The sequence below is a fragment of the Yersinia aldovae ATCC 35236 genome (assembly GCF_000173735.1).
GTDB classification, from domain to species: Bacteria; Pseudomonadota; Gammaproteobacteria; order Enterobacterales; family Enterobacteriaceae; genus Yersinia; species Yersinia aldovae.
In genome coordinates this window covers 57,672-103,513 of record NZ_ACCB01000013.1, presented here as the reverse complement: position 1 = coordinate 103,513, position 45,842 = coordinate 57,672, and the positions used below count along the sequence as shown (strand labels likewise).

Sequence of the window (45,842 nt, the reverse complement as noted above, 5' to 3'; positions counted from 1 at the left end):
GTTGGTTAAATAGACCCGTGACTTGAAAGATGACGGGTATAGTAAAACGGGCTACACTCCGCACCAGACATCCTATAAAAACTGATATAGAGAGGCAGACGCAACGTGGCTCAATACGTCTATTCTATGCATCGTGTCGGTAAAGTAGTTCCACCGAAACGACATATTCTGAAAAACATCTCCCTGAGTTTCTTCCCAGGGGCAAAAATTGGTGTGCTGGGCCTGAACGGTTCCGGTAAATCTACCCTATTACGCATCATGGCGGGTATCGATACCGATATTGAAGGCGAAGCTCGTCCACAGCCTGGCATCAAAATTGGCTATCTGCCGCAGGAGCCTAAGTTAAACCTTGAGCAAACCGTGCGTGAGTCGGTTGAAGAGGCGGTTGGCGAAGTTAAACACGCGCTGACCCGTCTGGACGAGGTTTATGCGCTGTATGCCGATCCGGACGCTGATTTCGATAAATTGGCAAAAGAACAAGGTGAGCTGGAAGCCATTATCCAGTCCCATGATGGCCATAATTTGGATAACCAGTTAGAGCGAGCGGCGGATGCACTGCGTTTGCCACCGTGGGATGCCAAAATTGCCAATTTGTCCGGGGGTGAACGCCGCCGTGTGGCAATTTGCCGCCTGCTGCTGGAAAAACCAGACATGCTGCTGCTGGACGAACCGACTAACCACTTGGATGCCGAATCCGTGGCCTGGTTGGAGCGCTTCCTGCATGACTACGAAGGTACCGTGGTCGCCATCACCCATGACCGTTATTTCCTCGATAACGTGGCGGGCTGGATTCTGGAGCTGGACCGTGGTGAAGGTATTCCGTGGGAAGGCAACTACTCCTCATGGCTGGAGCAGAAAGACGCTCGTCTGGCGCTGGAAGCCTCTTCTGAAGCCGCACGTCGTAAATCCATTGAGAAAGAGCTGGAGTGGGTTCGTCAGAATCCGAAAGGCCGTCAGGCGAAAGGTAAAGCGCGTCTGGCCCGCTTTGAAGAACTTAACAGCGTTGAGTATCAAAAACGCAATGAAACCAGTGAGTTGTTCATACCACCAGGCCCACGTTTAGGCGACAAAGTGCTGGAAGTTGAGCATCTGAGTAAGTCTTACGGCGATCGCCTGCTGATTGACGATTTGACCTTTGCGCTGCCAAAAGGCGCAATAGTCGGGATCATCGGGCCGAACGGTGCCGGTAAATCAACCCTGTTCCGCATGTTATCCGGTCAGGAACAACCTGATTCCGGCACGATTTCGCTGGGTGATACCGTGCAATTGGCCTCGGTTGATCAGTTCCGTGACAACATGGATGACAGTAAAACCGTGTGGGAAGAAGTTTCCGGCGGCCAGGACATCATGAAGATCGGTAACTTTGAAATTCCAAGCCGCGCCTACGTTGGCCGCTTCAACTTTAAAGGTATCGATCAAGGTAAGCGGGTGGGTGAGCTGTCCGGTGGTGAGCGCGGCCGTATCCATCTGGCCAAATTGCTCCAGGTTGGCGGCAACATGTTGCTGCTCGATGAACCGACCAATGATCTGGACATCGAAACCCTGCGCGCACTGGAAAACGCCCTGCTGGAGTTCCCAGGTTGTGCCATGGTTATTTCCCATGACCGTTGGTTCCTTGACCGAATTGCCACCCACATCATCGATTATCAGGATGAAGGCAAAGTGGTGTTCTTCGAAGGTAACTTTACTGAATACGAAGAGTGGAAGAAACGTACTCTGGGTGCTGAAGCGCTGGAACCACACCGTATCAAGTATAAGAAAATGACCAAGTAATATGACATCGGCTCATCAAATGAGCCGAATACTCCGGCGATTCTCTCCCCCCAACGAGCCACCAACCACCAGTATTCCATTCTGTGATCGTTATCATTATCACCTACTGAATTTTGCCAGTTTTCCTTGTTTTAAGGCAGTCAGCCGAAGGTGACAAGATTGCACACTATTTAGACTCCTTCGTCATCAGCGGCTTGTGCGCTCCTCTGGTTCTGTACCTGGCCGCACCATTACAACGAAGGATAATAAGATGAATAATGAGATTATATTGGGAATAATTTGGCATCTGGTGGGCGCGGCTAGTGCTGCGTGCTTCTACGCGCCGTTTAAAAAAGTTAAAAAATGGTCATGGGAAACCATGTGGTCCATTGGGGGTCTGGTGTCATGGCTTATCCTGCCGTGGACCGTCAGTTATCTGTTGCTGCCTGACTTTTGGCAATATTATGGCTCCTTTAGTATAGCTACTCTGCTGCCGGTATTTCTGTTCGGTGCCATGTGGGGGATTGGCAATATTAACTACGGCCTGACTATGCGTTACCTCGGCATGTCAATGGGGATCGGGATTGCCATCGGTATCACATTGATTATTGGCACATTAATGACACCTGTCCTACAAGGGCGCTTTGATGTGTTGATCGGCACTGCAGGCGGGCGTATGACCTTGCTCGGTGTATTGGTGGCCGTGATCGGGGTCGCTATCGTCAGTTATGCGGGATTGCTGAAAGAACGGGTGATGGGCATTCAGGCAGAAGAGTTCAGCCTGAAGAAAGGGCTGATTTTGGCCGTGATGTGCGGTATTTTCTCAGCCGGAATGTCATTTGCTATGGATGCGGCAAAACCAATGCATGAAGCCGCCAGCGCATTAGGGATTAATTCGCTGTATGTGGCGCTGCCAAGCTACGTCATCATTATGGGCGGCGGTGCAATTATCAACCTGAGCTATTGTTTTATCCGTTTAGCCAGCCTCAAGAACTTGTCAGTCAAAGCCGATTTTTCTATCGCCAAACCCCTATTGATAACTAATATTCTGTTTTCAGCCTTAGGTGGTTTGATGTGGTATCTGCAATTCTTCTTCTATGCTTGGGGCCACGCCAAAATCCCACCGCAATATGACTATATGAGCTGGATGCTGCACATGAGCTTCTATGTGTTGTGTGGCGGCATTGTGGGCCTGTTACTCAAAGAGTGGAAATCCCCAAGCAGAAAGCCGGTTACTGTGCTGTGTATTGGTTGTCTGGTCATCATTCTGGCGGCAAATATTGTCGGTTTGGGTATGGCGGCATAATAACGAAAACTACCGATAAAATAACAGCGGCGGGTGACGTTGAACAACGCCCCCGTCAATTAACACTGAGAGGCGCTAAATGATGGTTGTAACCTGCGGCTGTTCTTCACTTTCACGCCCATTTTTACCGGGTAATAACGGTGTTCTAACAAAGCGTTGGCGATAGTCTCGTGGTGTCATGCCCGCTTCACGCGTGAAAACCGCAGAGAAGTAATTACTGTCTTCAAACCCACAACGTGCAGCGATCTCACTGATACGATGCTCACTTCCCCGCAATAAGCATTTAGCATGGCAAAGGCGAATCTGGCGCAAATAATGGCTGATACTCATTCCCGTTTGTTGACGAAAAAGTTGTTTCAGCGAACGTTCAACCAACTGATTTTTATGACAGAACTCAGCCATATCAAAGTGGCTTGCCAGACTTTGCTGCACTGCGGACATAATCAAATCAAGCTGCTCACCATCGGGCAATAAATGCGCCTGCTCTGCCCTGTAGCGATGGCGCTTTAACACGATGGCGAGTTGCAGTAACAGAGCCTCCGTCAGTTGTATCGACCAGGAATCTGTCTTACGCGACTCCTGCGCCAACTGATGAATAATTGGCCTTGCCTGTGCCATACCTTGCGTAGTTAATCGCCAGTAACCCTGATTCTGTTCATGCCCAAAGGGAGGCAACAGTTTATGCCACTGTGCGTTCAGGCGTAACCGTTCCGGGCAATAAATAATGTTATCTAATACCAAGTCATGCACGGATTCGTAGCTATGATGATCTGCTGCTTGAATATAAAAAACGTCACCGCAGGTAATACGATAAGGATGGTCATTAAGCACATGTAATCCGTTCCCTCGCCAGACAATCACAATTTCACAGAATTGGTGGGTATGCCCGGCGAAGACTTCCTGCGGATATCGATTAGCTACCGCCACCGGCATCTGCTCCGATGGAAAATAGTCCCGATTCTCTAACAGCAGTGGTACCCGCATGGCTATATCCCTATGTTTACTGGTCAATTAATAAACAGAACACTATCATTAAACTACTGATTCTTAAAGTGACGCTATTCACGTACTGACCTGTCGTGCTAAAGCTGGCTACGTAAATCACGGGGAGACTGAGAAAACTCCCGCTTAAACAAGGTGGAGAAATGGTTGCTATCGCCAAAGCCGCATTGATAGGCAATATCGGTAACACTGCTGTCGCTATAGCACAATTGACGGCGGGCTTGTAGCAAGCGCAAACGCGTCAGGTAACGTTGTGGTGTCATGCCGGTCTGGTTTTTTAACTGCCGATGTAGCGTGCGCAATGGCAATGCAAAGCGATCAGCCAGTGCTGACCACTCAATTGCTTCACTGTAGTTATTCTGTAACCAGTCCAACAATTGGCATAAACGCCCTTCTTGATCATCCCCTGTCTGCGCCAAACACCCCTGCCACAGTTGTACCAATAACTGCATAAATACACTTTCATTTAGGGCGATATCTTCAGCTCGCTCACTGTGAGGCGAACACTCAAGGCAGCTAATCAACTGTTTTACCTGTTGTAAAACCTGGCCGTTAACACGCCAATGGGAGGGATAAATACCGTCATTCTCACGCGGCAAAAAATGTTCCACACCGGACAAGAAGCGAAAAGCATCAGGTGCACGGAATAGGACGTTTGTGAGGAACAACGCATCGGTTGATTCAAACAGATGGCGATCATGGTCACGGACAAAACAGACACAACCACTGCTTAACGTGTAGGGGGCACCATTAAACACATGTACACCCGCCCCTTGCTCAACAATGATAATTTCATAAAAATCATGATGATGTTCAGGAAATGTCGATTGCGGGGCGCGAACTTCAATCGCCACGGATGCCGAACTGGAAGAGAAGAAATCAATACTGCGCAACACCGTCATCTTTTGCCCTCTTTCAAAAGACACGGCGAAATTGCCCTGCTTTACTCCTCGATAGTAAAAGCAGCAGTGTTAATGAAACCTTCAATTTTTGACGTTAAAAGCGACTTTGGCGGTGATTTTTTTTAGATATGTGTAGCAATGTTGAAAAGTATGCGCAGGGTCACAGGTGGGGGATGGGCGGCATAAACACAAAACTGTGAGCTATTTCACTTTAACTTTCGTCATTTTGCCAGCAAGCCATAGCGACTGGCAGTGATGAGAAGGTGCAAAGTAACGCAAATTTCTACACTGCTGAGCATTGAGAAACGACAGGCCGCTAATCATGCCCACACCAACAGCAGTAACACCGTCTGTAATCAACACACGGCACATTGTTGCCATCGACCTCGGTGCCTCCAGCGGGCGCGTGATGCTGGCCAGTTATCGCTCCAGCCCACAACAGCTTGAACTACGCGAAGTCTGCCGCTTTGTTAATCAGATTAAATCCATTGATGGCACCGATGTCTGGGATATCGATACCATTGAACAATCAATTCGTCAGGGACTGAATCAGCTCGATAGCGAAGGAATTCAGCTCGACAGCATTGGGATTGATAGTTGGGGGGTTGATTATGTGCTGCTTGATAAACAAGGCAAGCGCGTCGGGCAGCCGGTATCTTATCGTGACAGTCGTACTCAAGGTGTGATGGAACAGGCGCAGCAGTGCCTGGGCAGCAGTACGATTTACCGTCGCACCGGTATTCAATTTTTACCCTTCAATACGTTGTACCAATTGCGGGCACTCAGCGAGCAGCAGCCCCATTTGTTGGCTGATGTCGCCCATCTATTGCTGATCCCTGACTACTTACACTATCGTCTTACCGGCCAGCTTAACTGGGAATATACCAATGCCAGTACCACCCAGTTACTCAACCTCGAAACCGGTGATTGGGATAGCGACTTACTGGCCTATGCCGGTGTCCCCACCCATTGGTTTGCCAAACCCAGTAAACCCGGTAATACCATCGGTTACTGGCAAAGCGCCAGCGGCCAGCAGGTGCCGGTTATTGCGGTAGCCAGCCACGACACCGCCAGCGCGGTGCTTGCCGCGCCACTGGTTGATGCTGATGCCGCATACCTCAGCTCCGGCACCTGGTCACTGATGGGTTTTGAAAGCCTGACACCGATAACCCACCCGCAAGCGCAGGCCAGCAATATCACCAATGAAGGGGGTGCCGAGGGCCGTTATCGGGTGCTGAAAAATATTATGGGCTTGTGGTTATTGCAACGCGCCACGGATGAGTTGCAGATTAAAGACTTACCACACCTTATCGAACAGGCCGCATGCCAACCCGCTTGTCGCTCACTGATCAATCCCAATGACAGCCGTTTTATCAATCCAGCCAATATGTGCCGCGAGATTCAAAACGCCTGCCGCGAATACGGGATGCCGATCCCCACCACGGCGGCCCAACTGGCCCGTTGCATCTTTGACAGTCTCGCCATGTTGTACCGCCAAGTCGCCCAAGAGCTGTCTGAGTTGCGCGGATATCCAATCAGCCACCTGCATATCGTCGGCGGGGGCTGCCAAAACCAATTTCTCAATCAACTGTGTGCCGATGCCTGCGGCCTGAATGTCATCACCGGGCCGGTTGAAGCCTCGACGCTCGGCAATATTGGCAGCCAATTAATCGCCTTGGGTGACGTGCGTGATGTCGCTCACTACCGCCGTATCGTGGCGGATAACTTCCCGCAGCACTCTTTATCTCCTCATGACAACGCTGACTTTGCCGCCCATTGGCCGCTATTCCAGTCACTGAGTCAACAACCTAAGGAACTTTGCATATGACGAACTCTATTGAACAGGCCTGGAGCCTGGCTAAACAGCGCTTTGCCGCCGTTGGCGTGGATGTTGATGCCGCACTTGCCCGCCTTGATACGCTGCCAGTCTCCATGCACTGCTGGCAAGGTGATGATGTCACGGGTTTTGAAAACCCGGATGGCGTGCTGACCGGCGGAATTCAAGCGACCGGTAACTATCCTGGGAAAGCACGTAATGCCACGGAATTACGCGCTGACCTTGAGTTAGCGTTAACACTGATCCCCGGCCCGAAACGGCTTAATTTACATGCTATTTATTTAGAATCGGATACTCCGGTTGCGCGCAATAAAATCGAGCCTCGCCACTTTAGCCACTGGGTTGAATGGGCCAAAAAGCACCATTTGGGGCTGGATTTCAACCCATCCTGCTTCTCTCACCCACTGAGCGCCGATGGTTTTACCCTGTCTCATGCTGATCCGGAAATCCGCCAATTCTGGATTGAGCATTGCCAGGCCAGCCGCCGTATTTCCGCTTATTTTGGCGAACAATTGGGCACACCGTCGGTCATGAATATCTGGGTTCCCGATGGCATGAAGGACAACCCTATCGATCGCCTTGCTCCGCGCCAGCGGTTGCTGTCAGCGCTGGATGAAATCATCAGTGAAAAATTAAATCCGGCGCATCACATTGATGCCGTTGAGAGCAAATTGTTTGGTATCGGTGCCGAAAGCTACACCGTAGGCTCCAACGAGTTTTATATGGGTTATGCCGCCAGCCGCCAGACCGCGCTGTGCCTGGATGCCGGTCACTTCCACCCGACTGAAGTGATTTCCGATAAAATCTCCAGCGCCATGTTGTATGTTCCGCGCCTGCTGCTGCATGTCAGCCGTCCGGTGCGCTGGGACAGTGACCATGTGGTGCTGTTGGATGATGAAACTCAGGCTATTGCCAGTGAAATTATCCGTCACAACCTGTTCGACAGAGTTCATATCGGGCTCGACTTCTTTGATGCCTCTATCAACCGTATTGCTGCCTGGGTTATTGGTACCCGCAATATGAAAAGAGCCTTGCTGCGTGCCTTGTTGGAACCCACCGAGATGCTACGCCAATTGGAGCTGCGTGGTGACTACACCGCACGGCTGGCACTGCTGGAAGAACAAAAATCCCTGCCTTGGCAAGCCATTTGGGAAGGGTATTGCCAGCGCAACGATGTACCGGTAGATGCCCGCTGGCTCGATGCGGTACGTGATTACGAACAACACACTCTCAGCCAACGTTAAGGATTCATCATTATGCAAGCGATTCTATCTTCCTGGTTTATTCAGGGAATGATTAAAGCCACCAGCGATATGTGGCGCAAAGGGTGGGATGAACGTAACGGGGGCAATATTAGCCTGCGGCTGTTGGCGGAAGAGGTTGAAGCTTATCGGAGCGACTTTTATTCGCAACCCCGAACCGTAGAACTTACCCAGCCGGCACCCGAACTGGCAAACTGCTGGTTCCTGGTGACCGGCTCCGGCAAGTTCTTTCGTAATGTGGAGTTGAACCCGGCGGAAAATCTGGTGCTCCTGCAAGTCAGTGGTGATGGCATGGCTTATCACATTCACTGGGGATTAACTCAAGGGGGGCTGCCGACCTCTGAGCTGGCCGCGCACTTCCAGTCTCATGTCGTGCGTATACAGGTCAGTGGTGGCTCCGACCGGGTCATTATGCACTGCCACGCGACCAATCTGATTGCGCTGAGTTATGTGCAAAAACTGGATAACGCCAGCTTCACCCGATTGCTATGGGAGGGCAGTACCGAGTGTCTGGTGGTGTTCCCTGACGGGATTGGCATTGTGCCGTGGATGGTGCCGGGTACTGATGGCATCGGCAGTAAAACCGCTGAGCAGATGCGCGAACACAGCCTGGTGCTGTGGCCATTCCACGGTATTTTCGGCAGTGGCCCGACACTGGATGATGCCTTTGGTTTGATTGATACCGCCGAGAAATCAGCCGAAATTATGGTAAAAGTCCTGTCGATGGGGGGCAAGCAGCAGACGATTTCCCGTGAACAATTGATTGCGCTGGCAGCACGCTTTGACGTTACGCCAATGGCCGCCGCGCTAGACGTATAACCTCTGTGACCTACCCCGTGCAAGGCTGGGTTAGGTCATTATCTTGTCTGCGTTATGTGAGGAGCACAGCATGAGTTTTATGTTGGCACTACCGAAAATCAGCTTGCACGGCACCGGTGCAATCGAGGATATGGTGAAATTACTCAGCGGCAAACAGTGGGGAAAAGCACTGATTGTCACTGACGGACAACTGGTTGAACTCGGCCTGCTTGACAGTCTGTTCGCTGCGATGAAACAGCATCAATTACCTTATGCCCTATTCAGCGAGGTTTTTCCTAACCCGACCGAGGCACTGGTAGAGGCTGGGCTGGCGGCCTTCAAGCAGCAGCAGTGTGACTATCTGATAGCCTTCGGTGGCGGTAGCCCCATTGATACCGCCAAAGCCATTAAGATTCTGAGCGCCAATCCGGGGCCATCCACTGCGTATTCCGGCGTCGGTAAAGTTAAGCATAGTGGCGTTCCCTTGGCTGCCATCAACACCACCGCCGGCACCGCCGCAGAACTGACCAGTAATGCGGTGATTATTGACACTCTGCGACAAGTGAAAGAAGTCATTATCGACACCAATCTCATTCCTGATATCGCTGTTGACGATCCCGCCGTGATGCTGAATATCCCCGCCAGCGTCACTGCGGCAACCGGAATGGATGCCCTCACCCACGCTATCGAAGCGTATGTTTCATTAGGCGCACATACACTGACTGATCACTCGGCACTCGAATCGATCCGCCTGATCAGCCAATGGCTGCCGTTGGCGGTCGATGACGGTAAAAATCTGCACGCCCGTGAAATGATGGCGTGCGGCCAGTATCTGGCAGGCATGGCCTTTAACAGCGCCGGGCTTGGTTTAGTTCATGCCCTGGCTCATCAACCGGGAGCCACTCATAACCTGCCACACGGGGTATGTAATGCCATCTTGCTACCAATCATTGAAGAGTATAACCGCCCGCAGGCGGTCAGCCGCTTTGCGCGCATAGCACAGGCGATGGGGGTCAATACTCAGGAGTTAACCGATGAGCAGGCCAGCCATGAAGCGATAACCGCCATTCGACAACTGTCGCAACGTGTCGGGATCCCTGTCGGGTTCTCCGTGTTAGGCATTCAAGAAAGTGATATCGAAGACTGGTTGGATAAAGCACTGTCTGACCCTTGCGCGCCTTGCAACCCACGTCCTGCCGATCGGGAACAGGTTCGCGCACTCTACTTACAGGCACTTTGATTGGGGTAATACCATGATACGCAAAGCCTTTGTCATGCAGGTTAATTCAGAAGCTCACGCCGAATACCAACGGCGACACTCGCCAATTTGGCCAGAGTTGGAGGCGGTGCTAAAGGCGCATGGGGCGCACCACTACTCAATATTCCTTGATGCTGATCGTAACTTGCTGTTTGGTTTCGTCGAAATTGAGTCAGAGGAGCGTTGGAAGGCCGTAGCTCAGACCGCCGTTTGCCAGCGCTGGTGGCAACATATGGCGGATGTGATGCCCAGTAACCCTGATGGTAGCCCAGTTAGCGAGGCGCTGCGGGAGGTGTTTTATTTGGAATAGTACGATCTATGTGGAGCTGCCCTCTGACTCCACATATTTTCGGGCATATCCAGCCCTTGCACATAATCTTCAAATACCGCAGACCCCATCAATAAAACAACTCAGTGCGGGCGAATTTAACTTGCGGCTTGGATACACGCCTGCCATTGCGGTAAAACCGCAATCAATTAGGTATATGCAGGGTCATATCGTCATCGATTACCCTGCCCGTGCATCAACCAATACTGAAGGACGGGCGAGACGTTGCAGGTCAGCGGCCAAGAGTTGTTGCACCAGTTCAACGCAGCGCAGAAAGCGCGTGTCGTAGTCTGCCGATTCAACATGGACGTATTCAATGTTATTACTGCGCAGCATCTGCTCCAGTAAGCTCTGGAAAGATTTGCGGTCACGGTCACTGCCGAGGCTACGCAGCCCATCAGCGACCCAAGGTGTATTGTTTTCCAGCAAAATCACCAGATCAAAGCGGTATTCATCAATCAGCGCCTGCACGAACGGGTGCTCTTTGCCTTCATACTTTTTGCAAAAAGCCTGCGTAGTAACAAAATCAGTATCGATAAAGGCCACTTTATTGGCGTATTTCACCGCAAAATCAACGTATTGAGCCTGCCCTAGCGCGATTTTGTCATAATCAGAATATTGCAGCGCCATCTCATCGCCACCCAGATGGGAGAAGACATAATCCCGACCATACTCCCACGCACTGGTGGTATTGAAGATATTGGCTAACTTATTGACTAGCGTCGATTTACCACTGGATTCGCCGCCAAGAATGGCTACGGTTCGGACAAAAAACGGTTTCACTTCGGTGGGAATATAATCCCAATAGCGGAAAGGATCGCGACGGATCTGGCGGCCACTGATGTTCATAAATGAGCGCTGTGGGTCAATCAGAATAGTTTCAATGCCAAATTGCTCATTATAATGCGGCGCATCCTGACTCTCGCTGGAATAGATAAAATTCGGGGTAATTCCCTTCTCATTCATAAACTTGTTGACGCCACGACTCCAGACATCCCAACCATGCGGATAGGGCTCAATGCCGTTTTCATCAAATGAGTGAATATGGATATTTTTCTGATACTTAAAGGTTTGTAGCAACCAACGCAAGCGGTCACTGACGGTCGGCTGCTGTGACATTGAACTGTTTTCAAACAGCTCAAGATCACGAGGTTCATCGTAACAAAGAATGATATGCAATTCATCGACCTGGCTACAAGCGCGCTGGATTAAATAGATATGACCGGTGTGCAGCGGGTAAAATTTACCAAACACCACGCCGACTTTTTTCTCGCGACGTGGGAACTCCATTTCGAGGAAACGGTGCAAAGCCTCAAGTTTTTGCGCACTGGGGCTTTTGATTTTGTCGTTGAGTAATTGGCTTAAATAACCTTTGGTCATACCGCTGGCTTCAGCCACCTGCTGTAAGGTGCAGCCCTTTTGCTTAATTGCCGTTTTGAGATAGTCGAATTGCAGCATACCGCCTCCTTGTTTAGTGCGCTAAACAAAAATAACACAGTATGCGGCAAGATGAACACGACTAAATGAGCGGTTATAAATCCTCTAGCACCGCCAGCGCATCCGCCAGTTTTTTCACCCCAAACACCTGCATATTGGGCAACGGCTTCTTCGGCATATTGGCATAAGGCACGATAGCGCGTTTAAAACCGTGCTTGGCGGCCTCTGAAATACGCTCCTGACCACTTGGCACCGGGCGAATTTCACCGGCCAGCCCAACCTCACCAAACACCACTAAATCCTGCGGTAATGGGCGGTCACGCAAACTGGACACCAGTGACATCAGCAACGCCAGATCCGCGCTGGTTTCCGTCACTTTCACGCCACCGACCACATTGACGAACACATCCTGATCCGACATTTGTAAACCGCCGTGGCGATGCAAGACCGCCAGCAAGATTGCCAGTCGGTTTTGCTCCAGACCGACCGCAACCCGACGCGGATTAGACATCATTGAGTGATCCACCAGCGCCTGAATCTCTACCAACAGCGGGCGAGTCCCTTCCCACACTACCATTACCGAGCTGCCCGCAGTGACTTCATCACCACGGCTGAGGAAAATAGCCGATGGATTGCTAACTTCGCGCAAGCCTTGTTCGGTCATGGCAAATACGCCTAACTCATTGACGGCACCAAAGCGGTTTTTGTGGCTACGCAGAGTGCGAAAACGGGTATCCCCGTCACCATCAAGCATCACCGAGCAGTCAATACAGTGTTCCAACACTTTCGGCCCGGCCAGCGAGCCATCTTTGGTCACATGACCGACCATGATAATGGCCACACCACGAGTTTTGGCAAAACGAGTCAGATAGGCAGCAGTTTCGCGCACTTGCGCCACACTGCCCGGTGACGATTGGATATCCGCCATATGCATCACCTGAATGGAGTCAATCACCATCAGGCGCGGCTGCTCTTGCTCGGCAATCAGGCAAATTTGCTCAATGCTGGTTTCCGACAACATGTTCAGGCCCGCAGTGGGTAAGCCCAAACGGTGCGCGCGCATCGCCACCTGCTGCAATGACTCTTCGCCAGTGACATACAGGGTTTTCATGTTTTCAGACAATTTGCACAGCGTTTGCAGCAACAAAGTACTTTTACCCGCACCGGGGTTACCACCAATCAGAATAGCACTGCCCGGCACCACACCGCCGCCCAGCACCCGATCAAATTCAAGGAAGCCGGTGGAGAAGCGTGGCAGTTCATCGAGACTGATATCTGAGAGTTTCTGCACCCGACTAACCCCCGCATCACCGGCATAACCACCGAAACGTTCATTGCGCGACGATGACGATGTTGCCGCTGCCAGCCGAATCTCGGTTATGGTATTCCAGGCGTTACAGGCGCTGCACTGCCCCTGCCAGCGCGGGTAATCAGCCCCACATTCATTACAGACAAATGCTCGTTTTGGTGCTTTAGCCACCTTTCACCTCAATTTAACAATAAACATCCCCAAAGACATGGGTACTACAGTTAGGCAGCAAGCGAGTTTATCCCGATGAGCTTACTCAAGTAAGTGATTCGGGTAAGCGAGTGCCGCTAACAACGCTGTAGTGCCAAGGACGAAGGGGATTAGCGTTCTTCGTGCTTTAGGCTACCGGTCAAAATACACAACACACTCAGCAAATCACCGTGGCGAATAGCCACTTTCGCTTTAGCATAAACTTTTGGTTTGGCGTGGAAAGCCAGCCCCAGACCGGCGGCCTGCATCATTTTCAGGTCATTGGCACCATCACCGATAGCCACGGTTTGAGCAATCGGGATATTCAGCTTTTCTGCCAGTTTGAGCAAGGTATCTGCTTTATATTGCGCATCGACAATCGGCCCCAGCACTTTGCCGGTCAGCTTGCCGTCTTTGATTTCAAGCTCATTGGCTGCCACTTCAACCAGCCGCAGTTTGTCGCGCAGGTATTCGGCATAATAGGTAAAACCGCCGGACGCAATCGCCACATGCCAATCCAGTGCCTGAAGCTTGCGCACTAAACTGGTCAGCCCTGGCATCAAGGGCAATTCATCACGCACTTGTTTGAGGATATTGGCATCCGCGCCTTTCAAGGTGGCAACTCGCTGGCGCAGGCTGGCGGCGAAATCCAGCTCACCTTGCATCGCGCGTTCGGTGACGGCAGCCACTGCTTCGCCAACACCGGCGAGCTTGGCAATCTCATCAATACATTCGATTTGAATAGCCGTGGAATCCATATCCATCACTAACAGACCCGGCGTGCGCAAATGTGGAATAGCCCCCAATGGCGCGACATCCAGCCCGCTCTCATCAGCCAGCGTTTTAATGCGCGGAGTCAGGCTGCCCGCCAGACGGATCACTTGATAATCTTCCACACACCAGGCGGAGACAATTACCATTGCCGCACCCAACTGGCGTTGGAAATCGGTAATACGCTTTTTATCCAGTTTTCTGCCGTACAACAGCCAACCTGTATGACCCGCACGATAATCCAGCGGCATAACTTCATCGCCACTGAGTGAAAGTGGCAGACCCGGCCATTGATAGATCTCCGCGGGAAGATCGCAATAGGTCAGACTATTAGACATGAATGGCTCCTGTAGAAACGGGGTAAAGGCCGACAAAAGGACGCATCAAGCTATCCTATCGCCCTGGCTTCTGGCAACATATACTCTAAATAACTTGAAGTATGACGGGTATAAAATCATCAAATTCGGCAAGGAACCTGCATGGCCAAGGCTAAATTAAAATCCCGACTGCACCGTACAGCTATTGTACTGATTTGCCTGGCATTATTAGTCTTACTGATGCAAGGTGCATCCTATTTTAGTCTCAGTCATCAACTGGCCCGTTCGGAACAAGTTGAAGAACTGGCAAAAACACTGGCGAAACAAGTCACTTTCAGCCTGTCGCCCATCATGGACAGCGGTGATGACGATGTTGATAGCCAGAAAGTGGACGCCATCCTTCAGCAACTGACACAATCTAGCCGCATATTGGATGCCAGTGTGTATCAGATAGACGGTACGCTGGTCGCCAACGCCGGAGAGAACGTCAAGGTTCGCGACCGGCTGGCACTGGATGGTAAACGACCCGGCAGCTATTTCAACCATCAAATCGTTGAGCGGATCCCAGGTAAAAGCGGGCCGAGTGGTTTTCTGCGCATGACGCTGGACACCCACGTTCTGGCAACGGAATCCAAGCAAGTGGATAATACCACCAATTTGCTGCGTCTGATGATTCTGGTGGCGCTGGCGGTGGGGATTATACTGGCTCGCACTCTGCTGCAAGGCCGCCGCAGCCGCTGGCAGCAATCACCTTATCTGCTGACCGCCAATAGGCCAGTCAAAGAAGATGAGAGTGAGGATGAAACGGCAGAATCAGACAAAAAACCGGATGATAAATAGATTTAGCTTCAGCGGCAGAGAGTTCTGCCGCTGAATAGGGAACGCAGTAAGAAGTTACTCTTTATCGCCCAGCAATACAGATTCCAGCGCAATCTCAATCATGTCATTGAACGTGGTTTGGCGCTCAGCAGCAGTGGTTTGTTCACCGGTACGGATATGGTCAGACACGGTACAGATAGTCAGGGCTTTCGCGCCGAATTCAGCCGCAACGCCGTAGATACCCGCCGCTTCCATTTCCACACCCAAAATGCCATATTTTTCCATCACATCAAACATTTGTGGGTCTGGCGTATAGAACAGGTCAGCAGAGAAGATGTTACCCACACGGACATTCAGACCTTTCGCTTTTGCCGCATCAACCGCGTTGCGGGTCATGTCGAAATCAGCAATCGCGGCATAGTCGTGATCTTTAAAGCGCAGACGGTTCACTTTAGAATCGGTACAAGCCCCCATGCCGATAACCACATCACGCAGTTTCACGTCAGCACGCACCGCACCACATGAACCCACACGGATGATTTTTTTTACGCCAAAATCCGTGATCAACTCTTTTGCATAAATGGAGCAGGACGGGATACCCATGCCGTGGCCCATAACAGAGATTTTGCGGCCTTTATAAGTACCGGTGAAGCCCAACATGCCACGCACATCGTTCACTTGCTTCACATCTTGCAGGAAGGTTTCGGCGATAAACTTCGCACGCAGCGGGTCCCCTGGCATCAGTACAACGTCTGCGAAATCACCCATTTCAGCATTAATATGTGGCGTTGCCATAATCACTTTCCTTAAAAGTCAGAGAATTAAAATTTACATAACTGAACTGTTAGTGTTTTCATACACTCCTAATTCAGTAGAATTCTATCAATCAGAAGGCGTAGATGAGCACAGGCAGTTTGGGTGCGGCCAGCGCGCAAAAACCGGAGCGTACACCTGGTCTTATAAAACCTAAGTACGTGAGGATTTTTAGCACTGCCCAATCCCAAAATGACACGCTCAGCTTAGCCTTACAGCATATTCTTCCCGTAATCCATTGGGGAAAGACCGAAATATGTCGCCACTGTCTGCCCAATATCGGCAAACGTCTCACGATGGCCAAGCGATCCCGGTTTTACTTTTGGGCCATAAACCAACACTGGGATGTGCTCACGGGTATGGTCAGTGCCCGGCCAGGTTGGGTCGCAGCCGTGGTCAGCGGTTAGGATTAAGATGTCATCTTCTTTTACCAGCGCCATCAGCTCCGGCAGGCGGCGGTCGAATAACTCCAACGCAGCAGCATAACCCGCAATGTCACGACGGTGGCCGTAAGAGGAGTCAAAATCAACAAAGTTAGTGAACACGATGGTGTTGTCACCCGCTTTCTTCATCTCTTCAATGGTGGCATCAAACAGGGCATCCAGACCGGTGGCCTTCACTTTTTGCGTAATACCGACGTGGGCGTAGATATCAGCAATTTTACCGATAGAAACCACTTCGCCGGCCTTCTCATCCACCAGTTTCTTCAACATGGTGGGCGCTGGCGGCTCAACGGCCAGATCATGGCGGTTACCGGTACGCTGGAAGTTACCCGGTTTGTCACCGATGAACGGGCGCGCAATAACGCGGCCAATATTGTAGTCGCCTTCAGTCAGCTCTTCGCGGGCTATTTCGCACAACTCATACAAGCGATCCAGGCCAAAGGTCTCTTCGTGGCAGGCAATTTGGAACACCGAGTCAGCCGAGGTATAGAAAATCGGCTTGCCGGTTTTCATGTGCTCTTCGCCCAGTTGGTCGAGGATTACGGTGCCTGACGAGTGGCAGTTACCCAAGTAGCCCGGCAGGTTGGCGCGTTTGACCAGTTTATCCAGCAGTTCCTGCGGGAAGCTGTTTTCCACATCGCTGAAGTAGCCCCAATCGAACAGAACCGGCACACCGGCAATTTCCCAATGGCCTGACGGCGTATCTTTACCGGAAGATAATTCGCTGGCGTAACCATACGCGCCAATGATGTTCGCATTCTTATCCAGCCCAGGCGGGAATTTACCCGTAGACTCTTGCGCCGCTTTACCCAGCCCTAAACGGCTCAGGTTTGGCAGCGTCAGCGGGCCGCTGCGGCCAACGTTAGCTTCACCACGGGCGCAGGCTTCAGCAATGTGACCCAGAGTATCAGCCCCTTCGTCGCCAAATTTCCTGGCATCCGCGCTGGCACCGATACCAAATGAGTCTAATACCATAATAAATGTACGTTTCATCATTTTCTCCTGCGTGGATACACGCTCTGAGGGCGGTCATATTGCGCCAGTATAACGACGCACTCCACCGCCCCACATACATAATTAACACCCATCGACCAAGAACGACAGGCTCATGTTTATTCAGTAATACGGCGATATATCACCGGTGTTTCTTCTGGCGCTTTATCGCCCAAGGTAATTGCTGCGCGTACCGCCTGTGCCGCCTGCTGCCAGTCATCTTCGCTATTGGCATGAATCACAGCTAATGGTTGTTGACCATCAACACTGGCTCCCAGACGGGCCATATCGGTAAAACCAACACTGTAATCAATAGGATCAGTTGCCCGACGGCGGCCTCCGCCGAGAGAAACCACTGCCATGCCTATGGCGCGGGTGTCCATCGCGGTAACAATACCGGCTCGTTCAGCGAATACTGGCTTACTTAGCGTGGCAAGCGGCAGATAGTGGTCATAACGCTCAATAAAGTCTGACGGGCCTTTTTGTGCCGCAACCATGCGGCCAAAGACGTCAGCGGCTTTACCGTTATCCAGCACCGCCTGTAATTTGGCGCGAGCATCAGCCTCATCTTGCGCCAATCCCCCCGACAGCAGCATTTCAACACACAATGCCATTGTCACTTCCAAAAGGCGTGGGTTGCGATATTCGCCAGTCAGGAAGCGTACCGCTTCGCGGACTTCAACCGCATTACCTGCACTGGAAGCCAATACCTGATTCATATCGGTCAGCAGCGCGGTAGTTTTGCAACCCGCGCCATTAGCCACGCCGACAATCGCCTGTGCTAAATCGGCAGATAGCTGATAGGTTGGCATAAAGGCACCCGACCCCACTTTCACATCCATCACAAGTGCATCCAACCCTTCAGCCAGCTTTTTAGCCAGAATAGAGGCGGTGATAAGCGGGATGGAGTCCACTGTCGCAGTGATATCACGGGTAGCATAGAAACGTTTATCTGCCGGTGCCAGCGAACTGGTCTGACCGATAATTGCCACACCAACCTCCTGAATGATTTTACGGAACGCCTGATCATCAGGGAAAATATCAAAGCCCGGAATCGCTTCCAGCTTATCCAGTGTGCCGCCAGTATGACCCAAGCCACGACCAGAAATCATCGGTACATAGCCACCACAAGCGGCAACCATCGGGCCGAGCATCAGTGATGTAACGTCACCGACTCCACCGGTGGAGTGTTTATCGACAATCGGGCCATTCAGTTTCAGGCTTTGCCAATTCAGTACCGCTCCAGAATCACGCATCGCCATTGTCAGCGCCACACGCTCTTGCATGTTCATGTCGTGGAAATAGATGGTCATCGCCAAAGCAGCAATTTGCCCTTCGGAAACCACGTTGTCGCGAATTCCATTGATAAAGAAGCGAATTTCTTCCTCGCTCAATGGCTGACCGTCGCGTTTTTTACGAATAATTTCTTGTGCCAGAAACAAGGCATCCCCCTGCTTGACCTGAATATAGGATGAAAACGGCCGATAGGCTGCTTTCGCAATTCAATTATGTTGAAAGCAATCAGTAACCGCTGCTTTTGGCATCACTCTGATGGCCCAATGTAGTCAGCAAGCTGCCCAGCAAACTGGATGCACCAAAGCGGAAATGGCGCGCATCGGCCCAGCCCTCTCCCATCAGTTGATCAGCCAATTGCAGGAATTGCGCGGCATCTTCAGCCGTGCGCACCCCGCCGGCGGGTTTGAAACCAACAGATTTGCTCACACCCAAGTCGCGGAGAGTGCGCATCATAATTTCGGCGCTTTCCAGTGTGGCATTGACTGGCACTTTACCGGTGGAGGTTTTAATAAAGTCAGCGCCAGCTTTGATTGCAATTTCAGACGCTTGTCGAATCAAATGTTCTTGTTTCAGTTCGCCGGTTTCAATAATTACTTTCAGTAATACATTTTCGGCTGCACAAGCTTCTTTGCATTGTTTCACTAACTCAAAGCCCACTTTGTCATTACCGGCCATTAACGCGCGGTAAGGGAAGACCACATCGACTTCATCGGCACCATAAGCAATCGCGGCACGGGTTTCAGCCAGTGCAATCGCAATGTCATCATTGCCGTGGGGGAAATTGGTTACCGTTGCGATTCGGATTTCAGGTGTACCCTGCTCACGTAGCGCCTTACGCGCAACCGGGATAAAACGGGGGTAAATGCAGATGGCCGCAGTATTGCCAGCCGGACTTTTAGCCTGATGACACAAGGCGATCACCTTTTGATCGGTATCGTCATCATTCAGGGTGGTTAAGTCCATTAAACTCAGTGCGCGTTTTGCATAATTGTTCAACGTCGCGTGGGCGGTTAAATCGGTCATAAAACTCTCCAACACTATTTCAGCCCCGGCACCTTGCCAAAACTGAGCATTTATTTTTGAGCCAGCAAAGTTACCTTACCGGTAGCTTTGGTTATAAGGCTCAATACGTTGGCGAGCGGACTTGGTTCCTTGAAGATAGCCCCTGTATGGGTGGCAATTGAGATCCATCTCACCGCACTACCCTTCTTGCATGATGTTGCAGGCGGGCTACAACACCAATAACATTGGGTATAGACATACTTTCGGCTTTCAATCAGAAAAGCCAATAGCTCTATTTGAACACGTTATCGCCGCATGAGGTGTGTTCAATTTCACAATAATTAATAGTAACTTGTAACGGACTGGGATTATATGTGATTAGAATCACAAAATAACCTGTTTTATGGCTTTCTAAGCGCGATACGCCCACTCGCTTCAAGAATAGCTTATGGGCAGAAATACATCTGAAAAACCGATCGATTAGGCGCACCTACATAGGTACGGACAGCGCACAAAACTCGTCGCATACACCTGATCTTATAAACCAGAATAGGTGGCGGTGATGGGCGCTGCCCAATTTCAAAATATCGAGTCAATCAGCCTGATCACAGCGCCAGGAAGAAACCGGCGATTGTCGCACTCATCAAATTCGACAATGTGCCTGCCGCTACGGCTTTCAGGCCAAAGCGCGCGATATCATGACGGCGACTCGGTGCCATGCTGCCCAAGCCCCCCAGCAAAATAGCCACTGAAGACAAGTTGGCAAAACCACACAGCGCGAAAGAGATAATGGCTTTAGTGTGGTCAGACAACACCTGTAAACCCGCCGCTTTCACTAACTCTTCTGCCTGTAGGTATTGGCCGAAATTCATAAATGCCACGAATTCATTTACGATAATCTTCTGGCCGATAAATGAACCCGCCACCATCGCTTCGCTCCACGGCACCCCAATGAGATAAGCGATTGGCGAGAAGACCCAGCCCAGAATCAGTTCCAGCGACAATTGTGGATAATCGAACCAGCCGCCAATCCCCCCCAAAATACCATTTAGCAAAGCAATCAGTGCGATAAAGGCCAGTAACATCGCCCCGACGTTCAACGCCAGTTGCATACCCGATGCGGCACCGGATGCGGCGGCATCAATTACGTTAGCCGGGCGCTCATCTTCAGCAATCAGCGTTGTGGCATCGACGTTATCATGGGTTTTTTCAGTCTCGGGCACCATCAATTTAGCGAACAGCAACCCGCCAGGAGCCGCCATAAAGGAGGCGGCAATCAGATATTCCAATGGCACCCCCATTTGAGCATAACCGGCCAGAACGGAGCCTGCGACTGAAGCTAAACCACCGCACATCACGGCAAACAGTTCCGATTGCGTCATCGTAGCGATATAAGGGCGCACCACTAACGGCGCTTCCGTTTGCCCGACAAAGATATTTGCGGTAGCTGAAAGAGATTCGGTGCGTGAAGTACCCAGCAGCTTTTGCAAACCACCGCCCAACACTTTAATAACGATTTGCATGATGCCGAGGTAATACAAAACAGCAATCAATGATGAGAAAAAGACAATGACTGGCAAAACTCTCAGGGCGAAGACAAAACCACCACTGCCAAAAACTTCAAACATTTTGTCGGAAACCAAACCGCCAAAAATAAATGAGATCCCCTCGTTGCCGTAGGCAATGACGTTCGCGACCCCTTCAGACATGCCGCCCAAAATGCGGCGACCAATTGGCACATATAATACCAGTGCCCCAATCGCTATCTGGATAATAAATGCACCGACGACAGTGCGGATATTAATCGCCCTAAAATTACTTGAAAGAAGTACGGCTATTAATATCAGTACTGCCATTCCGACCAAACTCATGAGCATGTCGATATCCCTAATAGTGAAATCATTAATTAAATTGAAATAATTTTGGGAGGATTATACCGACATGACCTGGCTATCAAACAATCTCTGTCACAAATAAACACAACTGAGAGCAACTGGATAAACATAAATGTGACAAGTATCACATTAAAAATCATCAGTAATGGGCTTGGGCTAATAATTAGCGTGATATTTATATTTCAATCGGCACGTTTAAGCTAAAGCAGAGGTTTATCGACGGGCAGCAATGGAAACACACGCTGACTGTTTTCCAATAAGTGCCGGGCAATCTCAAGCGGATCTTCCGGACGCAACTCGCACAATACGTTAAATACATCAGCCGCGCGCTCAGGCCGATTGGGTTGCCCCTGAAAACCTGCCAGTGGCATATCTGGAGCGTCAGTTTCTAATAACAGTGCAGACAGGGGTAATTCAGCCATTACCTTGCGGGTTTTCTGCGCTCGCTCATAAGTAATCGTGCCACCCACGCCGATATAATAGCCCAAGCGAATAAATGCCAGTGCCTGCGACAAACTGCCAGCGAAGCCGTGTACAACACCGGTGCGGGGTAATGCCGCCTTGCGCAGCACAGAAGCCAACTGGTCGTGCGAACGCCGTGAATGCAAAATAACCGGTAAATCATACTGTTTCGCCAACGTTAGTTGAGCCTTCAATAGCGTCAACTGACGGGGATATTGTGGCTCATCCATATAGAGATCCAGGCCAATCTCCCCGACGGCCACCAGCTTCTGCGGCTTATTCATCAGATGAGATGCCAATATCGCCAAATCTGCCTCCTGGTGCTGAGCAATATAGAGTGGGTGCATCCCCAACGCGGCAAACAGTGGCGGATAGTTGGCAGCCAACGCTAAAATACGGGAAAAATAAGCCGCACTAACGGCAGGTACAATCAACTGCCGGACATTAGCCTGCGCAGCACTCAGCAGGCTGACCGTTTCTGTGCCAGTAAAGGGCGGAAAGTCAAAATGACAATGGGTATCGATAAAATAGGGTGATGTCATGACGCAGAATCACCTTTGGCCTTTCCTTGATGGGCCGGCAACATAATATCCGCAGGTAGCCGCTGGATTTTGTTCCGTGTGGTGGCGGGAATGATCAACCCGCTGTCTGTCACTGTCATGGCCGCCGGATGCAAATGCCCGGTAATTTTTTTGTTACTCGCCGATGGTGTAACATCCGACGCATGAACGATATCAGATGCCGTGGCTAAATCCTCCGTTTCGATTAATTCAGCCATCGCATCCGGTTGGAGAATATCTTGTGGCTGAATAAGACGGCGGGATAACGAAATCGAGGTTTTGCTGCTGTTGATGTCTGCCTGTTCCAACGGCTCGCGCGGCATGAGCCAGTGTCCGACGGTTGCCAGAAAATAACGACCACAACGGCGGCCTAAATGATAATCGCGATTCAGCGCAGCAACACGGCTCCCTAAGGCATTACTGGCGAGCGGTTTCGGCGGAAAAATCTCGAAAATCCGTAGGTCATCCGGTGGGTTCTCAATAAATTGTTGAATACGGTGATAGCTCTGCTCGTGCTGTTGCATAATCCGCACCAATTGTTGCAAGCTACTTTCACTCAGCCAATGCTCCATCCGCTTCATCCACTGCGGCGTGTAGTAAGTCTGCGACGGCACCGTACGGATAACCACAATGGTATCCGCACCACGGCGATAAGCTTCTTCAACCGGGATTGCATCGCTGATGCCACCGTCCTGATAACTGACACCGTCTAAATCCACCCCTTGGCGATATAAACCAGGAATAGCACTGGAAGCTTTAATCGCAGACAGCCAGCTCTCTCTGGTGGGGGAGATATACGTGGGTTCGAAATCATCACTACGACAGGCACACATCAGGAATTCGCGGCCATTGCGTAACTGCTGTTCGGCATGTTCCATCGCTAAGGGGAGTTGCTGAGAAGTGATATCCACCAGCCAATCAAGATCAATGAGATGACCACCACGGACAAACCGTAGTGGATTAAAGAAATTAGCCGTTGTGGTGTAACGCGTGATAACGCGGCGGGCATAACCAGGCTGGCCACAAATAAATGCTGAAAGATTTTGCGCCCCTGCGGAGGTGCCTATCATTAAATCAAAAGGATTAAAGCGGGCGCGTTGAAACTCGTCCAGCACTCCGGCTGTAAAAATCCCCCGCTGCCCGCCCCCTTCACACACCAACGCCATTTTTCCGGGCTGATATGGTTTATAGGCGAGTGGCTCTATATTACCGAGCGTGATAGGTATTCTGTATCCCACCATTCATCCTTCAAACGTTACAACAGGGTTCGAGAATACCCTTTCTTATCCTTTGCTGTAACCCTCTGGCGCATCTAAAGGCGCTTACGGCCTGTAAACAAACTGATGAGAAATAGAACGATACCCACGACGAAAACAACTTTGGCGGCCCATGCTGCCGTACCGGCTAGCCCACCGAAACCTAATGCCGCAGCAATTAATGCGATAACCAGAAATATAATGCCCCAGCGAAACATAAGCTTCTCCTTCCCGTTTAAAAAAATGACGTCGTAAACCTGCGTTTAAAAATCACTCTTTAACCACCTGAGTCTATTTAACAGTAGCTTATTTGACAGAAGTCGTATTATTTGGATTATTCTGGATAAATTATTTGGCTGACTTATTAGAGGGTATTTCGTGGGCTATATTGTCGCCCCCGAAATACCCATCAGCCTAATAATTAAGGCTTGATGCTCAGATCGTTTTTGACGCTTTTCACGCCATCAACGGCTTTGACAATACTTTCAGCACGGTCGGACTGGGCTTTATTTTCAACATTACCGGTCAGCAGCACCACACCATCGGTCGTTTCTACAGTGATTTTACGTGACGGTACGATGTCGTCTGCCAGTAATTTGGCTTTTATCGAACTGGTAGTTGCAGCATCACCGGCATATTCACTGACTGATTGTGATTTTTGGTCTTTCACATGCAGTTTATCGCTGACAGATTTAACGCCTTCGATATTGCTGGCAATTTCAACTGCGGTCTTAGCTTCAGCCTGAGTGCCAACAAAACCACTCAAGGTAACCACACCGTGATTAGTTTCGACTGAAATATCAGTGCTTTTAAGGGATTTTTCTTCCAGCAACGCGCTTTTTACCTTCGCGGTTGCAGCACTGTCTCCCATGTAGTTATCTACTTTCTTCATGGAGCTATCGATTTTGGCACCGGTGCTGTCCACAGCGCTAGATGCTTTATTCATCATCGTGTCTTCTGCTAACACACTGCCGCTGAGAAGGGCGGAACCTAAAACAACAGCCATGACTGAACGGGAAAGTTTTGTGTTTGTCATCGATTTCTTCCTTCATTGTTATGAACCCAAACCAGAGTAACGTCTCAACTTTCGGATTCTTACTCCACCTTATATGGGTGGAAATTTGATGAATACTTTACGATTATTACAGGATAACCGACTTAAGTTTAATGCAAGTCAATCCTGCGGCTACCCAATAAAGATAGAGCATTTCAGCAAAATAACAGTCAGAATAGGATTAAAACAGGAATCTCGCATCTAAGTAGGAGTAATCTTAGAGAGAAAGTGGTGAGGGTAATTAATGAATCGGGGCACTGAGTACCCCGATAGAATGCGGCTTGCGGCTTGATTAATGTTCGCGAGTTTTACGGAAACGCACTTCCGGATAACGTTCTTGCGTAATATTGAGATTTACCATCGTTGGGGCGATATAGCTTAAATTATCACCACCATCTAAAGCCAGGTTAAGCTCATTCTTACGTTTAAATTCCTCGAACTTCTTCACATCGTCACATTCAACCCAGCGGGCAGTCGAGACGTTAACCGATTCATACACCGCTTCTACGTTGTATTCACTTTTCAGTCGTGAAGAAACCACTTCAAACTGCAACACCCCAACCGCGCCCACAATCAGATCATTGTTGGTCAACGGGCGGAACACCTGCACAGCCCCTTCTTCTGACAACTGAACCAGCCCTTTTAACAACTGTTTCTGCCTCAGCGGGTCACGCAGACGGATACGACGGAACAATTCCGGTGCAAAGTTCGGAATACCGGTGAACTTCATGTCTTCGCCTTGCGTGAAGGTATCACCAATCTGAATCGTGCCGTGGTTATGCAAACCAATGATATCGCCAGCAAAAGCTTCGTCAAGGTGAGAGCGGTCACCCGCCATAAAGGTCAGTGCGTCTGAAATCACCACGTCTTTTTTGGTGCGCACCTGGCGCAGCTTCATGCCTTTCTCAAAGCGGCCTGAAACTACGCGCATAAAAGCAACGCGATCACGATGTTTCGGGTCCATATTGGCTTGAATTTTAAACACAAACCCGGTGAATTTTGGTTCAGAAGCCACCACTTCACGGGTATCGGTTTTACGCGGCATCGGGGCCGGTGCCCATTCAACCAAGCCATCCAGCATATGGTCGACACCAAAGTTGCCCAGTGCCGTGCCGAAGAATACCGGCGTTAAATCGCCCGATAAGAAGGCTTCATGCTCAAATTCATGCGACGCGCCCTGCACCAGCTCAAGCTCTTGACGGAACTGTTTAGCCAGGTCTTCACCAACCGCGATATCCAAGTCTGGATTGTTCAGCCCCTTGACGATGCGCACTTCTTGAATCGTGTGGCCCTTACCGGTCTGGTACAGGTAAGTTTCATCTTTATAAAGGTGGTAAACCCCTTTAAACAACTTACCGCAACCAATCGGCCAGGTGATGGGGGAACAAGCAATTTTCAGCTCACGTTCCACTTCATCCAGCACTTCCATCGGATCACGAATATCGCGGTCCAATTTGTTCATAAAGGTCAGAATTGGCGTATCGCGCAGACGGGTGACTTCCATCAGTTTGCGGGTTCGATCTTCAACCCCTTTTGCCGCGTCAATCACCATCAAACAACAGTCAACCGCAGTTAAAGTACGATAGGTATCTTCGGAGAAATCTTCATGCCCAGGGGTATCGAGCAAGTTGACCAGACAACCGCCGTAAGGGAACTGCATCACTGAGGTGGTGATGGAGATACCACGTTGCTTCTCCATTTCCATCCAGTCTGATTTGGCATGATGGCTTGAGCCACGGCCTTTTACCGTACCGGCAGTCTGAATGGCGTTCCCGAAAAGTAATACTTTTTCGGTAATGGTGGTTTTACCGGCATCGGGGTGGGAAATGATCGCGAACGTACGTCTTTTCGCAACTTCCTGTGCATATTCACTAGGAGACATAATTTGAGATTTCTACTTTTAGGCCGCCCTGCTCTGGGCCTCATATCCTATTGATATGCGGGTCAGGCAAAGCGAGGCATTGATTGTGGCGCTATACCCTGCTTATTGGAAATTGCAGCAGGCTTCGCGGCAACTCCTATCACGTCGGGTATAAGTGGCTATAGCGCGGTATTTTCTCTGATTTATGCGAGATAGACAATTTTTTCAAGATAGACGCTCGTTTTTCGAGAAAAACAGCCGTCAAAACGGCACTATCCCATCGGCAGAGCCATCATAATGGCATCCTCACGCCCATTTACACTCGGGTAATAGTTACGACGCACAGAGACTTCGTTAAAACCCAAACTCTCATACAGGGCAATGGCGCGTGCATTTGAGGCCCGGACTTCAAGCCAAAGCGTAAAAACATCACGCGTACCTAACTGTTCAATCACATATTCAAGCAGTAAACGGCCATAACCCTGACGCTGATGCTGCGGATCAATGGCGATATTAAACAGCGTGGCTTCGTCCAAGACAATTTGGCTAATGGCGAAACCCACCATCTGCTGACCGACACTCAACTTAACATTGAAATAACGATCACCTTGATTGCTGGCTAAGGTTTTTTCCGTCCACGGGAAAGCGTGGCTGGCTTGTTCAATTTGATACGCTGTGGCCAGATCGGCTGGCGTCAGGATAGAAATCTGCTTCATGATGACAAATCTGCTGCCAAAGTGCGCGCTTCGCGCTCGCGTCTTGATAAAGTCCGGTCAGAGCCGGGCTATGTAACTGCGCACCCACGACCGCAAGCGGTTCGCTGATACCCAATCGCCAACTGTTACACTGCGTATCTTGTGGCAACATCTCCACCTGTTCCGGCGTCAGCGCATAAGCTTGACGGGGAGTTAACCCCAGGCTGTGTAACACATCGCACAGTAAGGGATCATCCTGTTCAGGTAACTGCTGTGCCACAATTAGCAGGCGGGTATCTTCGGGCAGACGTATTGCAATTTCACCCTGCAAAACAGCCGGGCGGCGCAATGTCCACTGCGTGATGCCTAGCTGTTGTAACAGCAAGTCTCGTCTCGATGCCATGCTATTTCCTATCAGGCTGCCCCTTAATTCGACGCTATGCTAGCAAACCCATCGAACATGCGCCAACAAACCTCTATTTATAGAAGCTACCAATAAATATATTTAGCATATTGGTGGAATTTAGCTGATCAGCTTCAGGTCAGTTTGGCGTAATCGCTTCTGTTCCTGATAAAAATTCTCATGAGAGCTAAGACTTAACAGATACAATTCAATTTTCTGTTCAATCCAACTATAACCGAGCAGTGTTAACTGGCTATTGAGTTGAAACTTATGCACCCGAAGATAGCTCAGGTCACCTTTCTTTAATTCACCCACTCCCGGGTTGGTTATAATACGTTCTATCTCATTTTCAACAATAATCAGTTGCTGTTCGGAAAGCCTGCCAAGTGCTTTAGAAAAACGACTACTCTCATAAACTTCAATCTTATGTTCGCTGCGTTCTTCTGACATAACGTGATACCTTTTTGTTGTCGATTTCACTTTTTGCCAGCAAAGTTTCCAAAATAAAGCTGTAAGGCAAATCAGGGTTATCCTCGGCAATACGGCCGATTTTTGCCCAATGTTCGATCTGCTTTGGCACGCTGCGACTTGATGCTTCTGCGTGAATTTTAACGTCAGTGACAAAATCCTCATCCAGACGAATACTAATCGCCATTGTTTTACTCCTCTTCACACTATAGCTATGCCCACTAAAGAGTGATGCATAACACCACAAAAAGCAACATTTTGTCGCTCCTTATTGTTCTGTATAAAAAATACAAAAATAGAGGTTGAGCCAACAAACCTCTATAATCCCCGATCATATTCTTAAGGAGCCAACGACTGATGTCAGCATTAACCCCAGCCAGTGAAGTAATACTGCGCCATAGTGATGAATTTATAGCCCGCCACGTATTGTTCGCCGGTGATTTACAAGATGCGCTGCCAGCGCAGTTTGAAGCAGCCGGGATACGGGTTCACACCAATCAATATCACCACTGGCAATTACTGAGCAATACGCTGGAAGAGAATGTGCAATTCGGTCTTTTGGCGACTACCGAAATTGTGGCTAGCTGCGATACGCTGATTTACTACTGGCCAAAAAGCAAGCAAGAGGCCCAATTCCAGTTAGCCAATCTGCTTTCTCTGCTGCCGGTCGGCACCGATATCTTTGTGGTGGGCGAAAACCGGAGCGGTGTACGTAGCGCAGAAGAAATGCTGTCTGATTTCGCCCAGTTGACCAAAATAGACAGTGCCCGTCGCTGTGGCTTGTATCATGGCCGTTTGGATAAGCAGCCTGAATTTGATGCCGATGCCTGGTGGGGTAGTTATCAGGTCGGTGACGTGACAGTCAAAACCTTGCCAGGTGTCTTCAGCCGTGACTCACTGGATTCAGGCAGCCATCTGTTGCTGTCTACTTTCAGCGAACCGTTTAAAGGCAGCGTGTTGGATGTCGGCTGTGGTGCCGGGGTGCTAGCCTCTGTTTTGGCGCAGCAATCGCCAAAAATCAAATGGACACTCAGCGATGTATCTGCGGCAGCTATTGAAGCCAGCCGGGCAACATTGGCGGCGAATAACATCGACGCGCAAGTGATTGCCAGCAATGTCTACACTGACATTAAAGGCCGCTTCGAGATGATTATCTCCAATCCACCGTTCCATGATGGGATTCAAACCAGCCTGACGGCGGCTGAAATGCTGATCCGAGGTGCTACCGCGCATCTGCATGTTGGCGGTAAATTGCGGATCGTGGCGAACTCGTTCTTGCCTTACCCTGCACTGTTGGATGCCGCGTTTGGCAGCCATGAAGTGCTGGCGCAAAATGGCCGTTTTAAGGTCTATCAAGCAACTGTTGGCCGCCCGCCACGAGATGCTAAGAAAAAACGTTAATATCAGGCGTTAAGATGACTCATCCCTTCCATGCCGTAGCGTTCACCCGCTGCGGCATGGAATGGGAATACCGCATCAAGCGCCGCCAGCTCCTGCGCGCTAAGCGTCACCGCTAATGCCGTTAGATTCTCTTCCAGATAAGCACGCCGTTTAGTCCCTGGGATCGGCACAATGTGTTTCCCCTGCGCCAACACCCATGCCAGTGCCAGTTGCGATGGTTTAATCCCCTTTTCGCCAGCCATTTCAACCACCGCATCAGCCAGAGCCAGATTCAGGGTAAAATTATCACCTTGAAACCGTGGGTTATGGCGACGAAAATCGTCAGCAGCCAAGTCTTCCGGGTGGCGAATAGCACCGGTTAGAAAACCTCGCCCCAGCGGGCTATAAGCCACAAAACCCACACCTAAACGTTCGCAGGCGGCCAGTACAGAACTCTCCGCATCGCGAGTCCACAGTGAGTACTCGCTTTGCACCGCAGTAATCGGATGCACCTGATGGGCCTTATCCAGCGTCGCCGCTGAGACTTCACTCAACCCAATATAACGAATTTTGCCCGCAGTGACTAAATCCGCCATCGTGCCAATCACATCTTCAATTGGCACACTGGGGTCACCACGGTGCTGATAGTAAAGGTCAATAACCTCAACTCCCAGCCGCTTCAAGCTACCGTCAACCGACTGACGAATATAGTCCGGGCGGCTACTGACACCTCGCACCGTCGGGTCTGCCGGGTCACGCACGATACCGAATTTTGTCGCCAGAAAGACCTGATCACGCTTGCCCTTAATGGCTCTTCCAACCAACTCTTCATTGGTAAACGGGCCATACATATCCGCAGTGTCCAGCAGCGTGACGCCCAACTCCAACGCCCGATGCAGCGTGGCAATGGATTCATTCACATCCTGATTGGTGGAGTAAAAATCACTCATCCCCATGCAGCCAAGCCCCAGCGCTGAGACGAGCGGGCCGTTCGAACCTAATTGACGTTGTTGCATTGTGATATTCCCCGTTAGTGATGTCAGAAGAAAGTGTGGTTGTTTAGCGAGGAAAGATAAATAATGCAGATTGCTCATCACTGTTCAAAAAACACCAACAATAGGCAGGCGTATTCATGGACCAAATACAGGCAATGCGGATATTTGTCCGTATTGTTGAATTGGGCAGTTTCAGTCGCGCAGCAGAAAAGCTGCAATTGCCACGGGCAACCGTTAGCCATACCTTGAAACGACTAGAACAGCGGCTAGGGGTTCGCTTGCTGGTACGCACCACCCGACAGGTAAATATCACCGCTGAAGGCACACTGTATTACCAGCGCTGCCTGCAATTACTGTCGGCGTTTGAAGAAGCAGATTCCCTATTTAGCCATCAGCGGTTGCAACCTGAGGGCAAAGTGCGCATTGATATGCCACATTCGCTGGCCCGTAATGTGGTCATCCCTGCGCTGAGTGATTTTTATCAGCGCTATCCACACATTACGTTAATGCTAGGGGCCAACGACAGCACCATTGATCTGATGCGTGAAGGCGTTGATTGCGTATTACGAGCCTGGCTGCCCCATGATGAGCAATTAGCGGTACGTAATATTGGTCAGCAACCGCAAATCACCTGTGCGTCACCGGCGTATCTGGCAAAACAAGGGGTACCAACATCGCTGGACGATTTGGCAGGTCATCAAGCGGTGGGGTATTTCTCACGCTTTCATAACCGCGATTATCCGTTGGAGTTTGTCCTGCAGGGGAAAGTTGAATCCCGCGTATTACCCGGTATTTTGAGTGTCAGTGGTGCTGATGCCTATATTGCAGCCGGCGTTGCAGGTTTGGGGCTGATTCAAGCCCCCACTCCCGGTATTCAAAGCCAATTGGCACAAGGCGAGTTAATTGAAATCCTGCCCCATTGCCCGCCACCGGCTATGCCGCTGTTTATCATGTTTCCACCAGGGCGTTTTTTAGCTCCCAGAGTCAGAGTACTGATTGACTGGCTCGTTGAATTATTCGCCCATTATCCTCCCTTGCTACGAGATAGGCAGTCCGGAGTATAAAATGAAAAAAGCGCCATTAATCAAATCAATTGATCAACATATGGCGCTTTTTACAGCAAACGTCCCGCTGAGGGGAAATAAGTATTGACCTGAACGTGAAAATCTCTAGAATTCGCCTCCGTAGTTGCTATATAAAAGTCATGTTTCGGTACGCGATGGTGGCGGAATTGGTAGACGCGCTAGCTTCAGGTGTTAGTGTTCTTACGGACGTGAGGGTTCAAGTCCCTCCCTTCGCACCAAACAGTCTTTTTAAGCGACTTGTAGTATATACCCACAGTAATGAGAGTTGCCGCTAGCACCCTTGCGGTTTCAAATACGAAAGGTATAGATTTATATTGCACAGCACATGCGATGGTGGCGGAATTGGTAGACGCGCTAGCTTCAGGTGTTAGTGTTCTTACGAACGTGAGGGTTCAAGTCCCTCCCTTCGCACCAAGCTGGTGATATAAATCCTAAGTTTCACTCTTTTCAAGATATACCCAAAATAATTGGAGTTGCAGGCAGGCGGCCAACGCACATGCAGCTTGAAGTATGATCGGTATAAGCAGTAAGAAATCATTTGGGCGATGGTGGCGGAATTGGTAGACGCGCTAGCTTCAGGTGTTAGTGTTCTTACGGACGTGAGGGTTCAAGTCCCTCCCTTCGCACCACGATGATTTCAAAACCATAGCAATCACCTTCCTTTGGCAATATCCCCTCAGAATTCAATCGGTTATATCAGTATATCTCGTTATGCATTAACACCGCCGTCAAACCACTTAATAGCGCCAGACATGATGGCAGCAACAGAAAATGCCGTAGCCGTGCATGATACAACATGCTAATGGTGGCCAACATAGCGAGAACTATCAGGATTCGTAACTGACCAACAGTAAGCTCAGCCCATCCCAGTAGCGGTAGCAAAGCAAAAGGCAGCAATATCCCCCACCCACTGGACATTCCACGGCTCAAGCCCCCAATAACCCCCCACGAACGGTAAGCTGCTAATCTGGCTGTAATCATAATGACAGATACCTAAGTGATAATGATAACCAATATCATATATCACTCTGTAGCAATCTGCACCATGTTGTTGTCTTCCACAGAGAGAAGTTTCAGGTTGGAAGAACGCTATTCCCAGATGGTTTTTATGGGGATAGGTCGGATGCCTTTTCTCGATATATGCATCATTTTGCTTAGTTGATCGACATCATGATGACAGACTGGTCGAAAAATGGTAATTTTGATTAAGAAAATTCCCAAAAAAACACCAAGACGCTTCAGAAAAAATAATTACTCAGAAAAACTATTTATCGTGATGCCTAAATAATTCGGCTTCATGAGGATATTGTTTATTTGTCTACAGACAGCACGACATTATGCAGAGTGAACTGAATATGAATAGCCATTCCTACGATCAGCTTCTTAAAAGTAAGCATCGGCTCTCTTTACTACTCTTTCTATTCCTCAATGCATCGTCATCTATTTTTAGCATGATATTACCATCACCTAAAACACCCGCAATCACATTACCGGTTGTGCTGATCGCGATTATCAGCTTGAGTGCTGTCGCTTATCTTATTTTTATTTCGAAGAATTATATCGATAAACTGAATTTATTTTCAATCATCATGGGTATGCTTTGGGCGTGGCAAATCATTCTCAAATACGAATATCTGGGTAGTAATGAAAATAATTACTTATTACTTAGCTTGTTTATGATTTTCTTTATCAGCACCATTGCCCTGTCTGATAACTTTCTCGCTTTTTGCCTGCACACAGCACCGTCTGCATTAACTGTTATTTTTCTTGATGATTTCCAGAACATTTTCCGAATCTTATTCACGATTATGCTGCCGTTGATTGGCTTCTCTTTACATCATTTGATGCTGCGCCGTAGCGATGACTTTACCCGAAAACTGGTCGCTCGCCTCTATAATGAGAGGGAGAAATTTAGCGATTTAAGCATGATAGATCCGCTGACCAGTTTGTATAATCGCCGTGGGCTGGAAAATAAACTCGAAACGTTATTGTCCCAATCACCCGGAAATCACTACGTATTGCTGCTCGATATCGACCATTTTAAAGCCTATAACGACAACTATGGCCACACTATGGGGGATCAGGCTTTAGTGCGAGTAGCCTCAGCCATCCGTGATGCTGTGCGCTCGCGGGATATTGTAGTGCGTTATGGTGGAGAAGAGTTTCTGGTATTACTGACACATGTAAGCGAAGAGTATGCCAGCCAGTTAGCCGAACGAGTACGGCAAAGGGTTTTAAGCCTTGATATTCCGCATGTTTTCAACCATAAGGTCTCAACGACTGTAACCTTGAGTGCCGGCATATCACCACTGCTGGCTTATGATTTGGCCTCATCACTGAAAGCCGCTGATGAAGCACTTTATCGGGCTAAAAAAGATGGCCGCAATAAAGTTGCGTTTGCCGGAAAAAAACTATCAAAAGTTGAATTGTCACCTTGAAAAAATATCAATGGCAGACTTATAGGTCTGCCTGGCTATTATTTTAGTATATTAATAGTTGAGCACAATACTCCGATATTATATTCCACTCTTATTACGTTATTAAATAGTCACATACCATAAACAACAATAAGTCTCCAAATCTTCCATAGGTAAATAAAATTTATCTGAATGGATAGCGCCAATATTCACGTTAAAACTTTTAGTAAACAGTTTAATATCAACAAATACATTAATAATGATTATTATTCAACATCATAGATGGAGACCCAGATTCTCACTTTATGAGTCGGCAGACCCAAGGTGGCATAGCCTATATCATACCTAATCGCATTATTGTGCTATTTCATTTACCGATATTTCCTATCTGCCGGGCACTTCCCTTCCCACTTCAACAGCGCGCGTGCTCTTCTGTAAGCAAGAAAGAAAGCTTCAACTTATTGAAACTATAGTTTTAAGATTAATTCACGCCTCATTTCTTCAAAGTGCGGATTGCGAATCTGAAGCAAGTCAGGTTCCCATAAAGGATTCATCACCATATGGTATCCATGCCTTTTAGCCTCGGTCACAAACTCTCTCAATTCGTCCTTATTTTCTATGACACACAACTCGTCAAAACGCCCGATCCGCACTGGCAATATAAAGGTTGCCGGATAATTGGCCGCCGGATCCGAAACAGGGCTAGAGGAGTCAACATTATGATGAATCACCTTTTCACCATCGCCGACGACTGCCTCGTTGAGGTACGGGATCATCTGACGAACGCGCTCCGATGCATTCCCAATCTCACCGTCTTCCTTGCGATAAAAACTGGCTGGTTTATCATAGTCTTGGCGTATCTCAGGCGCATCTGGCCACTTGCTATACTTATCTATCCGTCGGCGAAATACGTGGTGCGCAACATCAGGTACGGGTAAGTTATCCTGTGAACCCAAATCACTGATATGAGGGGCTACCATCAGCAAATCATAATCGGCAGTAAAGGGTAATGCATTGATAGTAGGCGCTAATACTTCAATCGATTTACCATTATGGAAAATCTGGTATCGAACTTCCCCCTTGCCCGATAACTTCTTCGCTTCAAATGCATAACTCTTATCGCTAAGACCTCTGGCTTGCAGGCTGAGAATTCCATCGGGGTTTTCGAGCGAAATCTGGTCTATGGCACCACTGTACAATAAAGTTTGGAGACGGCTTTGCGTCACAACCAGCGGCACAGCCACAGCATCCCCATCACTGATGCACTGCCGCACTTGTTCGTTGAATTTAGCGATACGTTCATCTGATTCATTCTCCAACTTACTAAAACGTTGGTCTACACAGATAAAACCAGCCTGCCCACCCCAAGAGGCACTCTTTCCCTTAATATGGAAACCCTTAGTAGGATGGCCTGCTTCAATCAGCTCTGTTGCCAACCTATCTACCGGGCGAATAGCAATAATACAATTAAGTTCACAGGCGGCTCGCTGTAATCGAAGCAGATGCGCGGGAACAATACCTGTTTTATCTTTAATCAGCTCAGACTGCCTCTGAATATCAGCAGATGTAGAGGGTGTTTCGCTCGCAACTTGCTTGTCTTTCCCGCTGTGATTACAAGGCATTATCGCCATGTATCTATATCCAATAATCATTCTACATTCTTCCTTAAATCAGTAGGTTGTAATTATATGCAACGAATTTAATCAGAAAGCACCGTTATCATTGATTAGAGCCGCAGCACAATATGGCAACGTATAACTTATGGTTAAAAATAGCCTAACAGAGGTACCTTTCATGGTAATGAATGCCGTATTGGCAGTACCTCTTTAATGCCAAAAACCTGACAATAACACGACCAAACATGAGAGATACCTTATCAAACGATTAATGATAATGATAATTAATACCATTTAATTCAATGAATGAATACCTGTTTCTGCCACTGTTTTTTCTTATAACAGATTATTTTATTGCTTTGCTAAACCGATTCTTCTATTTTAGCTACCAACCGAATGGGAGAAAATAGGGGTTTGTCGTGGAAAATACAATTTGGGTTTTAGGCGATGCCGTTATCGATTTAGTACCTGAAAATTCAAATAGCTATCTTAAATGTCCCGGCGGCGCGCCTGCCAATGTAGCGGTTGGCATTAGCCGTTTAGGTGGAAAAAGTGCGTTTATTGGCCGTGTCGGAGACGATAGTTTTGGCCACTTTATGCAGCAAGTATTGCAACAGGAGAATGTGGATACCCGCGCTATGGCGCTGGACTCACAGCACCATACCTCAACGGTGGTCGTAGATTTAGACCAGCACGGTGAGCGCACCTTTACCTTCATGGTGACACCGAGTGCAGATCTATTCCTACAACCGACTGATTTACCAGGATTTAAACAACATCAATGGTTGCACCTATGCTCTATCGCACTGAGCCGGGAACCCTGTCGCAGCACCGCATTTGAGGCAATGCGTCGAATTAAATCTGCCGGCGGATGGGTCAGTTTTGATCCCAATATTCGTGCTGATATCTGGCGTCACCCAGAGGAACTACTCCCCTGTCTGCAACAAGCGTTGGCACTGGCAGACGTAGTAAAACTGTCATTGGAGGAGCTGAACTTTATCTGCCCTCATAACGATATCGCTACCGCGATGACGCGGTTTATGGCGGATTATTCCTGTAAGTTACTGCTGGTGACGTTGGGCGCAGAGGGCGCTTGGCTACATAACCGCCATCGTTTGCAAAAATACCCAAGCCGAAAGATCACCCCCATCGATACCACTGGGGCTGGTGACGCGTTTGTGGCCGGTCTGCTGACTGCGCTGGCGCAGTACCCCCATTGGTATCAAGGTATAGATCTGGCTGCGGTTATCAATCAAGCTCAAGCCTGTGGTGCGCTGGCGACCACCGCTAAAGGGGCGATGACAGCCTTACCTAATGCCACAGCGCTGGCGCATTTCCTGCAACTCAATCCTTAATCCTTTAATTCCTCACCGGGTGCTCAAAAATAGCGTCCGGCTCGCCCTCTTGTACCTTTTCTCCGTGACAAAATCATTCAATCTGTAGCTTGGATCACATTGGCTGAATCGGGTTAGCAAAATGTTTTGCTAATCGGGAATGATCTCCCTAATGCTAGCCGAGAAAAATCGGTTTAGCCGTTTAGCAAAAATACAATCAATCACATACCGAGTGATATAAAAATGATGATAAAACCAAGCTATCTTGCTGTATCAATAGGACTTATTCTTTCTTATACAGCCACAACAACTTTAGCAGCCTCACCATCTTCAGTTTCAAATAATGATATCGAAGCCCGCCTTAATGCGTTGGAGCAGCGATTGCAACACGCAGAGCAACGTGCAAAAAATGCAGAAATACGCGCCGAAATTGCTGAAAAACAGGCACAAAAACTAGAAACCAGAACGCAGCAAGCGGAAGATAAAACCGTTCAGGTTGCTAAACGTACAGAGCCGTTAGAAAGTAAAACGCAGGGCGATAACGGTTTTGAATTCCACGGTTATGCCCGTTCCGGCCTACTGATGAATGACTCCGGCACCGGGACACAGGGTGGCCCTTATGTGTCACCGGCAGGTAGCACCGGTGGGGCGATTGGTCGTTTAGGCAATGAACCCGATACCTATGTTGAAGTGAATCTGGAGAAAAAGCAGCGGCTGGAAAACGGTGCAACAACCCGCTTTAAAGTCATGATGGCTGATGGTCAACGCAGCTACAACGACTGGACCGCAGACAGCAGTGATCTCAATATACGTCAGGCATTTGTTGAGTTGGGTACCCTCCCTACTTTTAATGGCATTTTCAAAGACAGTACCCTGTGGGCCGGTAAGCGTTTTGACCGTGATAACTTTGATATTCACTGGCTGGATTCAGACGTGGTGTTCCTCGCCGGTACTGGGGGCGGTATCTATGACATCAAGTGGACAGATAATCTGAAGAGCAACTTCTCGTTGTATGGCCGAAACTACGGCGAAATCGAGAATGTGAATAGTGATATTCAGAGCTATATTTTCAGCGCTAATAACTATTCCGGCCCATTCCAGTGGACGGTCAGCGGGTTGCGCGCCAAAGATAACGAGGCTCGGAAAAATAGCGGTGAAACGGTCAATACACATGCAGCAGATAAAGGTATCCACAGCATGTTGGCTTACCACGGCGACAGCTTCTATGGCCTGCGCGACGGTACTTCGAAAACGGCGTTGCTCTACGGCCGCGGCTTGGGAGCTGAAGTTAAATCTATTGGTGCCGATGGTAATCTGACCGGCGGCGCAGATACCTGGCGTTTAGCCACTTACGGCACCACCGCGCTGAGTAAAAACTGGCGTCTGGCCCCAGCGATACTGGCGCAGCAAAGCCAAGATCGCTACGTCGAGGGCGACAGCTATAAGTGGCTGACATTCAACGCCCGTCTCATTCAGGAAATCACGGAAAACTTCGCGTTGGCTTATGAAGGCAGTTATCAATACATGAATCTGGAGCCACAAGGCTATAAGGATTATCACAAAGTTAGCGGCGGTTTCTATAAATTGACCTTCGCGCCGACCTTTAAAGCCGGTGATATCAGTAACTTCTTCAGCCGCCCAGAACTACGTGTCTTTACCACTTATATGGATTGGAGCCGCGATCTGGATAACTACGCCAAAGATGATGCTTTCGGTAAAAATGACTTTGCGGCTGGCGGGCAATGGAACTTCGGCATCCAGATGGAAACCTGGTTCTAACCCCTTCCCACGGTGGGAAACAACAACCAATACAACCTGCGGCCACAGCGACGCTCGGCACGCAGGAATTGGAATGCATTTGCGAGGGATATAATTAATATCAATGAGATCGTAAAGGCTCTGCTGCCATTACTGGGTGGTAAAGATAATATCGTTAGCGCAGCACACTGTGCCACTCGCCTGTGTTTGCTTTTAGCCGATGACTCTTTGGTGCAAAAATCGGCAATAGAAAAACTTGATGGCGTCAAAGGTTGTTTCAGTAATGCAGGGCAATTACAGGTCATTTTCGGCACCGGATTAGTCAATAAAGTGTATGCCGAATTTATTAAAGTAGCAGATGTAAACGAAGCCAGTAAATCTGAAGCCGCCGATGCAGCAGCGCGGAAACTGAATCCTTTTCAGCGCATTGCTCGCCTGCTATCCAATATTTTTGTCCCGATAATTCCAGCTATCGTGGCATCCGGCCTGTTAATGGGCTTGCTTGGCATGGTGAAAACCTATGGCTGCGCCAATGGCAAGGCAGCGCTACAGATGCCCCCGCGCTGCCCATCAGCAGTGCCGAAATCATCGTGGATATCACCGCCCCCTTTGTTCTTGAATTGGGCGGTACATTAGTACTGGAATGGGATGGGATGGGATGGGATGGGATGGCGAGCGTATCACCCTAAGCCGTCGCAATTTGCGCACTGGATTACAGGAGTCCCGCTACTGGCGCGGTAATTTGCAACAATTACAACTGTTGTGCGATCGTTGCAGCATAGAAATCTTTATCAATCAGGGCGAGGGGGTGATGACCTGTAGTTACTTCCCGAGCGGGCAACCACACGCCATCTTCAAAGGAAATGCCGAACTGTGTCTGCAACACTGGTTGTTGTCTTCGCCCATGTTAGAATGAGTTATCTTTCAAGGCGACCGATGCACCCTGTGAAAAATCATAAACGAATTACCATTAATGATATTGCTAAACTGGCGGGGGTGTCGAAATCGACCACCAGTCTGGTGCTCAATGGGCGTAGTAAGGAATATCGTGTTTCAGACGAAACGCGGGATCGTATTATTGCGTTAGCTAATGAACATAACTATCAGCCCAGCTTTCACGCCCGCTCACTGCGTTCAACCCGGAGCCACACTCTGGGTTTAGTGGTGCCAGAGATGACCAACCACGGCTTCGCGCTGATTTCTCGCGAGCTGGAAATGCGGTGTCGCGAAGCCGGGCTGCAACTGCTGATCGCCTGTACCGATGAGAATCCCGGTCAGGAGATGATGGCAGTGAACAGCCTGGTACAACGTCAGGTAGATGGCCTGATTGTCGCCTCCAGCCAGCTCAATGACGCTGAATATCAAAAGATTAATGCTCGTCTGCCGGTCGTCCAGATGGACCGGTTGATTGGTGAATCAGACTTGCCGCTGGTTATCACTGACTCTGTCGCTTCAACGGCCACATTGGTTGAAAATATCGCGCGCCAGCATCCTGATGAATTTTACTTTCTCGGCGGCCAGCCACGAATCTCCCCTACCCGTGACCGCTTAGCCGGTTTCCAGTTAGGGTTACAACAAGCTGGCGTTGAGTGCCGCCCGGAATGGCTCCTTAATGGGCATTATCTGCCAAGCTCCGGTTATGAAATGATAGCCCAACTCTGCGCGCAACTAGGCCGCCCGCCGAAAGCGGTGTTTACCGCCGCCTGTGGCTTATTGGAAGGGGTGTTACGTTACCTCAATCAACATCAGCTAATGGGCAGCGACATTCATCTGTGCAGTTTCGACGATCACTATCTGTTTGATTGCCTGCCGCTGAGAATAGATACCATCGCTCAGGATTGTCAGGGCTTGGCACGTCATAGCTTCGAGATGGTCACTGCCTTGATCGACGAGACGCCATTGGCACAAAACCGGCTGATTCTGCCGGGTCAAATTCATTGGCGGCATCCGGGTTCCAAAGCGCTCAATGAGTAACACGAGGCTACCTGCCACCCCCCCCGCGCTGGCGGGATCCTGGCAGCGCTGCCAGAAACTGATGCAGGCTCAGCAATGGCGCGCGCCCCACCGGGCTGCGGGCGCGACATTTCAGTCTATTTGTCAGCGTAAAAATGACTTGCTGGTGCTCGGGCAGGCCGCATTGGAAGATGCCTACGAATACATGGAATCACGTCATTGCGTACTGCTGATTCTGGATGAAAGTGGCTGTACCTTGTGGCAATGCGGTCACCCGCAAACTCTAAATCAGTTACGTGAATTGGGTATTGATTGCGGCAGTTACTGGGCTGAAGGGCTGATCGGCACCAATGCTCCGGCGTTGGCGATTGCTGAAGGCAATCCGATACAAGTCAGTGGGCAGCAGCATTTTAAGCAGGCGCTGCATTCGTGGCAATTTTGCGCCACGCCAGTCTATGATAACAGTGGCCGTCAACAGGCCGTTATCGTTTTGGGCAGCAAGCTGGTAGATAACGCCGCCAGTGATCTGCCGCTGACATTAGCCATTGCCCGCGAAATTGGCAATTATCTTCACGCCGACTCCCTGTTGGCAGAAACCAACCGTCATTTAAATGAACTCAATGCCCTGCTCGATGGGGTTGAAGATGGGGTTATGGCGTGGGATCAGCGCGGCTGCCTGTTGTATCTCAATCGTCGCGCTGCCGCCATTTTACAACTCGATGAAACCAATAGTTTAGGTAAGCCGGTCACCGATTTACTCACCTTGCCCGCGTTACTGACCCAGGCTATTTTGCATCGCAACCCACTTAGCCATGTGGAAGTCACTTTTGAAAATCAGCAGCAATTTATTTCCGCGCTGTTAACGCTCAAACCCATTCCAGACGGTGACCGTTGCGGTTTCATTGCCTTATTGCATCCGCAAGAATTACTGAGGCGAATGGTTCATAGCCAATTAGGGCGAGCCAGCTATACATTTGATGACATGCCGGTAGCCTCGCTGGAGATGCGCCGCTTGGTTCGTTATGGCAAGCAAGCAGCTAAAGGCCGTCACCCGATTTTACTGCACGGCGAAGAAGGCGTGGGTAAGCAACAACTGGGGCAGGCAATCCATAATGCCAGTGATCGCGCTGATGGCCCTTATATCGTATTGAATTGTCAGGCATTACCGCAAAATCTTATGGCGCGGGAATTTCTTGGTAGTGACGCCATCGAAGGGGAATCGGGCCAACCCAGTAAATTTGAGCTGGCTAACGGCGGTACACTGTATCTGGAGCAGGTCGAATATCTGTCGCCAGAGATGCAATCTGCGCTGCTGCAAATCGTTAAAACCGGCATGGTCATGCGGATTAACTCCAATCGGGTGATCCCAGTCGATGTGCGAATTATTACCGCCACCGGTGCAGACCTGCCGCTATTGGTGAAACAAGGCCATTTTCGCCGCCAGTTGTTCTATACGCTGCAATCTTTTGAATTACATATTCCGCCGCTGCGCCAACGCCAACAAGATATCCCACTGCTGGTACAACATACGCTGGCGAGCTTAGGGCAGCACTTCCACTGCCAGTATCAACCAGATGACAGCGTTATGCGCCAGTTGCGTCAATATCCGTGGCCGGGTAACGATCAAGAGCTGAAAAGCGTGGTAGAGCGAGCGGCAATGGCCTGTCGCAATAACAGCATCCATCTCAACGACTTGCCGGAACACCTGCTGGGGGAAAAACTGCTGCTGGAACCTGATATGCCACAACCTCAACCTGTATTATCGTTGCAAGAACTGGAAAGGCAGGCCATTATTCGGGCGGCGCTGGTGTGCCAGGGCCAGCTTAATGAAATGGCAACCTTATTGGGAATAGGCCGTACCACATTGTGGCGAAAAGTGACTCTTCACCGGCTTGATATCAGCCAATTTAAGGGCGGCGAATCATTATCGACTTAGAAGTTAATAAATCGTCCAATTCGGGAAAATTATAAATAAAGTGAACACTTATAGCTGGAGCACTGGGTCATTTTCTCAATCAGCTATTAAATACCACCAACCTGTAAAGTGTTATATTTAACTTAGTCGGTACAGTGATATCACTGTGAGGGAAGTAATATCATTGCAATTTTAGGTAATAATATCGCAACGATAAAATATCGGTTCCAAAAGTGAAATCGACGTGACTATTGATATCACCATCCAAGAAATAATTTCGGCTGCAATACTATTATCCAGCGCATCCTGATAACTCGCTGGATTTATCACTTCTTTAGCTGAAAATAACGCTACTGTTGGATTCTCTCTCAATTCTCTCTAATCGCTGCAACTCTCGGTTCAAAATTGTTGATAGACTATTTCTTAAATCTTATAGCTAACAGGTAAACTTAAAATAGACTGATTACCTATACTATTTAGCTAGTTCTGTAAGTTCACACGTCACTCACCAATAAAGATTGATTAAATATAATTAGCTTAATATCCAGATCTGTATACTTTATAAAAACTTGCCGAAATGAAATCTTTGATATATAAAAACATAGAAGAGAAAAACCAATTCAAAATTACATAATAAAGTCGATTATTCACTCATATGAATCTTTATGATTTCATTGGTTTTATTCAGCTTTTGAATTACATGGAAACAGGATATAAATATTATGGGAGTTAAATACAAGATAGTTAAGTTTAATATTAATGAGTTTGGAATAGATATAGCATCACTTAGAAAAACATTCTCATTTGAATTATTAGCATGGGATAACAATGATACTAAGTTATCTCAGTTAAGATTCTTGATGAGAAAATACCCTCAAGATAAACAGAGAATCCTGTCCGAGGCACAATATTATCTGGATGATATATCAGTACCTGAGTATATCGAAAAATGTATAACCGGTTTGTCCGAGAAAGAAAAAAAAGCATTCTATTCTTATCGGCCTTTTAGGAAACGAGGGATAAGCCGTTTTATTACAGAATGGGTTAATCATCAGTGGGAAGTAAATGTCATTGAGTTACCGGCACTGAGTTCTTTTACACAGGATGCTGATCATTCTACAGATTTAAGAAAACTTGTGCGCAGATTCCCACCAATGGATTCAGCAACAAGTCACTCCCCAGAACTAAAGCAACTTATCAAAAGACTGGTAGGCGTAGTATGTGAATGTGAACCACACATAAAAGTGAGGAGAATTGGCGTAACCTGCCATCAGGTTTCACTAATTATTAGCCAGTTGGAAAGATTCGTCAGTAATTCACCCGAAGGTCTACATCAAGATGGAAGTGATTATATTGTGTCGGCACTCGTGATCGATAAATACAATATTGATGGAGGAGTCAGCAAGCTTTACTGTACGGAGAAAAAAGAATTTATTAAATCTCATATATTAGAATGTGGCGAAGGTTTACTTCATGTAGATAAAAACTCCACCATCTGGCATAAAGTAACACCTATAAAAATAAAAGAACCATCGTTAGGTGATGGCTATAGAAATATATTAGGATTTGATTTTAATTATATATGAAAATAATAAATCCATATTGAAAAAATAAAAAATGAATACTAAAAACATGAGAAAAAAAACAAAAAATTACTTTATCATTACTTTTCTTCATTCATGGTATTGCATACGCCAGCCTGGTACCTTGGATTCCCTACATAAAAGAAAATTTAAATATGAGTAACTCTATGGTTGGTATGACAATATCGGCAATTCCAGCCGGAGCCATAATATTCGGGCTAATTTCTAGCAATATAATTAGTCTCCTTGGGCAGTTCTGGGCAACTAATATAACATTCATTCTATTTATTATTTGCATTTCTTTAATACCATTTGCATCATCGTGGTATGAAATAGCATTATTACTTTTTCTGTTTGGTATCTTTGATGCATGGACAGATACTTGTATGAATGTTCAAGCGCTTGATGTGCAGAAGACATGTGGACAGAGTTTAATCAACCGTTTTCATGGTGCAGAAAGTATCGGCACTATTCTTGGCGGTCTGGTTGCTGTCTCCGCAATCGGTTTCGGCCTGACAATGGGGCAATTTAGCACCACTATTTTCTTTATAAATATTAGTATATTAATGGGTTTTATATTTCTATTTAAAAGAAAGAATGAAAGAAACAATAATAGCATCCTGCATAAACGCGGATTATTTATAGGCACCACAGGCTTACCACTCTACTGCCTCGCATTGGTGTTACTTGTATTCACATGTGGAATAGAGGAAACGGCGAGCATCTGGGGTGCAATATATATGAATGATTATTATCATGTTTCCCCTATCATTGCTGGCCTGCCTTATTTAGCATGTCAAGTAAGTATGGTCATTGGTAGAATGTCAGGTGACTATTTCACCAATAAATTTGGGGTTGTTAGTACAATAAAATATGGCATTATGATAGCAACGCTGGGCATATGGATAGTGATAAGTATTCACTCATCTACTTTTTCAATATTGGGCTTCTCACTGATAGGGTTAGGTATATCAGTGACTTTTCCATTGACCATTGCTTTTATTGGTCAGATTCCGAATTTAAACTCAGCTAATGGAGTTATGTTTGCAACCTGGATTTCACGCATCGGGCTACTTATTTCACCACCATTAATAGGAATGTTAGCTGATATAACATCACTACGTACTGCACTAATTTTAATATTAATTTGTTGTGTATTTATATATTTACTTATTAATATGATATCAAGAAAAATAATTTAATTAAACAAATAATATCAAGAGGTATAATATGAAAAAAATGAAGTGGGCTATTGTATCAGGAGATGGGCTCCCCACGAGTGGTCTACTAACCATATTTAGAAATGTGGCTGAGATGG

General features: G+C 48.5%; 40 protein-coding genes, 3 tRNA genes and 2 pseudogenes (1 of these 45 only partly in view). 23 read left to right on the top strand and 22 right to left on the bottom strand.

The genetic code is table 11. The features are described from left to right. The first annotated feature begins 105 nt into the window (after nucleotides 1–105). Together ettA and rhaT are read left to right on the top strand one after the other, a co-directional pair. Nucleotides 106–1,773, top strand: coding sequence for an energy-dependent translational throttle protein EttA (gene ettA, locus YALDO0001_RS08360; RefSeq protein WP_042839593.1), 1,668 nt, complete (start codon nucleotides 106–108; stop codon nucleotides 1,771–1,773). A gap of 250 nt (nucleotides 1,774–2,023) precedes the next feature. Then, nucleotides 2,024–3,058: an L-rhamnose/proton symporter RhaT gene (rhaT, locus tag YALDO0001_RS08355; RefSeq protein WP_004701948.1), complete on the top strand. Its 1,035-nt coding sequence runs from the start codon at nucleotides 2,024–2,026 to the stop codon at nucleotides 3,056–3,058. 75 nt (nucleotides 3,059–3,133) lie between these two features. Here the strand turns inward: rhaT and rhaR are convergent, their stop codons facing one another. Beyond that, nucleotides 3,134–4,042: an HTH-type transcriptional activator RhaR gene (rhaR, locus tag YALDO0001_RS08350; RefSeq protein ID WP_004701946.1), complete on the bottom strand. Its 909-nt coding sequence runs from the start codon at nucleotides 4,040–4,042 to the stop codon at nucleotides 3,134–3,136. Between the two features lie 98 nt (nucleotides 4,043–4,140). Further along, nucleotides 4,141–4,962, bottom strand: coding sequence for an HTH-type transcriptional activator RhaS (gene rhaS, locus YALDO0001_RS08345; RefSeq protein ID WP_004701944.1), 822 nt, complete (start codon nucleotides 4,960–4,962; stop codon nucleotides 4,141–4,143). Between the two features lie 409 nt (nucleotides 4,963–5,371). On the opposite strand from rhaS, the gene rhaB reads away from it, so the two are divergent. The 5 genes from rhaB (at nucleotide 5,372) to rhaM (ending at nucleotide 10,427) form a co-directional block, all read left to right on the top strand. Beyond that, the gene (gene rhaB / locus YALDO0001_RS08340; RefSeq protein ID WP_004701939.1) at nucleotides 5,372–6,790 is read left to right on the top strand and encodes a rhamnulokinase; all 1,419 of its coding nucleotides are present in this window, start codon (nucleotides 5,372–5,374) and stop codon (nucleotides 6,788–6,790) included. Beyond that, nucleotides 6,787–8,043: an L-rhamnose isomerase gene (locus YALDO0001_RS08335; protein ID WP_042839592.1), complete on the top strand. Its 1,257-nt coding sequence runs from the start codon at nucleotides 6,787–6,789 to the stop codon at nucleotides 8,041–8,043. The genes rhaB and YALDO0001_RS08335 overlap by 4 nt, the downstream gene beginning before the upstream one ends. 12 nt (nucleotides 8,044–8,055) lie before the next feature. Next, entirely contained in the window at nucleotides 8,056–8,880 is an 825-nt protein-coding gene (gene rhaD / locus YALDO0001_RS08330; protein ID WP_004701935.1) for a rhamnulose-1-phosphate aldolase, read from the top strand. 70 nt (nucleotides 8,881–8,950) lie between these two features. After that, entirely contained in the window at nucleotides 8,951–10,099 is a 1,149-nt protein-coding gene (fucO, locus tag YALDO0001_RS08325; RefSeq protein ID WP_004701933.1) for a lactaldehyde reductase, read from the top strand. A 13-nt stretch (nucleotides 10,100–10,112) separates the two neighbouring features. Further along, on the top strand, nucleotides 10,113–10,427 hold the full coding sequence (rhaM, locus tag YALDO0001_RS08320) for an L-rhamnose mutarotase (protein ID WP_004701932.1): 315 nt from the start codon (nucleotides 10,113–10,115) through the stop codon (nucleotides 10,425–10,427). A gap of 198 nt (nucleotides 10,428–10,625) precedes the next feature. On the opposite strand, the gene nadR is transcribed toward rhaM, so the two are convergent. The 3 genes from nadR to serB all read right to left on the bottom strand — a co-directional run bounded on the left by nadR (nucleotide 10,626) and on the right by serB (nucleotide 14,489). Then, nucleotides 10,626–11,903: a multifunctional transcriptional regulator/nicotinamide-nucleotide adenylyltransferase/ribosylnicotinamide kinase NadR gene (gene nadR, locus YALDO0001_RS08315; protein WP_004701930.1), complete on the bottom strand. Its 1,278-nt coding sequence runs from the start codon at nucleotides 11,901–11,903 to the stop codon at nucleotides 10,626–10,628. Nucleotides 11,904–11,976: 73 nt separating this feature from the next. Continuing rightward, entirely contained in the window at nucleotides 11,977–13,362 is a 1,386-nt protein-coding gene (gene radA, locus YALDO0001_RS08310) for a DNA repair protein RadA (protein WP_004701929.1), read from the bottom strand. Nucleotides 13,363–13,511: 149 nt separating this feature from the next. Continuing rightward, complete coding sequence (serB, locus tag YALDO0001_RS08305; protein WP_004701926.1) at nucleotides 13,512–14,489, bottom strand: phosphoserine phosphatase; 978 nt, start codon at nucleotides 14,487–14,489, stop codon at nucleotides 13,512–13,514. Nucleotides 14,490–14,630: 141 nt separating this feature from the next. On the opposite strand from serB, the gene YALDO0001_RS08300 reads away from it, so the two are divergent. Beyond that, nucleotides 14,631–15,308, top strand: coding sequence for a YtjB family periplasmic protein (locus YALDO0001_RS08300; protein WP_004701925.1), 678 nt, complete (start codon nucleotides 14,631–14,633; stop codon nucleotides 15,306–15,308). A gap of 54 nt (nucleotides 15,309–15,362) precedes the next feature. Here the strand turns inward: YALDO0001_RS08300 and deoD are convergent, their stop codons facing one another. From deoD to YALDO0001_RS08235, 14 genes are all read right to left on the bottom strand, one after another. After that, on the bottom strand, nucleotides 15,363–16,082 hold the full coding sequence (deoD, locus tag YALDO0001_RS08295; RefSeq protein ID WP_042547738.1) for a purine-nucleoside phosphorylase: 720 nt from the start codon (nucleotides 16,080–16,082) through the stop codon (nucleotides 15,363–15,365). Nucleotides 16,083–16,312: 230 nt separating this feature from the next. Next, nucleotides 16,313–17,536 (bottom strand): phosphopentomutase, encoded by a 1,224-nt coding sequence (gene deoB / locus YALDO0001_RS08290; protein WP_042839591.1) that lies wholly within the window; start codon nucleotides 17,534–17,536, stop codon nucleotides 16,313–16,315. 119 nt (nucleotides 17,537–17,655) lie between these two features. After that, nucleotides 17,656–18,978, bottom strand: coding sequence for a thymidine phosphorylase (deoA, locus tag YALDO0001_RS08285; protein ID WP_004701918.1), 1,323 nt, complete (start codon nucleotides 18,976–18,978; stop codon nucleotides 17,656–17,658). Nucleotides 18,979–19,057: 79 nt separating this feature from the next. Further along, nucleotides 19,058–19,855 (bottom strand): deoxyribose-phosphate aldolase, encoded by a 798-nt coding sequence (gene deoC, locus YALDO0001_RS08280; protein ID WP_042547735.1) that lies wholly within the window; start codon nucleotides 19,853–19,855, stop codon nucleotides 19,058–19,060. 584 nt (nucleotides 19,856–20,439) lie between these two features. Then, nucleotides 20,440–21,711, bottom strand: coding sequence for a NupC/NupG family nucleoside CNT transporter (locus YALDO0001_RS08275; RefSeq protein WP_082039628.1), 1,272 nt, complete (start codon nucleotides 21,709–21,711; stop codon nucleotides 20,440–20,442). Nucleotides 21,712–21,929: 218 nt separating this feature from the next. After that, on the bottom strand, nucleotides 21,930–22,733 hold the full coding sequence (locus tag YALDO0001_RS08270) for a TatD family hydrolase (RefSeq protein WP_042839590.1): 804 nt from the start codon (nucleotides 22,731–22,733) through the stop codon (nucleotides 21,930–21,932). Beyond that, nucleotides 22,730–23,992, bottom strand: a complete 1,263-nt coding sequence (locus YALDO0001_RS08265) for a patatin-like phospholipase family protein (RefSeq protein ID WP_004701911.1) — start codon at nucleotides 23,990–23,992, stop codon at nucleotides 22,730–22,732. Before YALDO0001_RS08265 ends, YALDO0001_RS08270 begins: the two co-directional genes overlap by 4 nt. A gap of 71 nt (nucleotides 23,993–24,063) precedes the next feature. Next, the gene (locus tag YALDO0001_RS20060) at nucleotides 24,064–24,225 is read right to left on the bottom strand and encodes a DUF1328 domain-containing protein (RefSeq protein ID WP_004701908.1); all 162 of its coding nucleotides are present in this window, start codon (nucleotides 24,223–24,225) and stop codon (nucleotides 24,064–24,066) included. Nucleotides 24,226–24,428: 203 nt separating this feature from the next. Continuing rightward, nucleotides 24,429–25,043 carry a molecular chaperone OsmY gene (osmY, locus tag YALDO0001_RS08260; RefSeq protein WP_042547731.1) on the bottom strand — a complete coding sequence of 205 codons (615 nt, stop codon included), beginning with the start codon at nucleotides 25,041–25,043 and terminating at the stop codon, nucleotides 24,429–24,431. 310 nt (nucleotides 25,044–25,353) lie between these two features. Further along, nucleotides 25,354–26,943 (bottom strand): peptide chain release factor 3, encoded by a 1,590-nt coding sequence (gene prfC / locus YALDO0001_RS08255; RefSeq protein WP_004701905.1) that lies wholly within the window; start codon nucleotides 26,941–26,943, stop codon nucleotides 25,354–25,356. A 251-nt stretch (nucleotides 26,944–27,194) separates the two neighbouring features. After that, entirely contained in the window at nucleotides 27,195–27,638 is a 444-nt protein-coding gene (gene rimI, locus YALDO0001_RS08250; RefSeq protein ID WP_042839589.1) for a ribosomal protein S18-alanine N-acetyltransferase, read from the bottom strand. Further along, on the bottom strand, nucleotides 27,583–28,020 hold the full coding sequence (locus tag YALDO0001_RS08245) for a DNA polymerase III subunit psi (protein WP_042839588.1): 438 nt from the start codon (nucleotides 28,018–28,020) through the stop codon (nucleotides 27,583–27,585). Before YALDO0001_RS08245 ends, rimI begins: the two co-directional genes overlap by 56 nt. 120 nt (nucleotides 28,021–28,140) lie before the next feature. After that, nucleotides 28,141–28,470 (bottom strand): type II toxin-antitoxin system RelE/ParE family toxin, encoded by a 330-nt coding sequence (locus tag YALDO0001_RS08240; protein ID WP_042839587.1) that lies wholly within the window; start codon nucleotides 28,468–28,470, stop codon nucleotides 28,141–28,143. After that, nucleotides 28,445–28,675, bottom strand: a complete 231-nt coding sequence (locus YALDO0001_RS08235; RefSeq protein WP_004701897.1) for a TA system antitoxin ParD family protein — start codon at nucleotides 28,673–28,675, stop codon at nucleotides 28,445–28,447. Before YALDO0001_RS08235 ends, YALDO0001_RS08240 begins: the two co-directional genes overlap by 26 nt. Nucleotides 28,676–28,845: 170 nt before the next feature. Here YALDO0001_RS08235 and rsmC point away from each other — a divergent pair, with 170 nt between their 5' ends. After that, nucleotides 28,846–29,889: a 16S rRNA (guanine(1207)-N(2))-methyltransferase RsmC gene (gene rsmC / locus YALDO0001_RS08230; protein ID WP_004701895.1), complete on the top strand. Its 1,044-nt coding sequence runs from the start codon at nucleotides 28,846–28,848 to the stop codon at nucleotides 29,887–29,889. Nucleotides 29,890–29,891: 2 nt separating this feature from the next. Here the strand turns inward: rsmC and YALDO0001_RS08225 are convergent, their stop codons facing one another. Beyond that, entirely contained in the window at nucleotides 29,892–30,884 is a 993-nt protein-coding gene (locus tag YALDO0001_RS08225; RefSeq protein WP_042839586.1) for an aldo/keto reductase, read from the bottom strand. Between the two features lie 116 nt (nucleotides 30,885–31,000). On the opposite strand from YALDO0001_RS08225, the gene YALDO0001_RS08220 reads away from it, so the two are divergent. The 4 genes from YALDO0001_RS08220 to YALDO0001_RS08205 all read left to right on the top strand — a co-directional run bounded on the left by YALDO0001_RS08220 (nucleotide 31,001) and on the right by YALDO0001_RS08205 (nucleotide 32,577). Beyond that, nucleotides 31,001–31,927 carry a LysR family transcriptional regulator gene (locus tag YALDO0001_RS08220; RefSeq protein WP_004701892.1) on the top strand — a complete coding sequence of 309 codons (927 nt, stop codon included), beginning with the start codon at nucleotides 31,001–31,003 and terminating at the stop codon, nucleotides 31,925–31,927. A 152-nt stretch (nucleotides 31,928–32,079) separates the two neighbouring features. Continuing rightward, nucleotides 32,080–32,166 (top strand) — tRNA-Leu (locus tag YALDO0001_RS08215). 109 nt (nucleotides 32,167–32,275) lie between these two features. Further along, a tRNA-Leu gene (locus tag YALDO0001_RS08210) sits at nucleotides 32,276–32,362 on the top strand. Nucleotides 32,363–32,490: 128 nt separating this feature from the next. Further along, nucleotides 32,491–32,577 (top strand) — tRNA-Leu (locus tag YALDO0001_RS08205). Between the two features lie 67 nt (nucleotides 32,578–32,644). Here the strand turns inward: YALDO0001_RS08205 and YALDO0001_RS08200 are convergent. Then, nucleotides 32,645–32,929, bottom strand: coding sequence for a DUF1435 family protein (locus tag YALDO0001_RS08200; protein WP_042839585.1), 285 nt, complete (start codon nucleotides 32,927–32,929; stop codon nucleotides 32,645–32,647). A gap of 356 nt (nucleotides 32,930–33,285) precedes the next feature. Between YALDO0001_RS08200 and YALDO0001_RS08195 the strand changes: the two genes are divergently transcribed. Continuing rightward, nucleotides 33,286–34,386, top strand: a complete 1,101-nt coding sequence (locus YALDO0001_RS08195) for a GGDEF domain-containing protein (protein WP_004701887.1) — start codon at nucleotides 33,286–33,288, stop codon at nucleotides 34,384–34,386. Nucleotides 34,387–34,832: 446 nt separating this feature from the next. On the opposite strand, the gene YALDO0001_RS08190 is transcribed toward YALDO0001_RS08195, so the two are convergent. Next, nucleotides 34,833–36,017 carry an anthrax toxin-like adenylyl cyclase domain-containing protein gene (locus YALDO0001_RS08190; RefSeq protein WP_042839584.1) on the bottom strand — a complete coding sequence of 395 codons (1,185 nt, stop codon included), beginning with the start codon at nucleotides 36,015–36,017 and terminating at the stop codon, nucleotides 34,833–34,835. 383 nt (nucleotides 36,018–36,400) lie between these two features. On the opposite strand from YALDO0001_RS08190, the gene cscK reads away from it, so the two are divergent. From cscK to YALDO0001_RS08145, 9 genes and pseudogenes are all read left to right on the top strand, one after another. Then, the gene (gene cscK / locus YALDO0001_RS08185) at nucleotides 36,401–37,336 is read left to right on the top strand and encodes a fructokinase (RefSeq protein WP_004701883.1); all 936 of its coding nucleotides are present in this window, start codon (nucleotides 36,401–36,403) and stop codon (nucleotides 37,334–37,336) included. Nucleotides 37,337–37,558: 222 nt separating this feature from the next. After that, nucleotides 37,559–39,094: a carbohydrate porin gene (locus tag YALDO0001_RS08180; protein WP_004701881.1), complete on the top strand. Its 1,536-nt coding sequence runs from the start codon at nucleotides 37,559–37,561 to the stop codon at nucleotides 39,092–39,094. A gap of 93 nt (nucleotides 39,095–39,187) precedes the next feature. Beyond that, nucleotides 39,188–39,622 (top strand): annotated as a pseudogene (locus YALDO0001_RS08175) (glucose PTS transporter subunit EIIB); the annotation flags it as partial. Nucleotides 39,623–39,731: 109 nt separating this feature from the next. Further along, the gene (locus tag YALDO0001_RS20710; protein ID WP_004701876.1) at nucleotides 39,732–39,989 is read left to right on the top strand and encodes a GH32 C-terminal domain-containing protein; all 258 of its coding nucleotides are present in this window, start codon (nucleotides 39,732–39,734) and stop codon (nucleotides 39,987–39,989) included. Between the two features lie 29 nt (nucleotides 39,990–40,018). Then, a complete protein-coding gene (locus tag YALDO0001_RS08165) occupies nucleotides 40,019–41,047 on the top strand; it encodes a LacI family DNA-binding transcriptional regulator (protein WP_004701874.1) in 1,029 nt (342 codons plus the stop codon). Next, nucleotides 41,040–42,962, top strand: a complete 1,923-nt coding sequence (gene dhaR / locus YALDO0001_RS08160) for a dihydroxyacetone kinase operon transcriptional regulator DhaR (protein WP_042839582.1) — start codon at nucleotides 41,040–41,042, stop codon at nucleotides 42,960–42,962. Before YALDO0001_RS08165 ends, dhaR begins: the two co-directional genes overlap by 8 nt. 701 nt (nucleotides 42,963–43,663) lie before the next feature. Then, nucleotides 43,664–44,527, top strand: a complete 864-nt coding sequence (locus YALDO0001_RS08155; protein WP_004701869.1) for a 2OG-Fe dioxygenase family protein — start codon at nucleotides 43,664–43,666, stop codon at nucleotides 44,525–44,527. Between the two features lie 98 nt (nucleotides 44,528–44,625). Further along, nucleotides 44,626–45,726, top strand: a complete 1,101-nt coding sequence (locus YALDO0001_RS08150) for an MFS transporter (protein WP_435372770.1) — start codon at nucleotides 44,626–44,628, stop codon at nucleotides 45,724–45,726. A 28-nt stretch (nucleotides 45,727–45,754) separates the two neighbouring features. After that, nucleotides 45,755–45,842, top strand: a pseudogene (locus tag YALDO0001_RS08145) (glycosyltransferase) (it continues 1,312 nt past the right edge of the window).

Excerpts from the sequence above, each read along its gene's own strand:
- YALDO0001_RS08270 (WP_042839590.1), bottom strand. The coding sequence starts at position 22,733 with ATGACATCACCCTATTTTATCGATACCCATTGTCATTTTGACTTTCCG.
- serB (WP_004701926.1), bottom strand. The coding sequence starts at position 14,489 with ATGTCTAATAGTCTGACCTATTGCGATCTTCCCGCGGAGATCTATCAA.
- YALDO0001_RS08220 (WP_004701892.1), top strand. The coding sequence starts at position 31,001 with ATGGACCAAATACAGGCAATGCGGATATTTGTCCGTATTGTTGAATTG.
- rhaB (WP_004701939.1), top strand. The coding sequence starts at position 5,372 with ATGCTGGCCAGTTATCGCTCCAGCCCACAACAGCTTGAACTACGCGAA.
- rimI (WP_042839589.1), bottom strand. The coding sequence starts at position 27,638 with ATGAAGCAGATTTCTATCCTGACGCCAGCCGATCTGGCCACAGCGTAT.
- osmY (WP_042547731.1), bottom strand. The coding sequence starts at position 25,043 with ATGACAAACACAAAACTTTCCCGTTCAGTCATGGCTGTTGTTTTAGGT.
- YALDO0001_RS08275 (WP_082039628.1), bottom strand. The coding sequence starts at position 21,711 with ATGCTCATGAGTTTGGTCGGAATGGCAGTACTGATATTAATAGCCGTA.
- YALDO0001_RS08195 (WP_004701887.1), top strand. The coding sequence starts at position 33,286 with ATGCAGAGTGAACTGAATATGAATAGCCATTCCTACGATCAGCTTCTT.
- YALDO0001_RS20710 (WP_004701876.1), top strand. The coding sequence starts at position 39,732 with ATGGGATGGGATGGCGAGCGTATCACCCTAAGCCGTCGCAATTTGCGC.
- YALDO0001_RS08235 (WP_004701897.1), bottom strand. The coding sequence starts at position 28,675 with ATGGCGATTAGTATTCGTCTGGATGAGGATTTTGTCACTGACGTTAAA.
- deoC (WP_042547735.1), bottom strand. The coding sequence starts at position 19,855 with ATGACCGATTTAACCGCCCACGCGACGTTGAACAATTATGCAAAACGC.
- YALDO0001_RS08300 (WP_004701925.1), top strand. The coding sequence starts at position 14,631 with ATGGCCAAGGCTAAATTAAAATCCCGACTGCACCGTACAGCTATTGTA.
- YALDO0001_RS08265 (WP_004701911.1), bottom strand. The coding sequence starts at position 23,992 with ATGGTGGGATACAGAATACCTATCACGCTCGGTAATATAGAGCCACTC.
- rhaT (WP_004701948.1), top strand. The coding sequence starts at position 2,024 with ATGAATAATGAGATTATATTGGGAATAATTTGGCATCTGGTGGGCGCG.
- YALDO0001_RS08245 (WP_042839588.1), bottom strand. The coding sequence starts at position 28,020 with ATGGCATCGAGACGAGACTTGCTGTTACAACAGCTAGGCATCACGCAG.
- deoB (WP_042839591.1), bottom strand. The coding sequence starts at position 17,536 with ATGAAACGTACATTTATTATGGTATTAGACTCATTTGGTATCGGTGCC.
- YALDO0001_RS08190 (WP_042839584.1), bottom strand. The coding sequence starts at position 36,017 with ATGATTATTGGATATAGATACATGGCGATAATGCCTTGTAATCACAGC.
- rsmC (WP_004701895.1), top strand. The coding sequence starts at position 28,846 with ATGTCAGCATTAACCCCAGCCAGTGAAGTAATACTGCGCCATAGTGAT.
- rhaS (WP_004701944.1), bottom strand. The coding sequence starts at position 4,962 with ATGACGGTGTTGCGCAGTATTGATTTCTTCTCTTCCAGTTCGGCATCC.
- rhaM (WP_004701932.1), top strand. The coding sequence starts at position 10,113 with ATGATACGCAAAGCCTTTGTCATGCAGGTTAATTCAGAAGCTCACGCC.
- rhaD (WP_004701935.1), top strand. The coding sequence starts at position 8,056 with ATGCAAGCGATTCTATCTTCCTGGTTTATTCAGGGAATGATTAAAGCC.
- prfC (WP_004701905.1), bottom strand. The coding sequence starts at position 26,943 with ATGTCTCCTAGTGAATATGCACAGGAAGTTGCGAAAAGACGTACGTTC.
- dhaR (WP_042839582.1), top strand. The coding sequence starts at position 41,040 with ATGAGTAACACGAGGCTACCTGCCACCCCCCCCGCGCTGGCGGGATCC.
- YALDO0001_RS08180 (WP_004701881.1), top strand. The coding sequence starts at position 37,559 with ATGATGATAAAACCAAGCTATCTTGCTGTATCAATAGGACTTATTCTT.
- nadR (WP_004701930.1), bottom strand. The coding sequence starts at position 11,903 with ATGCTGCAATTCGACTATCTCAAAACGGCAATTAAGCAAAAGGGCTGC.
- YALDO0001_RS08155 (WP_004701869.1), top strand. The coding sequence starts at position 43,664 with ATGGGAGTTAAATACAAGATAGTTAAGTTTAATATTAATGAGTTTGGA.
- rhaR (WP_004701946.1), bottom strand. The coding sequence starts at position 4,042 with ATGCGGGTACCACTGCTGTTAGAGAATCGGGACTATTTTCCATCGGAG.
- YALDO0001_RS08225 (WP_042839586.1), bottom strand. The coding sequence starts at position 30,884 with ATGCAACAACGTCAATTAGGTTCGAACGGCCCGCTCGTCTCAGCGCTG.
- YALDO0001_RS08335 (WP_042839592.1), top strand. The coding sequence starts at position 6,787 with ATGACGAACTCTATTGAACAGGCCTGGAGCCTGGCTAAACAGCGCTTT.
- YALDO0001_RS08200 (WP_042839585.1), bottom strand. The coding sequence starts at position 32,929 with ATGATTACAGCCAGATTAGCAGCTTACCGTTCGTGGGGGGTTATTGGG.
- YALDO0001_RS20060 (WP_004701908.1), bottom strand. The coding sequence starts at position 24,225 with ATGTTTCGCTGGGGCATTATATTTCTGGTTATCGCATTAATTGCTGCG.
- YALDO0001_RS08240 (WP_042839587.1), bottom strand. The coding sequence starts at position 28,470 with ATGTCAGAAGAACGCAGCGAACATAAGATTGAAGTTTATGAGAGTAGT.
- fucO (WP_004701933.1), top strand. The coding sequence starts at position 8,951 with ATGAGTTTTATGTTGGCACTACCGAAAATCAGCTTGCACGGCACCGGT.
- deoD (WP_042547738.1), bottom strand. The coding sequence starts at position 16,082 with ATGGCAACGCCACATATTAATGCTGAAATGGGTGATTTCGCAGACGTT.